Origin of the sequence: Agarivorans sp. 2_MG-2023 (genome assembly GCF_030548085.1) — a bacterium.
Classification (GTDB): Bacteria; Pseudomonadota; Gammaproteobacteria; order Enterobacterales; family Celerinatantimonadaceae; genus Agarivorans.
Genome location: NZ_JAUORQ010000020.1, coordinates 1 through 45995 on the forward strand (window position 1 = coordinate 1; position 45995 = coordinate 45995).

A 45995-nucleotide genomic window follows, 5' to 3' on the forward strand; every position below is an offset into this window, starting at 1 on the left:
GCAGCGCCGCTTGCCGTGTCAGTGGAGTCGCATTATAGGGATCCGCGATTTTGGTGCAAGCGTTTTTTGAAGAAAATTGAAGTTTTTTGTTTAAGTGTTCAAAGCTTGTGCAAGAACACTTAAAAAACGCTCAGATTGTTGTTTATTCATGCAGATTTGCGAACTCTGTCGCGAATTCATCTACTTTATCCCAATCGGTTAATTCGATATCTTGGCTTTTATCTGTGCTTCCGCCGGTCATCTTCATAATCAGTTGAATTAATAATGCTTGCCACCATGTGTATCGAGAATACAGCAAGGCGCCGGCAAACACTGCTTGAAGTTTAGGGGTCCAAGCTGCCGTTTGATTTAGCTTCTTCATATACACACTCGTTTCAGGAGTATTCTTCTCTGGCTTACGTGCAGTTAAACATACCCCAAAAAATGCTACTGGCAGTTTGGCGAGCTGTTGTTGGTACTCAGAAAGCATTGCAAATAACTGCGGCCTAAACTTTCCGTAACGAATAGACGCACCAATAAGTACTTTGTCGTAACCTTCTAATTCAAGAGTTAGCTTACTCTCTTCTATATTGAGGTAATCTGCGCTCTCGATAGCGTCAGCTTGTTGAGCAACAATATGTTTAGCTATCTTTAAGGTTTGCCCTTCACAGCTTGAATACAGTACCAGTAGTTTCATGATTAACTTTTCCAAAAGGCAGGTGTAAATAACACCAATAAGGTAAATACTTCTAAACGTCCAAATAGCATTGCAGTAAGCAACACCCATTTACTCGCGTCGGTAATGTCTGAGTAATGCACCGCCACTTGGCCCAGCCCTGGCCCCAAGTTATTTAAACAAGCGACTACAGCTGAAAATGCCGACAGTTCGTCCATCCCCGCCGCAATAAGCCCTAACATACAAATAACAAACACTAAGGTATAAGCAGAGAAAAAGCCCCAAACTGCTTCAAGCACGCGGTCTGGCAGTGCTTTATTGGCCAGCTTAATTTGAAATACCGCTCGCGGATGGACTAAGCGTTTTAACTCTCGCATCCCCTGCAGGCTTAACAAGAATACTCGGATAACCTTTAAGCCCCCTCCCGTTGACCCTGCACAGCCGCCAATAAAACTAGAAAATACCAGTAGTACAGGCAAGAACAGCGGCCACTCAGAGAAACTGGTTGTTGTAAAACCGGCAGTGGTAGAAATGGAGACAGACTGAATAAAGGCTTGGTCTAAGGCCACAGTAGGCGAACTATAAACTTGCTGAGCGAGTAAAATTGCCACACAAATCAGGGTTAGACTCATTTGTATAAAGAAGAAGGCACGACACTCAGGATCGAGAAAATAGTACTTAAAGGTAATGGCTCGGCCATTAATGGCAGCAAAGTGTAAGGAAAAGTTAATCCCAGAGATGATAAGAAATACTGCACAAATGGTATTGATTAATGAGCTATCGAAATGGCCAAGGCTGGCGTCGTAAGTGGAGAAACCACCAATAGCGATGGTAGAGAAGGCATGGCATATCGCGTCGAACAAAGACATTCCCGCTAGCCAAAACGCCACCGAGCAACTAATGGTGAGAAACAGATAGATGTACCACAGCACTTTGGCGGTTTCTGCAATCCGCGGAGTCATCTTTTTATCTTTTACTGGCCCAGGGATCTCGGCGCGATAGAGTTGCATGCCACCAACACCAAGAATAGGCAGCACCGCCACCGCAAGAACAATGATTCCCATCCCCCCTAACCACTGCAGCATTTGCCGATAAAACAATATGCCTTTGGGCAGTTCTTCTATGCCTACAATAACCGTAGCACCGGTGGTAGTAAGCCCAGAGAAGGACTCAAAGAAGGAGTCGGTAATCGACATATTGGGGTTTTCGGTCAGAATAAACGGCAACGCACCTACACTGCCTAGTACTGTCCAGAACAGCACCACAATTAAAAAACCCTCTTTGGCTTTTAATTCGGTTTTTTGATGACGTTGGGGGAACCACAACAGAAAGCCGGCACTAACACACAGTGCAAATGCCGCCATAAAGGCTTTACCCGCACCATCTTTATAAACAGCCGCCACCAAGGCCGGAACAATCATAGCGAGACTAAATAGCATTACTAGAAGCCCAACGATCCTAATAATCGCTCTGATTTGCATCCGTGTCGTTTCTCTGTCTAAATAAAGTTTATGCTGTATATCTTGAAGTAAAGCGCCACACAAGACAACTTAAGACAACAGCTTACTCACGCTAATTTGCCCACTTGAGACATTAATGAGTTGCTGTTTAAAGGACTCATATTCGCTTAAGGGGAGGCTTACCTGCATTTGCGCAGAATCTGAAAACTGAGTATCCAGTTTGCTGGCTTGAAAGCGGCTAAGCAGCATTTCAACTTGGGTAGTAAAAGCATAGTCAAAGGTTAAGCAACACTGACCACTAGCCACAACCGTTTCGGTATTGACTAGTTTTAACGCTTGTTGAACGCCACCACCATAAGCTTTAACCAAACCACCAGTACCCAATTTTATTCCGCCAGAATAGCGAACTACCACTGCCAGTATTTGCCCTAAACCACTCCCTTGTAATTGAGCCAACATAGGCTTACCAGCAGTGCCCGAGGGCTCGCCATCATCACTGAAGCCTAAACATTGGCTGTCGTTTGGATGACCCGCCACAAAAGCCCAACAGTGATGACGAGCTTGAGGGTGTATTTGTTTTATTTCTGCCAACTGCTGTTGAGCCATTTGCCGATTAGCCACCGGAATAAGGTAGCTAATAAAACGACTACGTTTAATAGTTTCTTCAGTGCTAACTTGCTCAATAGGTCGTAAATAGTCGCTAGTGTGTGCTATTTCCAATTCTGCTCTCGGGTTAAGTTGTTGCAAGCTTGCGCGGTAACCACCACACTGTCCTCAATGCGAATGCCGCCAAAGCGACGCATTTCATCAACCCGTGACCAATTAATCAAGCGGGTATGCTCAGATTCAGCCAGTTCACTCAACAAACTTTCAATAAAGTACAAACCAGGTTCAATAGTTAATACATGACGCGGCTCGATGATGCGAGTACAGCGCAAAAATGGATCGTTGCTAGGAGCAGCTTGAACCTCACCATCTTCATTTAGCATAAAACCACCTACATCGTGCACCTGCAAACCCAAGTGATGTCCTAAACCATGCGGGAAAAAGCATCGAGTAATGCCTTTCTCAACCGCCGCAGCTGCGCTGCAATAAACAAACTCAAAGTCCACCAGCAACTTTGCTAGCTGACGATGGGCTTTTAGGTGTAAGTCGGTATAAGGGTGACCAGGTTTTAAATCAGCAATTAGGGCTAACTGCAATTTGTCCATCTCGGCCACCAGCTCAGCAAACAAGCCTTTTCGATAAGCGTAAGTACGGGTGATGTCTGCCGCGTAGCCACGATATTCTGCCCCCGCATCAATCAATAACGAGTAGTGTTGTTGTTCTGCCAGTTTCTTTGCACTTAGGGCTGTGTAGTGAAGAGTGGCTGCGTTTTCGTTTAGGGCAATAATGTTGGAGTACGGTAGTGAGTGCTCACTTTTTCCTAAGCTAGACAAATACGCCAAGTTAATTTCAAACTCAGAAGCGCCAGCAAAGAACAAGTCCTTGGCGACTAAATGTGCTTTTACTGCTCTTCGGTTCGCTTCGCCAATGCACTCTATTTCGTAATCGGTTTTATAGGCGCGGTAGTAATGCAAATAGCTTAGTGTTGATTCGGGATTACGCTCACCAATGGCCAAGGCTTCTGCTAACTCAGGATGCTCACCAATATAGGCGCAACGATTTCTATTACTGGGCAGGAACGGTTCTATGTCTTGCGGGTTTGCCATCAACTTAATATTAAAGCTATCTACCCAAAAGCCTTCAGGATCCCCCGCGGCTTTATGCCAATAGTCACTCGGTTGGTGATAAATAAGCGTGGGTTTAGTGTGACCATCAACCACTAGCCAACAATGTGGATGAGCGGTTAGTGGCAACCAATGTTTGAAATGCGGATTTGTTTTGAAAGGGTAATGCTGGTCATCAAGAAAGGTTCTAAGGGGATAACCCGAGTGAATAATCAGCGCCTCTAGATTCTCTCGCTCTAATACATCAGCCACCCGATGCTGTAGTTGCTCGATATGCTGAGTAAACAGTTGATGAATAGTTGGCATAGCACCCTCTCTACGACTATTAATTAGCTATTTAGTTATAGCGCATTTAATAAACAGATTGTTGGATCTAGAGCAGTTAATTGACGATTTCTTGCTGGAAACAAGTTGCAGTGACCCATTCGTTTTGTGCGGCTTCCGACAAAAAATTAAACAAGTGTTTTAAATGGTCGTTATATTTGTTTTAATGTTTGAGTAACAAACTGATTACAAAATTAATCTCTAACCCCTACACAAAACTGGTGCAATGTACGCCAGCTACAAGGAGAGCAGAATGATATATCAAGGCGAGAACCTCAGTGTTCGCTATATTGCCGACGGTATCGCTGAACTAACATTCGATGCCAAGCAAGGAAGTGTAAATAAGCTCGACAAAAGCACTTTAGTCTCACTGGATGAGGCTATTACTGCATTGCAGCAGCAATCAGCTTTACAAGGTTTGTTAGTAAGTTCAGCCAAAGATGCCTTCATTGTTGGTGCTGACATCACCGAGTTTTTGGGCCTATTCGCCCTACCAGAGCAAGAGTTAGCCGCATGGCTAACCAAAGCGAATGACATCTTCAATGCCCTAGAAGATTTAGCCGTTCCAACTATTTCTGCGATTAATGGTTACGCCCTAGGTGGCGGTTGCGAATTTATACTGTCTACCGACTTACGTGTAGGCGAGCCGGGTGCGCGTATAGGCCTACCAGAAACCCAATTAGGTATTATGCCTGGTTTTGGCGGCACAGTGCGGTTACCACGAGTCATTGGCGCCGACAATGCGATGGAGTGGATTACCACCGGCAAAAACTACAAGGCTGCAGCCGCTCAAAAATTTGGCATGTTAGACGCCGTAGTCCCAGCAGAGAAATTGCGTGATGCCGCCTTAGCTATGTTGCAAGACGCCATTAGCGAAAAAATCAACTGGCAGAGTCGTCGCCAAGCTAAGTTATCACCACTAGCTTTAAACCAAATAGAAGCCACTATGAGCTTTAACTGTGCCAAAGGCATGGTGATCGCTAAAGCAGGCCCTCACTACCCCGCGCCGATCACCGCGGTTAAAACCATGGAAAAAGCCGCCCGTTGTGGCCGCACCGAGGCCCTTGCCTTAGAAGGCAAATACTTCATCGGTTTGGCTCAATCTGAGGTAGCCCAAGCCTTAGTCGGTATCTTCTTAAACGACCAACAACTTAAAGGCCTTGCTAAAAAAGCCTCGAAGAATGCCCAAAACATTAATCAAGCTGCTGTATTAGGCGCAGGTATTATGGGTGGCGGCATTGCTTATCAAAGCGCTAGCCGAGGCGTACCGGCAGTAATGAAAGACATTAACCAAGCGGCATTAGAGCTTGGCATGAATGAAGCCAGCAAGTTACTGAACAAGCAACTTGAGCGTGGCCGCATTGATGGCTTGAAGATGGGTAAAATTCTATCGGCCATTAACCCAAGCCTTAATTACGAAGCCATTGCTAACTGCGATATCGTAGTAGAAGCAGTAGTAGAGAATCCAAAAATTAAAGCGGCTGTACTACAAGAAGTAGAACAAAAAGTGTCTGAAGACACCATTGTGGCGTCTAATACTTCTACTATCCCTATCTCGCTACTCGCGGAAAATCTAAGCCGCCCAGAGAAATTCTGTGGTATGCACTTCTTCAACCCAGTGCATCGTATGCCGTTGGTCGAAGTGATTCGCGGTGAGAAGACCTCACAGGAAACCATCGACAGCGTAGTCGCCTACGCCGCTAAAATGGGTAAAACCCCGGTAGTGGTTAACGACTGCCCAGGCTTCTTTGTTAACCGCGTATTGTTCCCATACTTCTTTGGCTTTACTCGCTTACTCCAAGACGGTGCCGACTTTGTAAAAGTAGACAAAATCATGGAGAAGCAATTCGGTTGGCCAATGGGCCCTGCTTACTTACTTGATGTCGTCGGCATTGATACCGGCCACCACGCCGGCGCGGTAATGGCAAATGGCTTCCCAGAGCGCATGAGCAAAGACGGTGAAGATGCCATTGATGTGATGTACCAAGCTGAACGTTTTGGCCAGAAAAATGGCTTAGGTTTTTATGCCTACACCAAAGATCGTAGAGGCAAACCCAAGAAAGATGCCGATCCAGCCAGCTACGACTTACTCAAGCAGATTTGCAACGAACGTTACGAATACAGCAGCGAGCAGATTATTGCTCGAATGATGATTCCAATGATTAACGAAGTAGTACGTTGTTTAGAAGAAGGCATTATTCAAAGCCCTGCAGAAGCCGATATGGCGCTAGTGTACGGCTTAGGATTCCCTCCTTTCCGTGGCGGCGTGTTCCGCTACTTAGATACCATGGGTCTTGATAAGTACGTAGCCTTAGCAGATCAATACGCCGATTTAGGTCCACTTTATCAAGTGACTGACGGCTTGCGCGCTAAAGCAGCGGCAGGTGAAACTTACTATGGCAAACAAGGCTAATGGAGGAACATAAAATGAAAGAAGTAGTGATTGTTGATTGTATTCGAACTCCTATGGGCCGCTCAAAAAATGGCTGTTTTAGAAATGTTCGCGCCGAAGACTTGTCTGCCCAGCTAATGAAAGGCTTGGTGGAACGTAACCCTAAACTAGACCCAAATGACATTGAAGATGTGTACTGGGGTTGTGTACAACAAACCCTAGAACAAGGTTTCAACGTAGCGCGTAATGCGGCGCTGTTAGCGGGTTTACCTCATTCAACGGGCGCAGTTACCGTAAACCGTTTATGTGGTTCGTCAATGCAAGCTTTGCATGACGCCGCTCGCGCAATTATGGCCGACCAAGGTGATGTATTTATTGTTGGAGGTGTTGAGCACATGGGTCACGTACCAATGAACCATGGCGTAGACTTTCACCCGGGTATGGCTAAATCGGTAGCCAAAGCTGCCGGTATGATGGGTTTAACCGCCGAATTGCTTTCACAAATGCACGGCATTAGCCGAGAAGCCATGGATGAGTTTGGTGCGCGTTCACACCGCTTAGCACATCAGGCAACCCTAGAAGGTCGATTCACCAACGAAATCTTCCCTATTGAAGGTCACGATGCAGACGGTACTTTAAAGTTAATTGAAACTGACGAAGTAATTCGCCCTGAAACCACAGCTGAAGGTTTGTCGCAATTACGCCCAGTATTTGACCCCGCCAACGGTAAAGTGACCGCTGGTACGTCTTCGGCTTTATCAGATGGTGCTTCAGCCATGTTGGTGATGTCGGCAGACAAAGCCGCCGAGCTGGGTTTAACCGTTCGCGCCAAAGTACGCTCAATGGCGATTGCTGGTTGCGATCCTTCTATCATGGGTTATGGCCCTGTACCTGCTACACAAAAAGCGCTTAAACGTGCTGGTTTAAAGGTAGAAGACATTGACCTATTTGAACTAAATGAAGCCTTTGCCGCGCAATCATTACCTTGCGTGAAAGATTTAGGGTTATTGGACCAAGTGGAAGACAAGGTTAACTTAAACGGTGGCGCTATCGCGTTAGGCCACCCACTAGGTTGTTCGGGCACCCGAATCTCCACCACCCTTATCAATCTAATGGAAGCCAAAGACGCCAAGCTAGGTGTGGCCACCATGTGTATTGGTTTAGGCCAAGGTATTGCCACGGTATTTGAACGACCATAAGCAAGCTTTAACTCAAAAATGGGAGCGTTGAGCTCCCATTTTTTTTACTCACGCTCCGCAGGCATTTTTCCTAAGCCGGTTGTTTGTTATCCTTAACGCCACTTACTTCGCAAAAATAGTACAGAGGCCCATGGTTTTAGCTAAACAGTTATTGGTTGTTGATGATGACTTAGAAATTCGTAGCTTACTTGAACAGTATTTAAGTAAGTCAGGTTTTGATGTGATTAGCGCCAATGACGGTGAAGAAATGGCCAAATTGCTTGAAACCAATGATCCAGAACTGATCATTCTCGACATCATGCTACCGGGAGATGATGGCTTCACTCTGTGTCAAAAAATTCGCCGAACTTCAAACGTGCCTATCATCATGCTAACCGCTAACTCTGACGAAATGGATCGCATTGTGGGTTTAGAGCTGGGTGCCGACGATTATATTGGCAAACCGTTTAATCCGCGTGAACTACTGGCTCGAATCAAAGCCTTGTTACGACGCTCGCAAGTCACCGCCAATGCCCAGCAAAACACCCGCTACATTCGCTTTGGTCAATGGCGTTTAGACAGTCAAACACAACAGCTTGAGCATGAGGATGGCGACAAGCTTGAGTTATCGAGCAGTGATTACCGCTTGCTACAGCTGTTTTTGCAACACCCTAACGAAACCCTAGACAGAGATACCATTAGCGATGCGACTCGCGGTCGCGAAAGCCTGCCTATGGAGCGCGGTATAGATGTACAAATTAGTCGTTTGCGCCAGCGCCTCAAAGATGACGGCAGCCAAACTCGCCTAATTCGCACCATACGTGGCGTAGGTTATATGATGGTGACGCAAGTCAGCCATGAAGTTTAAGGCCTTTATTGAACGCATAAAGCCTAACTCGCTACTAGCGAGGATGCTGCTGTTACTGTTACTGGCCATTGGCTTAGCGCAAGGTGCCAGCAGCTTTATTTGGTTTTATCAGTTACGCCAATCAGAATCTGATGGCTTGCGCTCTACTTCGCAAAACTTGGCCTTGAGCCTAGCCTCTACGGTTACCTTTTTTGAATCGTTACCTTCTGAGTATCGGCACATCGTGTTGAATCAGCTTCGTAAAATGGGCGGTACTCGTTTCTTTGTCTCCTTGAACAAAGATTACATTAACATTGAATCTATTCCCGACAGCCACCGCAAAAACATTGTGATTCAAACGGTTGGCGAAGTATTACATCGTGAACTAAGCCGCAGCCCAATGATTGATGTTGATTTTTCCATGCCCGACAAGCTGCATGTTCTTAAAAATGACATTTTACTTAAAGATTTACCCTCTTCTTGGGCCTCACATACACTGCAAATTGAACCGCTAAATCCACCAATTTTAGTTACCCAAATCGAACTAGAGAGTGGCGAATGGATATACTTGGCCGCACTTTTACCCGCGCCTTACATGACGCTGCAAGACAATTTGCTGCCGCAAGATCGAGTGATGTTTATCGCTCTTATGACGTTCTTCTTGCTGCTGTTTACTTTTGTATTAGTGCGTAGACAAACTCGACCACTGCGGCGTTTAGCTAAAGCGGCTTCTCGGCTGACTATCGACTTATTCCAGCCGCCACTAACAGAAGAAGGCAGCGACGAAATCCGTAAGGCCACCCGCGCCTTTAATACCATGCAGGGTAAGTTGAAACGGTATATTGAAGATCGGGAATTGCTGTTCCGCTCTATCTCACACGATTTAAAAACACCGATTACTCGTTTGCGCTTACGCGCAGAGTTATTAGACGAAGATACCGTCATTGATGCCTTTAACCGTGATTTAGATGAACTGGAAATCATGGCCAAAGGCGCATTACAAACGGTAAAAGATACCGATATTCACGAAAACTTAAGTGATATAAACATAATGACTCACCTCAAACACTGCATAGAACCCTTCTCGGGTAAGGTGATTGTGTTTGGTGAGGCTCTTGAACCTTACCGCGGTAAGCCCTTGGCGATTAAGCGCTGTATTAGCAACCTGGTTGAAAATGGCATTAAGTACGGCAACGACATTGAGATTTACTTACTCGATGACGATGTAGAACTGTGTTTACTGTTTGTAGACCACGGCCCTGGTATTCCAGAGGAACGGATTAAAGAGGTATTTAACCCTTATGTTCGTATCAGCAAAGATGATTCAGGCTCCGGTTTGGGCTTAGGTATTGCCCGCAATATTGCCCACGCTCATGGTGGTGATATTACTCTGCAAAACCTGCCTCAAGGAGGTTTAGAAGTAAAACTCCAACTGCCTCACATAAAATAACCACTTTGTAACAACTTGGTTACAAAAGGTTACTTTGTTATCAAGCTGTTTCATCTAGTCTATTAATTAGCCAATCGCCTGCGGTAAAGATTGGTGAATAAGGAATGGAATTCACAAAAAATAACAAAGGCATCAATATGCGTAAATTTGCAACTCTAGCCTCTACCCTGGCACTTACTAGCGCGATTAACCTGGCATACGCAGGTGAAGTAGAAGTTTTACACTGGTGGACTTCAGGTGGTGAAGCCAAATCGGTAGGCGTACTTAAAGAAATGCTAGAAGCTCAAGGTCATTCGTGGAAAGACTTTGCAGTAGCAGGCGGCGGCGGTGAAAGTGCTATGACGGTATTAAAAACTCGCGCTATTTCAGGTAACCCACCAGCGGCAGCGCAAATTAAAGGTCATGATATTCAAGAATGGGCTGATCTTGGCTTCCTAAGCAACTTGAACGACGTGGCTAAAGCAGAAAAATGGGATGAGGTTGTTCCAGCAGTTGTCACGAATGTAATGAAGTTTAACGGTGACTATGTAGCAGTACCGGTAAACGTTCACCGAGTAAACTGGTTATGGGCAAACCCAGCCGTATTTGAAAAAGCCGGCGCTAAGATCCCTACCACCATGGATGAATTTTTTGTCTCTGCTGAGAAGCTAAAAGCTGCAGGCATTATTCCGCTAGCTCACGGTGGCCAAGCTTGGCAAGACGCCACAGTATTTGAAGCAATAGCCTTAGATATACTGGGTTCAGAAGACTACAACAAAGCGTTTGTAATGCACGATGATGCTGTACTTAGTGGCGACAAAATGGTGGAAGTTTTCACCGTATTCAAAAAAATGCGTAACTACATCGACAGTGACTCCCCAGGCCGCGACTGGAACATTGCCACCAGCATGGTGATAAATGGCCAAGCAGGCATGCAAATTATGGGTGACTGGGCGAAAGGCGAATTTATTGCTGCAGGCAAAGTACCCGGTAAAGATTTTGTTTGTTTACCAGCACCAGGTACCGATGGACAGTTCACCTTTAACATCGATAGCTTTGCCATGTTTGAGCTAAGTAATGCCGATAATGTGACTGCCCAAAAGAGTTTAGCGAAAACTATTTTAACCCCTGAATTCCAAGAGGTCTTCAACTTAAACAAAGGCTCGATTCCAGTACGTACCGATATGGATATGAGCAAATTTGATAGCTGTGCCTTAGATTCAATGGCTACCTTCAAGGCCAGTAATGCCTCGGGTGATTTGGTGCCAAGTATGGCCCACGGCCTAGCCACCACGGGTTATGTACAAGGCGCTATTTATGACGTAGTAACGAACTTCTTTAACGACCCTGATGGTGACCCTAAAGAAACCGTGACTAAATTAGCGCGTGTTGTTAAAGCCGCTAAGTAAACCTACCCACTTATCTAAATAAGTATCATGCTCCGGCCAGCCGGTCGGAGCTTGCACCTGCTATTACCTTGTTAGTTTGAACATGGCGTTCGAACGAGGCTGTACTATGTTTAATACCTTGCAAAAATGGTTGCCCAAAATCATCTTGTCACCTTCGATATTTTTGGTGACGGTATGTATTTATGGCTACGTAGCTTGGACTGGCTACCTTTCGCTGACTCACTCGCGTTTTTTACCTAATTTTAAGTGGGCTGGCTTACTGCAATACAACAAACTGATGGAGAATGATCGCTGGGTTACCTCCTGCATCAACCTGCTGATTTTTGGCGTACTGTTCATTATTATTTCAATAATTTTAGGCACCTTACTGGCTATTTTGTTAGACCAAAATATTCGCCAAGAAGGGGCTATTCGTACCATTTATCTCTACCCTATGGCCTTGTCGTTCATTGTAACTGGCACCGCTTGGAAGTGGATTTTAAACCCAGGGCTGGGCTTAGAGAAGATGATGCATGATTGGGGCTGGACCAGTTTTGAATTTAACTGGCTGGTGAGCAATGACATGTCGGTGTATACCCTGGTTATTGCTGCCGTGTGGCAATCTTCTGGCTTTGTTATGGCGATGTTTTTGGCGGGCCTACGCGGCATTGATTCAAGCATTGTTAAAGCAGCACAGATCGACGGCGCCAGCATGCCCACTATTTACTGGAAAATCATCCTGCCTTGTTTACGTCCGGTCTTTTTCAGTGCGGTGATTATTACCTCGCACATCGCGATTAAGAGTTTTGATTTAGTGACCGCACTCACCTCCGGTGGGCCGGGTTACTCGTCAGACTTACCAGCACTGTTTATGTATACCCACGCCTTTACCCGCGGACAAATGGGCTTAGGTGCCGCCAGTGCGATGATGATGCTAGCCGGTGTACTCGCCATTTTAGTGCCGTATTTGTACTCAGAACTGCGTAACCGGGAGCAATAATCATGACTAAATTTTCACCGGGTCGCATCTTCATCTATTCAATATTAGTGCTGTTTTGCGCCATCTATTTAATGCCGCTATTAGTAATGCTACTTACCTCGTTTAAGTCTTTGCCGGATATTCGCGGTGGCAACTTGCTATCTCTGCCTGAAGTATGGGTATTTGACGCATGGTTTAAAGCCTGGGGCACTGCCTGTACCGGGGTTACCTGTGAGGGAGTAAAAGGTTATTTCTGGAACTCCTTTAAAATGGCGGTTCCTGCGGTTTTCATTTCAACCTTAATTGGAGCACTAAACGGCTACGTTATTGCTCATTGGCGCTTTAAAGGCTCAAACCTATTTTTTGCCTTAATGCTATTTGGTTGCTTCATACCTTTTCAAGTGATCTTGCTGCCCATGGCCGCCACCTTAGGTAAGTTTGGCTTGGCCAATACCACCACCGGCTTAGTGTTTGTGCACGTTGTCTACGGTTTGGTATTTACTACCCTATTCTTCCGCAACTTCTATGTATCGGTTCCCGGGGAATTAGTTAAAGCGGCTAAGCTCGACGGCGCAGGCTTCTTCACTATTTTCTTCAAAATTATGCTGCCTATTTCTAAGCCCATCATCATGGTGTGCATCATTTGGCAGTTCACTCAAATTTGGAACGACTTCTTGTTTGGAGTGGTGTATTCGGGCTCCGATTCACAACCCATTACGGTCGCGTTAAACAACCTAGTAAATACCAGCACCGGAGTGAAGGAATACAACGTGGATATGGCCGCTGCCATTATTGCTGCGCTACCCACTCTGTTTGTCTACGTAGTAGCTGGAAAGTATTTTGTGCGCGGGTTAACCGCTGGCTCAGTAAAAGGATAAGAAACAATGGCGACCTTAGATATAAAACAACTCTACAAACGCTATGGTAAAAGTGCCCCTAATACCCTGGAAGACATTAATATCTCGATTAATGCCGGCGAGTTTTTAATTTTAGTGGGTCCCTCTGGCTGTGGTAAATCTACACTCATGAATATGATTGCCGGCCTAGAAGAAATAACTAGCGGCGACATTTGCATTGACGGAAAAGTGGTTAACGATGTAGACCCCAAAGATCGCGACATCGCTATGGTGTTTCAATCTTATGCGCTATATCCAAATATGACCGTTCGCGGCAATATCGAATTTGCCCTAAAAATTCAAAAAATGGATAAGGATGCCCGCGAAACTGAAATAACTCGAGTCGCGCAGTTACTGCAAATTGAACACCTGTTAGACCGTAAGCCTTCACAGCTCTCTGGCGGTCAGCAACAGCGAGTATCAATGGGACGCGCCCTAGCCCGCCAACCCAAAATCTATTTGTTTGACGAACCCTTGAGTAATTTAGATGCCAAACTGCGCGTAGAGATGCGCCACGAGATTAAAAAGCTACACCAACGTTTAGGCACCACCATTGTATATGTGACCCACGACCAAATTGAAGCAATGACCCTAGCCGATAGAATTGCCGTGATGAAAGACGGCCAGCTCTTGCAACTAGGTAGCCCCTCAGAGATTTATAACGATCCTGCTGATATGTTTGTCGCTGGTTTTATGGGCTCTCCTGCAATGAATTTTTTACACTGCAATGTTGAGCAAAGTGAACATGGCTTGATGGGTTCATTGGTATGTGACCAACAACAGCAACATCATATTCCGCTACCAGAGCACCTAGGCAAATATGCAGGTAAATCATTAGTGGTAGGCATAAGGCCAGAACAAATAACCCATGTGAATCCTTACAAAAAAGACAAAGCCTTAGTCACCACCCTTAACTTGAAGCTAGGTGTGTTAGAACCTACCGGCCCCGACACCATTGCCTTGGTAACCTTGAATGGCAAGGAAATTAGTTGCCGACTCGACCCCGATAAACCAGCAACAATGGGAGAAAACCTAGATTTAATGTTTGATCTGTCTAGCGCAGTGTATTTCGACCCGAATAACGAACAGCGCATTCGCTAAATATTTGTTGCACCGCTCACTTTTGTTATCCCTGTAATCAAGAGGCTTCGGCCTCTTTTCTTTTATCTGATCATCACTCTCTACAAGTTAAACTGTCAATCGTCAATGCTGACAGCTGCCACTTTTCAACCAGCTGTTATACAATGACAAAGTAGCAAAAAGAGACCTCGTTTGATGAGCAATAACACAGAATTTAGCCAAGCCGATCACCAACTAAATGCGTTGGGCCTGCGCTGTCCAGAACCGGTGATGATGGTGCGCAAAGCCATTCGTAACATAAATATCGGCGAAACCTTGCTGGTGCAAGCCGACGATCCGTCCACCACTCGTGACATGGTAAGCTTTTGTGAGTTTATGGATCACACCTTAGTGGCCAAAAAAACCGACCAAACTCCCTTTCAATATTTGATCAAGAAAGGTAGTTAGCCGAGTTTGTTTCAAAAAAGTCTAATTTATCAGCGATTCCCGATACAACAGCACTAGGGTCTGCCTGCGTGCTAGGGTATACTCCGTCAGTTATAAAACCGATTATTTTTCATACGCGCGACACTAAAATCATGCATAAATACGATATTAAAACCTTTCAAGGCCTTATTTTGGCCCTGCAAGACTACTGGGCTCGTCAGGGCTGTGTTCTTGTTCAACCTTTAGACATGGAAGTAGGTGCAGGCACCTTTCATCCGCAAACATTTTTGCGCTCTATCGGTCCAGAACCGATGTCGAGTGCTTATGTACAACCATGTCGTCGTCCAACCGATGGCCGTTATGGTGAAAACCCTAACCGCTTGCAGCATTACTACCAATTTCAAGTAGTGATGAAGCCTTCTCCAGATAACATTCAAGAGTTATACCTAGGTTCTTTAGTAGAACTAGGCATTAACCCTGAAGTTCACGATATCCGCTTCGTAGAAGATAACTGGGAATCGCCAACTTTAGGTGCTTGGGGCCTTGGCTGGGAAATTTGGTTGAACGGTATGGAGATTACTCAGTTCACTTATTTCCAACAAGTGGGTGGCTTAGAGTGCTCACCAGTAACCGGTGAAATCACCTACGGTTTAGAGCGCTTAGCGATGTACATTCAAGGCGTAGATAGTATCTACGACCTAGTGTGGACCGACGGGCCAATGGGTAAAGTAACCTATGGCGATGTGTTCCACCAGAACGAGGTTGAGCAATCAACCTACAATTTTGAACACGCCGACACTACAGCGCTATTTGCACAATTCGATCAGTGCGAAAAAGACAGCCAAAAATTAGTTGAAGCTGGTTTACCTTTGCCCGCTTACGAACAAGTAATGAAAGCGTCTCATGCGTTTAACTTACTTGATGCTCGTCATGCCATCTCGGTCACCGAACGCCAACGCTACATTTTGCGCGTTAGAGCGTTATCAAAAGCCGTAGCGGAAACCTATTACAGTGCGCGAGAAGCGCTTGGTTTCCCTTTATGCAAAGACAAGAAGTAACGGAGGCAGCATGAGTAACGAGAACCTATTAGTAGAAATCGGCACCGAAGAGTTGCCACCAAAAGCCTTACGTGGCTTGGCTGAGTCTTTTAAAAGCAATGTACAACAAAGCTTGGAAAAAGCCGGTTTTGAATTTGATAGTATTGAATGGTTTGCTGCGCCTCGTCGCCTAGCGCTTTCTGTTCTAGCTTTGAATGAAAAAACACCCGATAAAGTCGTAGAAAAACGCGGCCCTGCCATTAGCAGCGCATTTGATGCTGACGGCAATGCCACTAAAGCAGCCGAAGGTTGGGCACGCTCAAATGGCATTACCGTTGAACAAGCCGAACGACTAAAAACCGACAAAGGCGAATGGCTACTGCACAACGCTGAAATTAGCGGCCAAACTATTTATCAATTGTTCCCAGATATTGTTGCAGATGCCTTAGCAAAACTGCCTATCCCTAAACCAATGCGTTGGGGAGCGAAATCGATTCAATTCATTCGCCCCGTACATACTATTACGATGCTGTACGGTGAAAAATTAGTTCAAGGCAATATTCTTGGTATCGAATCTGCTCGCACTGTGCGCGGCCACCGCTTTATGGGCGATGCTGAATTCGAACTAAATCACGCCAACGATTATGTTCAACAATTAGACCGTCGCGGTAAAGTGATAGTTAACTACGAACAGCGTAAAGCGATTATTCGTGAACAAATCGAAGCTGAAGCCGCCCGCGAAGGCGGTGTAGTAGAAATGGATGAAGCACTACTTGAAGAAGTATGTTCATTGGTTGAGTGGCCAGTAGCTATGGTCGGTAGTTTTGAGGACAAGTTCTTAGACGTGCCCGCTGAAGCACTTATCTACACCATGAAAGATAACCAGAAATACTTCCCAATTTTAGATACCAAAGGTAACTTACTACCGCGCTTTATCTTCGTATCGAATATTGTCAGCAAAGATCCTCAGCAAGTAATTGTTGGTAACGAAAAAGTGGTTCGCCCTCGCCTAGCCGATGCCGAATTTTTCTTTAATACCGACAAAAAGTCACGTTTAGACAGCCGTTTAGATAAGCTTGCTAACGTGGTATTCCAACAAAAACTCGGTAGCTTATTAGATAAAGCTAACCGCGTTTCTGAATTAGCAGCACAAATTGCAGGTGAGATTGGTGGCGATAGCCAGCACGCTCAACGTGCAGGTTTGTTATCAAAAGCTGATTTAAACAGCGAAATGGTGCTTGAATTCCCAGATATTCAAGGCGTTATGGGTATGTATTACGCCAAGTTCGACGGCGAGCATGAAGATGTCGCTAATGCCTTAAATCAGCAATACTGGCCGCGCTTCTCAGGCGACAAACTGCCTGAATCCAAGGTAGCATCAGCAGTCGCAATTGCCGACAAGCTAGATACCTTGGTGGGTATTTTTGCCATTGGCCAATTACCAAAAGGCGATAAAGACCCATTTGCTTTGCGCCGGGCAAGTTTAGGTATAATTCGAATCATTCAAGACAAAGGTTTTGAATTAGATTTAGATACGTTAATTAATAGTGCACTGCTGTTATTGCCGCTTGAACTTAGCCAAGAACAGCAAGCCAAGGTTCATACTCAGCTTATCGAGTTTATTTATGCTCGCCTGCGCGCGATGTACCTTGAGCAAGGTATTGATGCCAGCGTGATTACTGCCGTATTGGAACGTAAACCAACTAAGTTGGCGGACATTGATCAACGCATTAAAGCGGTAAGCCACTTCCGTTCTTTAGAACAAGCCCAAGCATTAGCGGCAGCCAACAAACGAGTATCTAACATTCTGGCGAAAAACCCAGACTTTGTGAAACCACAAGTTGACGCTAGTTTGCTTCAAGAGCCACAAGAACAAGCCTTAGCATCTGCAGTTGATTCGATGGCTGTTACGCTAAAACCTTTGCTTGAAAAAGGCGATTACCAACAAGCACTAATCGAACTTGCTAACTTGCGCGACGTTGTAGATAACTTCTTCGATAACGTGATGGTAATGAGTGAAGATGACAGCTTAAAAATCAACCGCTTAAGCCTGTTAAATTCACTTCGTCAGCTATTTTTAGAAATTGCAGACATCTCAGTGATTCAGTAGCTTCACAGCTAATTAGTGTAATAAAAAAGCCATCTTCTAAACAAGGAGATGGCTTTTTTTGATCTAGTTAACCCTTTTGATAAAATTAGCCAAATCTTGAAATCCTTTTCAGCATAGTAGTGTGAGCTTGGCACGTTTTTTCCGGGCTAGCTTCGATATAAATAGGCTCGAGTTCAGCTCATTACGTAATGTTTGTCTGCAAAGACAAAGGAAAGCTATAAAAATATAAAGGAATTGGAAATGCTTAAGAATTTAATGAAAGCAGGTGTGCTAGCACTAATCACCATAGTAGCAGCTGGTTGTGCTTCTAGCGGCGGCGACAGTAAATTAACTCGTGACGTATATCTACGTGGCGTATTCACTTGGTGGGACGCGGCTCCAGAATACAAATTGATGCCTGTAGAAGGTAAGAAAAACGTATGGTCAGCTACTTCATCTGTTGATGAGCCTTTAATTGCTGATGGCCAACCGTACGAGTGGAAATTTGGTGATGCTGCATGGCAGTGTGGTACTAACTTTGGTTTCCTAGCTGGTGAAGCAGAAATTAAAATTGGTGACCGTCGCCAGTTAAACAAATGTTCAGCATTTGATAACTTCAAATTCACTCCAGAAGTTGATGGCGTATACCGCTTCTACTTAGACTGGTCAGAAGAGATTCCAGTAACTTACGTAGAAAAAGTTGAAATGTAAGCCTTAGCTTTTCTATTCAAAGCCCCCTATGAGGGGGCTTTTTTGTTTCTGTCGGTCACTAACAAAAACTATATGGATGTAAAAAATGCAGCAAGTCATTAAACCCGCTCTGCTCGGCTGTTTAGTCAGCATGGCTATAGCCGGTTGTTCTTCGCCTCAAACAGGCAATAGCACCAGCGCAGCCAGTAGTTCAAGCGAAGCATTAAGCCAAAGCGCGCAATGTCTACAATGGGATGGTCAGCCCGTATCTGTGGACGTAAGCAGCAGCTTTGAAGAAGGTACAGCCGTAAGAGACTTTTACAGCGGCCAAATGAGCACTGTATATCAAGGTAAAGTCACCTTTACTCCCGCACCAGAAAGTGGAGGTTTACTGTTACTCGAATCAGTCACTAAAAAAGCGGATGAGTTTAGTTGGGATAGCGCATCTGTTTATTTTGTGATGACCGATCGCTTCTACAATGGTAACCCTGACAACGACAATAGCTACGGCCGCAGTAATGACGGCAAAAATGAAATTGGTACTTTCCATGGTGGTGACATAGCGGGCTTAAGTAAAAAGCTCGATTATATTGAAGACTTAGGCATCAATGCCATTTGGATTACCGCTCCTTACGAGCAGATTCGAGGCTGGGTTGGCGGTGGTATGCGTGGCGACTTTAAGCATTACGGCTACCACGGCTACTACGTACAAGACTACACAGTAATGGACCAAAACATGGGTACCGCTGAAGAGTTTAAGCAGTTTGTTGATGATGCTCATGCTCGTGGCATACGCGTGGTGATGGACATTGTAATGAATCACACCGGCTACGCGACCTTAGGCGATATGCAAGAGTTCGGTTTTGGTGCGACTCAAGAATATGATGTACCCATTGAAACCTACTTAGGCGAGAAGTGGACTAACTGGGCCCCAGGTAAAGGCGAAACTTGGCACAGCTTTAACGACTACATTGATTACGGCGCGAGAACAGAATGGGTTAAGTGGTGGGGACCAGAGTGGGTTCGTACTGATATTTCAGGCTACCCAAATCCAGGCCCAAGTGATTTAGAAATGTCTTTGGCTTACTTGCCAGATTTCAAAACTGAATCAGACAATGTAGTAAGCCTGCCTCCTTTCTACAAAAACAAGCCCGATACAAAAGCAGTAGAAATTCCTGGTGCAACAGTTCGAGATTACCTAGTTACATGGTTGTCTGATTGGGTACGTGAGTACGGTATCGATGGTTTCCGTGCTGATACGGTGAAACACGTAGAACCAGAAGCTTGGATGGAACTAAAACTGGCTTCAAGCAAAGCCTTTAGCGAATGGAAACAAAACAACCCCGATAAAGTACTAGATGACAGTGACTTTTGGATGACTGGTGAGTTCTGGGGGCAAGGCCTTAATAATTCCAAGTTATTCAATAGCGGTTTTGATTCACTCATCGACTTCACTTACCAAACAGATTTAGCTAAGCAAGGCATGAATTGTTTCACTAACATGCAAGACGGCTATCAGCGTTACGCAGACGTACTTGGTAAGCGAGATGGCAAAGTATTGAGTTACGTATCATCTCACGATACAAAACTTGCCTATGGCAGCATCAGCAAAGATCTAGAGCAACAAAAACAATTGGGCTCTGCTTTCTTACTCATGCCAACTGCCATTCAAGTATACTACGGCGATGAAACTGCTCGCGAAAAGGGACCACGCAGCTCAGATAAACATCAAGCGACCCGTTCAGATATGAATTGGGAGCAATTGAATGATGAGCAACGTTTAGCCGTCCACAATCACTGGCAAAAATTGCTTCAATTCCGTAAGCGTCACCAAGCTATTGGCGCAGGGGAGCATAAACAGTTGAACACCGCTCCTTACGTATTTGAACGACGCAAAGGTGATGATGCAGTAGTGGTAGTTTATGTAGGCCAAGCAGCTAACTAAAGCGATACTCACAACATATATTTAAGCGGCTTAGGCCGCTTTTTTTTATCTATTTCCTCTTTGATTAACTAATCAACCTAGAACAACTGGGGCTAATTGCCATTAGAAAGCAATCTTTGTTATGGTGACGCCTATATAGAAAAAGGTGCGTTATGACATATTCAGATTTTGGCAATAAATTCACTCGCCACGCAGGCATCACTCAGCTTATGGATGACCTTGATGAAGGAATTCGGGCAGGTGATGAGATGATCATGCTTGGCGGTGGCAACCCAGCTCAAATACCAGAAATGACCGAAATTTTTGAGCAGCATCTTCGTAGCGGCTTAGATAACAAGAGCTTGCTCAACGCGCTATGTAATTACGACGCCCCTCAAGGAAACAAGGCATTTATTTCTAATTTGGCTGAGTTTCTAAGCAATGAATTCCACTGGGGTATAAAAAGTGAGAATATTGCCTTAACGAATGGTAGCCAAAGCGCATTTTTTTACCTTTTCAATCTATTTGCTGGAAAGGGTAAAAACAGCAAGAAGGTCCTGTTTCCCTTAGCGCCTGAATATATTGGCTACGAAGACAGCGGCATAGACGAAGACCTATTTATAGGCAACAAACCCAACATTGAGTATTTGGATAAGCGACAGTTTAAGTACCACGTCGATTTTGACCACCTACATCTAGATCAAAGTATTGGGCTAATCTGTGTTTCTCGGCCAACCAACCCTACTGGCAATGTCATTACCGACGATGAAATTAGCAAACTATCGGTGCTAGCCAAGCAACACAGCGTGCCACTGCTTATCGACAATGCTTATGGCCTGCCCTTCCCTAACTTGGTGTTTACCGACGAAGCTACGCCATTTTGGGATGACAATACGATTTTGTGTTTGAGCTTATCGAAGCTTGGATTACCAGGCACCCGCTGCGGTATTGTAATAGCCAAGCCAGAAACCATTAAGGCGGTGAGTAATTTATCTGGGATTATTAATTTGTCTCCCGGTGGTGTTGGCCCTGCATTAGCGAATGAGATGCTTAAAGACAATAGCCTACTAGATGCCAGCAACAACATTATTCGCCCTTTTTATCAGCGTAAATCTCAGCAGGCAATAGATTGGTTACAAGCGGCAATACCCTCAACCAAATTCAGGATTCATAAATCAGAAGGTGCTATGTTTTTGTGGTTATGGTTCGAAGGTTTAGCCATCAGCGATAAAGAGCTATACCAAGCGCTTAAACAGAAAGGTCTATTGATTGTACCTGGTAGTTATTTCTTCCCTGGTGTGAGTAATAGCTGGCGACATACTCAAGAATGTATTCGACTTAATTTCGCCCAAAGTGAAGCCAATGTAAAACAAGGCATTGAAATACTCGCCTCAGTCGTTAATCCTCTACTCGAGGCTTAAACACTAAAAAAGGGCCTTGTGGCCCTTTTCATTCTTTATCTTTATTACTTCGTCTTTAAGCTGTTTTAGCTTCCAAAGTTTCTACCGAATTTATTTTTCCATTAATTGGAATTTGCTTAGGCTTAAGCGCTTCAGGAATCTCGCGCTCCAGTTCAATAAACAGTAACCCGTTCTCTAGGTTGGCTGCTTTCACTTTAACGTGGTCAGCGATTTGATATTTCCGCTCAAAGCCGCGTTCAGCTATACCTTGGTGTAAGAACTTAGCTTCTGTATTGTTGGCTTTTTTCTGCTTAGTTCCGGTAACAATCAATGCATTTTCTCGAGCAACGATTGATAACTCATCTTCAGCAAAACCTGCAACAGCTAAAGTAATTCGATAATGGTTTTCGTCTACCGCTTCAATATTATAAGGCGGGTAACCATTGTTTTGAGATTGGGCACTTTGGTTAGAAGCCGCTTCAATAAAACTAGCTAAGCGATCAAAACCAATAGCGGTGCGATAAAGAGGTGAAAAGTCATATTGATTACGCATTGTATATTATCCTCATAGAGCAATAAATTGTATTGGACCAGCACTATTGCTGCGCCCCTTTCTGAACAGCACCCACCTATGTGGCATCCTGTTATTACTATATATGGGGGTAAGTTTTACTCTTTCAAGTACAAAAAAGGCAATATTTTCATATTGCCTTTTTTAGTATTAACCTTTAACGCTATCGATTACACGTCTAGGTTTTCCACGTTCAACGCGTTAGCTTCAATGAAGTTACGACGAGGTTCAACATGGTCACCCATCAAAGTAGTAAATAACTGATCACAGGCAATCGCATCTTCAACCGTTACTTGCAGCATACGGCGAGTTTCAGGGTCCATTGTAGTTTCCCACAATTGGTCTGGGTTCATTTCACCTAGTCCTTTATATCGTTGAATATATAGACCACGACGTGACTCAGCCATTAACCAATTAAGCGCTTCTTCAAAGTTCTTAACTGGCTTGGTTTTCTCACCACGCTTAATGTAAGCACCTTCTTCGATCAAACCATTTAACTTGCCATGTAAACTACAAATATCTTGGTAGTCATTTGAAGCGAAGAACTCCGGCTCAAACTTAAACTGAACGTCAACACCATGCTGGCGAAGCGTAACTACTGGATAGTAGATATCGCGTTCTTCGTGTTTTTCAACTTCAATCGAGTAGTAGTTACCACTTGGCAATTCAGCATTAATTGGTGCAATAAGTTCTTCTGACCACTGCTCTAACACTTCATTATCTTTTAGTTCTTCAACGCTAATAGGACGCTGATATACCATTTGGCTAAGCAGAGCAATTGGGTAGCGACGAGACAAACGCTCGTTGTTTTTCCATACTCGACGGTACTGGGTTACTAAACCTTCCAACTGTTCGCCACCAATAGCAGGCGCCTCAGGGTTCACATACAACCCTGAATTATCCAAGGCTAAAGTTGTTAGGTATTCTGTTAGGGACTCTTCATCCTTAACATAGCGCTCTTGTTTACCTTTCTTCACCTTATATAAAGGAGGCTGAGCAATATAAATGTAACCACGCTCAATAATTTCAGGCATTTGGCGGTAGAAGAAAGTTAGTAGCAAGGTGCGGATGTGCGAGCCATCCACATCCGCATCGGTCATGATGATGATGTTGTGGTAACGCGTTTTATCCGGGTTGTATTCATCTCTACCAATACCACAACCCATGGCGGTAATAAGGGTAGCTACCTCTTGAGAAGAAAGCATCTTATCGAAACGTGCTTTTTCTACGTTTAAAATTTTACCTTTAAGCGGAAGAATAGCCTGGTTCTTACGGTTACGCGCTTGCTTAGCACTACCTCCCGCAGAATCACCCTCCACTATGTATAGTTCAGAAAGAGCAGGATCTTTCTCTTGGCAGTCGGCAAGCTTACCTGGTAAACCAGCTAAATCTAGCGCACCTTTACGACGAGTCATATCTCGTGCTTTACGAGCAGCTTCTCGTGCGCGAGCAGCATCCAAAATTTTCTGGGTAATAATTTTGGCTTCTTGAGGGTTCTCTAACAAGTATTCACTTAGTTTTTCACCCATGGTTTGTTCAACCGCAGACTTAACTTCTGAAGAAACTAGCTTATCTTTAGTTTGGCTTGAGAACTTAGGGTCAGGTACTTTAACCGAAACAACGGCAGTTAAACCTTCGCGAGCGTCATCACCGGTCGCGTTATTCTTGTCTTTCTTGTTAACGCCTTCCTTCTCCATATAGCTATTTAGAGTACGAGTTAACGCCGCTCTAAATCCAGCTAAGTGGGTACCACCATCTTTTTGCGGAATGTTATTGGTAAAACAATAAACGTTTTCCTGGAATCCATCATTCCACTGCATCGCTAATTCAACAGCAATGCCATCTTCACGCTGGAAGTTAAAGCTAAATGCTTTAGGGTGAATCGGCGTTTTGTTGGTATTTAGGTAAGATACAAACGCTTCAATACCACCTTCATAACAGAAGTGATCTTGCTTATCATCACGCTCATCTTTAAGGATGATCGATACACCCGAGTTCAAAAATGATAATTCACGTAAGCGCTTAGCAAGAATATCGTAGTGGAATTTAGTATCAGAGAAAATCTCTTCACTTGGCCAAAAACGTAATTCAGTACCCGTCTTGTCAGTATCGCCTACCACAGTTAAAGGTGCATCTGGTTCACCTAAAGTGTAGAACTGTTCATAAACATGTCCTTGGCGCTTAACTGTAAGCTGTAACTTAATAGATAAAGCGTTTACTACAGAAACACCAACACCGTGCAAACCACCCGATACTTTATAAGAGTTATCATCGAATTTACCACCTGCGTGAAGTACCGTCATAATTACTTCAGCTGCAGATACACCCTCTTCTGGGTGAATATCAACAGGAATACCACGACCATCATCAGATACAGATACAGAACCATCGCTATGAATGGTAACAACCACATCTGTACAGTGACCAGCCAATGCTTCATCGATAGAGTTATCTACAACTTCGAAGACCATGTGATGTAAACCTGAGCCATCATCGGTATCGCCAATATACATCCCAGGACGTTTTCTTACTGCATCAAGGCCTTTTAGTACCTTAATACTCGATGAGCCATATTCATTTTCAGCCATGTTTTACTCTCGTTTTATAGTCGCTGATAACACCATGTTCCACGTGAAACATTGTGCATCCTTCTAAATCAAATCCATCTAGCATTTGTTCCTCAATTGCAGAAACAAAAACTTGAGACCCATGTTGTTGTAAGCACGTTGCCAACAACTGTCGTTTAGACATATCTAGTTCGGCAGCAAAATCATCGATAAGGTATACAGTTTTCTTACCACTAGTTTGTTGAGCATGTTGCCCTTGCGCCAATATTAATGCGCACACAAATAGCTTTAACTGCCCTCTCGAGATTAAATCAACCGCATTGATGCCATTAAACTTAAACTTTAAATCTGCTTTGTGAGGTCCATATTGGGTATAACCCAACATTCTATCCCTCTCAAAACTGCTTTTTAGCAAATCAGCTAAATCGCTTTGTTCGTCCCATCCTTGATAAAAGGCTAACTCAAATTTGTATTCAGGAAGAAACTCTTCAACCAAATCAAATAGAGTCGACTTAATACTCGTAACATACTCAAGCCGTTGCGTACTAACTACTTGAGCCAGTTCAACAAGCTGCTTATCCCAGTAAACTAAGTCTTGGTACTGACGCGTTTGTTTTAACAGTGCGTTACGCTGTTTCAATATTCGTTTGTAGTTCTGCCAAGCTCCGTGAAACTGATGTTCCACGTGAAACACTCCCCAATCCAAATAGGCTCTTCGATGTTTAGGACTGCCATCTACTAAGCCGTACCCTTCGGGGTGAAGAATCTGTATAGGCAACAAAGAAGCAAGAACCGCTTGGCTACGTACTGTTTCCTTGTTAATTCTTAAGGCTGTGTCTCCGCCTTTAAATTTTTGCAAACCAATTTTGTGTTCCTCCAACTGAGCAAACACTACAAAACTGTCTTGCTGGTAACTAATCACCTTACTGGCTCTATTACTACGAAAAGACCGACCAAAACCCAAATAATAAATAGCTTCTAGTACACTGGTCTTTCCGCTGCCATTTTTTCCCAATACCACATTAAGCTGTGGATTGAGGCTAAGGCTGGCACTTTCTATATTTCTAAAATGTTGTAAGCCTAAGCTTTGTATCTGCATCTAAACAGTTCTACAAACGCATTGGCATAACAACATACATTGCTTTGCCTGTTTGCTCTGCGTCTTCAATTAGCGCACTGCTATTGCTGTTACTCATGTTAATACGAATTTGCTCGCACTTAAGCGCATTAAGCACGTCGAGTACATAAACAACATTGAAGCCAATCTCTAAGTCTTCGGCGTTGTAATCAACATCCAAGATCTCTTCGGCCTCTTCTTGCTCAGGATTATTAGCAGTAATATTTAAGGTGCCTGACTCTAGTTGAAGTCGCACGCCTCTAAATTTTTCATTAGACAAAATAGCCGCTCGTGAAAATGCCTGTTTAAGCTCATCACGACCCGAGATCAAGGCTTTATCACTATTTGCTGGAAGCACCCGGCGATAGTCAGGAAAGCGACCATCGACTAATTTGCTGGTAAAAGTGAAACCTTGAACACTTGCCCTGATGTTATTACTGCCAATTTGCAGTTCAACCAATTGGTCTTCATGTTCCAACATCCGCGCCAACTCAATTACGCCCTTTCGTGGCACAATCACTTGTTGCGGTTGTAAAGGCTGATCAAAAGTTTGCTCTGCTAAGGCCAATCGGTGGCCGTCGGTAGCAATGGTTTTTAAGCCTTTATCGTCGGTTTCAAACAGCATACCGTTTAAGTAATAACGAACATCTTGGCTCGCCATAGAAAACTGTGTGCTATCAATCAGGTTCTTTAACTGACCCTGAGTAAGTTGAATAACTTGCTGACTTTGCCAATCTTCAATATTGGGAAAATCAGTGGCAGGTAATGTAGCCAAAGAAAAACGGCTGCGACCAGATTTAAGCACTAAACGGTTGTCATCGGCCTTACAGCTAATTTCACAACCATCAGGCAAGCCTCTGCAAATATCAACAAACTTTTTAGCCGGTACAGTTACACGCCCTTCATTTACTGCGCTCTCTAAAGGAAGCGTAGCGATAAGCTCTACTTCCATATCGGTGCCAGTGATAGACAATTGCTGATTGCTAATATCTAGCAATACGTTACCTAAAATAGGAATAGTTGGGCGCCCACCGAGTGCGGCACTTACCTGCTGTAAAGGTTTAAGCAGTTGTTCCCGATTAATACTAAATTGCATACTTAATAACGCCTCTCCGATTATGACGATAATGTACGAATTAAATTCTGGTAATCTTCTTTGATGTCGTGACTTTCTTCTTTTAGCTGAGCAATTTTACGACACGCATGTAATACCGTGGTGTGGTCTCGCCCGCCAAAAGCATCACCAATTTCTGGCAAGCTATGGTTAGTTAGCTCTTTGGCCAAGGCCATAGCTAACTGGCGTGGACGAGCCACAGAGCGAGAACGACGCTTAGATAGCAGATCTGCCACCTTAATCTTGTAGTACTCAGCGACGGTTTTTTGAATATTGTCGATGGTAACTAGCTTCTCTTGCAGCGCCAGTAAATCGCGCAAAGCTTCACGAACGAAATCGATAGTAATAGCGCGCCCAGTGAAGTTAGCGTTAGCAATCACCCGGTTCAACGCTCCTTCAAGTTCACGTACGTTAGAACGTAAGCGTTTGGCAATGAAGAAAGCAACTTCGTCAGGCAGGCGGATATTATTTTCGTTAGCCTTAGTCATTAGAATAGCCACCCGCGTTTCTAACTCAGGTGGTTCAATAGCAACAGTTAAGCCCCAGCCAAAACGACTTTTTAAACGGTCTTCAACGCCGTCGATTTCTTTAGGGTAGCGATCACTGGTAAGGATAATTTGCTGATTACCTTCTAACAGTGCGTTAAAGGTATGAAAGAACTCTTCTTGTGAGCGTTCTTTATTAGCAAAAAACTGAATGTCATCAATGAGCAAGGCATCTACACTGCGGTAGTAGCGTTTAAAATCTTCTATCGCATTGTTTTGTAAGGCTTTAACCATATCCTGAACAAAACGTTCAGAGTGCATATACACAACTTTGGCGTTCTTTTTATTAGCAATAATGCCGTTACCCACAGCATGCAATAAGTGAGTTTTACCTAAGCCGGTACCGCCATATAGGAATAGTGGGTTATACGCCCCACCAGGGTTATTAGCAACTTGCGTAGCTGCCGCCCTAGCCAACTGGTTTGATTTACCTTCAACAAAGTTATCAAACTGGTAGGTGGCATTAATGTTGTTGCGGTGATTAGCTTCTAAAGCTGATTTAACAGCGGGTTCCTTATCCCAACTTTTACCTGAGTCATTGTTATTAACGTAAACATTGCTCACACCTGTTGGAGCAGGCTCGCTTTTTACCGTAGCGGTTCTGGTTACGCTTGCAGGTTTACTGCCTACCTCAAAACGCAAACTAGGCTTATCACTTCCACAAAACTCTTCGAGCAAGGCGTTCACACGAATCAGGTATTTATCTTTTACCCAATCGAGTACAAAACGATTTGGTGCGTACAACACCAATAGCTCTGCATCTTGTTCTACTTGAAGTGGTCGGATCCACATACTAAATTCTGTTGCCGGCAATTCATCTTGTAAACGTACTAAGATTTGTTGCCAAAGAGACCCACTCACTCGCGACTCCGCGTTATCACCAAAAAGACCGTCTATTTTATAACGGAAGCCGCTTAAACTCTAGGTTTCTTATGAATTATTCACAAGCAGATAACAAATATGTGAATAACATTCTGGTCACCACATAACAGCTTGGTTATTTGATATAACAACAGCGTATTTGTGCAAATATCATCTATGAACTAGAATTTTTTGCCATACACTACTCGCTGAATAGAAGAATCGAAATGAAACTACTAAATAAATCACGATTACTAATGGCTTTACTGCTGGTTAGCCTAAGTCCTTGGTCAGCATTTGCTCAAGATACCGTTAAAGTGGGTATGTCTGGTCGTTACTTCCCCTTCACTTTTGTTCAGCAAGACAAGCTCCAAGGTTTTGAAGTTGATGTATGGGATGAAATAGCTAAACGTAACGACTGGAAGGTTGAATATGTTACCGCAAACTTCTCTGGCTTATTTGGCATGTTAGAAACAGGTAGAGTAGATACGATATCTAACCAAATAACGATTACTGATGAGCGTAAGGCCAAATACTTGTTCTCACATCCTTACGTTGTAGACGGTGCGCAAATTGTTGTGCGTAAAGGTAACGACGAGATAAAGGACATTAACGATCTTAAAGGTAAAAAAGTAGCAGTTAACCTAGGTTCAAACTTTGAGCAGCTATTAAGAAAACACGATAGCGATAAGCAAATAAATATTGCTACCTACGACACCGGCATTGAGCAAGACGTTGCCTTGGGTCGCTCAGACGCTTTTGTTATGGACCGAGTATCATCTTTAGCCTTGATTAAAAAATCTGGTCTACCCTTAGCGCTAGCAGGACAGCCTTTCGAAACCATTAAAAACGCGATGCCTTTCAAAAACAACGAAGCAGGCCAAGCCTTACAAGCAAAAGTAAATGCTAGCTTAGAAGCAATGCAGCAAGATGGTAGCCTAAGCGCAATATCTGAAAAATGGTTTGACGGAGACATCACCAAATAATGTCAACTTTTGACTTTAACTACATGATGGAATTGTTCCCAATACTGTTTAAGTATTTGGGAACAACCATGGAAATGGCTGCTATTGCAGCCGTTTTTGCGTTAATACTGGCCTTAATCTTAGCCCTATTTAGGGTATTTAAGTTGCCAGTGCTCAACCAGTTTGCAGTGGTGTTTATCTCGTTTTTCCGTGGTACTCCATTGTTAGTCCAACTGTTTATTTTGTATTACGGTTTACCACAAGTATTCCCAATACTGATTGGCTTAGACGCCTTTAGCGCATCGGTCATAGGTTTAAGCCTGCATTTCTCGGCATATAAAGCAGAGAGCATTAGAGCAGCAATAAACTCTATTGATAAAAGCCAGTGGGATGCTAGCTATGCTTTTGGCATGACACGCCTGCAAGCGCTGCGCAGAGTGGTATTACCGCAAGCATTACGTACCGCGTTGCCGTCTTTAATGAACTACCTTATTGATATGATTAAGAGCACCTCTTTAGCCTTCACTTTAGGGGTTGCCGAGATCATGGCCAAAGCGCAAATGGAAGCTTCAAGTAGCTTTAAGTTCTTTGAATCATTTTTAGCTGTTGCACTTATTTATTGGGCGGTAGTGGCCGTGTTTACCCAGCTACAAAACGTAGCAGAAAAACGATTATCCAAGGCTTATTAGTATGATTAAAGTATCCAACCTTAGTAAAGCCTTTGATGGTCAAACAGTGCTTAACGGCATCGATTTAGAGGTTAAAGAGGGCGAAGTTGTCGCTATCATCGGGCCTTCTGGAACGGGTAAATCTACTTTTTTGCGCTGCATTAACTACCTTGAGCAACCAGACTCAGGAACCATTAGTGTCGACAATTTGAATGTTGAGGCAAAGCATCATCAACAACAGGATGTATTGGCATTACGCAGGAAGTTGTCTTTTGTTTTTCAAAACTACTCCTTGTTTGCCAATCTAAATGCTGAGCAGAATATCGCCGAAGCGTTAATTACTGTCTGGAAACAACCGAAAGTGGAAGCACTGAATACAGCCAGAGAGATCTTAAGCGACATTGGTTTAGCGGATAAAGCTAAACATTACCCTAGCCAACTTTCGGGTGGTCAACAGCAACGAGTAGGTATTGGTCGAGCAATGGCCACCCATAGCAAAGCCATTTTGTTTGATGAACCCACCTCGGCACTTGATCCTGAATGGGTGGGCGAAGTGCTGGCCTTGATAAAAAAACTGGCCCAGCGAAAGCAAACCCTAATTATTGTCACCCATGAAATGGCCTTTGCAAGAGAAGTAGCGGATCGAGTGGTATTTATGAGTGACGGGACAATCGTAGAGCAAGGTAGCCCAGAGCAACTATTTAACAGCCCAAAAGATCCCAGAACTCAACAGTTTATCTCTCGAATTGTAAAGCGCGGCGAAGTCTAATTAAATAGATCTGTTGCACCTATATATAGGAGCACTATAATGCCGCCCAAGATCCAAAGGATCTTTTGAAAAAGAGTATTTAAGATTAAGCGATATTTCGTTTGACTTAGAAGTGGCGAATGATTAGAATTTCGCCTCTTTTTTACCCGGTGCGCCTACCATTTTGGTTAATTGCACCGACTGTACAGTAAAAAACTAGCTAGCAAGAGTAATAAATATGAAACGTACTTTTCAACCAAGCGTATTAAAGCGTAAGCGTAGCCACGGTTTCCGCGCTCGCATGGCAACTAAAAACGGCCGCCAAGTTTTGGCACGTCGTCGCGCTAAAGGTCGCGCAAGTTTGTCTGCATAATTAAGTGCAAAGACAAACTTTTGGCAGGGAGTTACGTTTGTTAACTCCCATGCATTTTAAACACGTATTCTCCAACCCCGTTCGTGTGGGTACTCCTCAACTCACCATCCTTGCAAAAACCAATACTCTCTCTCATCCTCGTTTGGGTTTAGCTGTTTCCAAAAAAAGTATTAAACTCGCTGTAGGTCGTAATCGTATTAAGCGTTTAGCAAGAGAAAGCTTTCGTCTGCATCAGCATCAATTACCTGCAGTAGACATTGTGGTTATTTCCAAGAACGGTATTTCAGATTTAAGTAATCAAGAATTGATGAAGCTTCTGGAGAAATCATGGCGAAGACTAACGCGCCGTTGCGAATAATCGCAATTATGCCGATAAAGGCTTATCAATATGTGATAAGTCCACTACTTGGCCCGCGCTGCCGATTTACGCCATCGTGTTCAGACTATGCGATTGAAGCAATTAATTTGCACGGTGTGATAAAAGGTTGTTGGTTAGCAAGCCAACGTCTATTAAAATGCCATCCTCTACATCCTGGCGGACACGATCCGGTTCCAGGTTCCGAAAAAACAAATAGTGATTAACTAATATTATGGAATCTCAACGCAATTTACTGATAATTGGGTTGCTGTTTGTAAGTTTTCTTATATATCAGCAATGGCAAAAAGACTACGGCCCACAGCCTGTAGTAGCAACTGCCACCAATACTGTTAACGCAACTGGTGCGAATGCAAATAGTGATGTGCCAGCCAGTGCATTATCTCACGACGATTCAGACTTAACTCAAGCCACTTCGGCGGGTCAGTTAATCACTGTAACGACAGACGTATTAAAACTTAAAATTAGCGCTCAAGGCGGTGATGTAGTAAGTGCTGAGCTATTGGCTTACCCAATAGAAGAAGACTCTGCAGACCCGTTTGTGCTACTTGAAGAAAACCCGAATTTTACCTACATCGCCCAAAGCGGTTTGATTGGTCGTGATGGCCCAGACGCAAACGCCAACGGTCGCCCTGTTTATCAAGTAAGCAGCGACAGTTTTGAAATGACCGATGGCAGCGATGAATTGGTAGTAGCCTTTACTTACCAAGACGAAAGCGGCAGTAGCTTTACTAAAAGCTTTACCCTTACCCGCGGTAGCTACGACGTTAAAGTAGATTTTGATGTGACCAACAATGGTGACAACGCTTTAAGTCTGCAACTTTACAGCCAAATTAAGCAAACCGAAAAAGAGCATAGCTCTAGTATGGTAATGCCTGTTTACCGCGGTGGCGCATACTCAAGTGAGTCTACGCGCTACTCTAAGTACAGCATCAAAGACATCAAAAAATCTAACCTAAGTGAAACCACTACAGGTGGTTGGGTTGCCATGATGCAGCATTACTTTGTAACGGCTTGGCTACCAAATGCTGGCGACACCAATCAACTGTACTCTAACAGCAACAATGGTTTTGTGTTCATGGGTTATAAAGCTCCTGTACAAACCGTTGCGCCTAGCCAAAGTGCTAAGTTAAGCAGTGCATTGTGGGTGGGTCCTAAGCTTCAAGAACAAATGGCTGAATCAGCTAAGCACCTAGATCTTACTGTTGATTACGGTTGGTTATGGTTTATTGCTCAACCACTATCTAAGTTGCTTAAGTTCTTCCATAGCTTTGTAGGCAACTGGGGTGTAGCTATTATCCTGATTACCTTCACCGTTAAAGGTTTGTTGTACCCGCTAACTAAAGCGCAATACACCTCAATGGCGAAAATGCGTTTGCTACAGCCAAAAATGGCAGCACTACGTGAGAAGTATGGTGACGACCGTCAGAAAATGTCGCAAGGCATGATGGAACTCTACAAGAAAGAAAAGGTTAATCCCTTAGGTGGCTGTTTCCCTATCTTGTTGCAAATGCCTATCTTCATTGCATTGTATTGGTCATTAATGGAAAGCGTAGAACTGCGTCATGCGCCGTTCTTTGGTTGGATTACCGACCTATCGGTTCAAGACCCGTTCTACATCTTGCCAGTGCTAATGGGTGTGAGCATGTTCTTCATTCAGAAGATGTCGCCAACTACGGTTGCTGACCCAATGCAGGCTAAGATTATGCAATTTATGCCTGTTATCTTTACCGTATTCTTCTTATGGTTCCCAGCTGGTCTAGTACTTTACTGGCTAATGAGTAACGTGGTAACGCTGATTCAGCAAACCATTATTTACCGTAACCTAGAGAAAAACGGCCTGCATAAACGCTAAGCACAAAGTTTAGCTACAATGCTAAAATGCCATTCAGTGAAAACTGAGTGGCATTTTTTTTGACGCATAATTTCAGAGAGAGTCAGCATGAATTCAAATGATACGATTGTGGCCCAAGCCACTGCACCTGGTCGTGGCGGCGTAGGTATTATTCGCGTATCCGGTCCTTTATCTCAACAAGTAGCAGAAAAATTATTGGGTAAATGCCCTGCTCCTCGTTATGCCGACTACCTAGCGTTTAAAAACCTACAAGGCGATACCTTAGATCAAGGCATAGCTTTGTACTTTAAAGGGCCAAACTCCTTCACCGGCGAAGATGTATTAGAACTACAAGGCCACGGCGGCCCAGTAGTGATTGATATGCTAATCCGCGAAATAAGCCAGATAGACGGATTGCGAATGGCCCGCCCCGGTGAGTTTAGTGAGCGGGCATTTCTAAACGATAAGCTCGATTTAGCCCAAGCAGAAGCCATTGCAGACCTTATTGAAGCTACCAGTGAGCAAGCCGCTAAAAGTGCCTTACAATCGCTACAGGGTGAATTTTCTAACAAGATTCACAGCTTGGTAGAAAACGTCACTCGCTTACGTATTTATGTAGAAGCTGCCATCGATTTCCCAGAAGAAGAAATCGACTTTTTAAGTGACGGTAAAGTTCAAACCGACTTACACGCGATAATCAATGAGCTAAGTACTGTTCAAGCGCAAGCACGCCAAGGTTCGCTATTACGAGAAGGCATGCGGGTAGTTATTGCGGGTAGGCCAAATGCGGGTAAATCAAGCTTACTGAATGCCTTAGCGGGCAAACAAGCCGCCATTGTTACCGACATAGCCGGCACGACTCGTGATGTATTGCGCGAGCATATCCATATTGATGGCATGCCTTTACACATCATTGATACCGCTGGTTTGCGAGAAGATGCTGACGTAGTAGAGCAAATTGGTATAGAGCGCGCCTGGGAAGAAATCAATAATGCTGATCGGGTATTGTTTATGGTGGATGGCACCACCACCGAAGAATTAGACCCCGTGAAAATTTGGCCTGAATTTGTAGCAAAACTGCCCACTAATATAGGCATGACAGTAGTTCGTAATAAAGCCGATGTAACAGGCGAAAACTTAGACGTGGTCATGGATCATGGTCACCCGGTGTATAAACTCTCCGCCAAAACTGAACTTGGTTTAATAGAACTAAAAGACCACCTAAAAGAATGCATGGGTTTTCAAGGCAATATGGAAGGGGGCTTTATGGCTAGGCGCCGACACCTTAATGCCATAGAGCTAGCCTCTGAGCACCTGGATAATGGTAAAACCCAGTTAGAGGTTTACCAAGCCGGCGAGCTATTAGCCGAAGAACTGCGATTGGTTCAGCAACATTTAAGTGAAATTACCGGTGAGTTCAGTTCAGACGATCTACTCAGCCGTATTTTCACTAGTTTCTGTATCGGAAAGTAAAGTGGGCAAATAAGGGAAATTAACGGCAACTAACTTACTGATTTTATTAGATATCACTGTTCGTTAGTTTTCATTGTTTTCTAATTATGGTCCCCAATTGGGGACTAAAATGAAAATTTCTATTGAAAAACGTACACTTAGAGTAAACAAAAACATCTCAAAAATGCCAGCATAACAAAGAACATCTGCTTCTAGCTGAAACCATCAAGGGAAAACGACTGGTTGAATGGCAATCTCAAAAGCATGGTTTTGAAGATAGAACAAAACAAGAAGCCAGTTTTATCGACTACTTTCAGCAGCAAGTTGATATCAAAGACCAAACCACCTCAAAATCCAATTATTCGATCTGGATATCTGCTCAAAAGCACCTGCTTGTTTATTGTGGAAAACATGATCTTAACTTTGAAGAACTGGACAAAGACTGGTTAGACGGTTTTAAGTATACCAATCTGAACCACGGGGAAAGCAAGGAATACGATTACTGGGCTAAAACTAAACACCTCAGCATCCATTAAATGCCCAGCCATAACCAAGAAGAACGTCGCCTATTTAGCCTCCTTTAAAAACTTTTTTTAAAAAAATTCAAATTAGTCCTTAACAAATAAAAATCTCGCTTGATAACTCTTTTAGAAACAGTTTTTGTCACTCGCAACCGGCGTAGCGATTGACGACAGGATATTGACAGGGATTTCAGCATGACAGCATTGATGTTTGGTCGCGATTTAGGTTTGGCCGACTCTTCTTTAAATCACTTATCTGGCCACTTTAGCTCGGGTAACGCATCACTCAGACAAGGTGGTATAGGTAACTATGTCAATGCCAGTACCGGTAACTTAGTACTTACCGACCATGATGAGATTTTGGTTGGCCGTGGCTTAGATATCATTGCAGAAAGAACCTACAACAGCCAAGGTGCATGGAATGATTCAGACGCCAACGGGTGGCGCTTTGGTTTCGAACGCCAACTTAGTTCGATTTCCAGCAGTAGCATCACCTTACGCCGAGGTGATTCAAGCACTGTAACCTACTCCCTTAGCGGCAGTGTGTTTAAGAATACCAACGGTGAAGATGAAGTAGGTCAAATCACTAAGTCGGGCAGTAACTATGTTTATACCAACCTAAAAACGGGCGCTAAAGATACTTACAATAGCGTCGGTTATTTGATCTCCTCTGCTGATGCTGATGGTAACGCAAGAACTTATACCTATAGCGGTACCAAGCTAACGAGTATTAAGTTTGGCAATGGCGAACGTATGGCGTTTGAATACAACGGCCCATCGGGCAAAATGTCTCGCTTAACTACCTATGCTAACGGTAGCTGGACAAGCCAAGTCGATTACAGCTACGACAGTGCACAGCGCTTAACCAAAGTAAAAACCGCACTAACCGGTGACAGTTTCACCACCAACTATCTTTATGATGGTTCAAGCACTCGCATTAGAGAAGTAAACCAAAGTGATGGCAGCAAGGTCAGCTTTACTTACACGGGCAGCAAAATTGCCACTGTCACCGATGGTACTGGCCACAAATTAACTTATAGCTATGGTAGTGGTTACACCAACATCAAAGATGGCTTTAATCGCACTTGGACCTACTACTTTGACACTGCCAACGATAATCGCCTAACTCGCACTCTCACCCCTAGCACCAGTAGTTTGAATACCTCTGCTCGTCGCTTAGATACACGCTTCTACTACGACAGCAAAGACCACCTCACTCGGGTACATAATGCCAGTACTGGCTATGACGTTGCCAAATATACCTACGACAGCGCAGGTAACCGTGCCAGCGCTATTGATGGCGAAGGCAATAAAACGGAATGGCGCTATAGTGGCAAGCTGCTGCTGAGTGAAACCGTGTATCTCAACAAAACCACTACACCAAGCACCACACGCTATGTTTATGATAGTGAAAAGCATCTTAGCTTTGTGGTAGATGCTGAAGGGCGCGTGACCTCGCACCATTACAATGCAGTAGGTACAAAACACGCCACCATTCAATATCAACAAGCCAAATATGATGTGGCTGCTTTATCTGTTACAAGCCAACTTAGCTATAGCCAATTAGAGAGCTGGCGAGGCGCCCAAAATAAAACACTAACCAGTAGAACCGATTATTACTACGATGGGCGCGATCAACTTACAGAGACCCGCTCTTACGCCACTACCACAACCAGTGGTGCAGGTACCTTCAACAGCGCAGCCATTCGCACCAAATTTGTATACGACCAACACGGCCAACTACTGCAATCTATCGCGGTTCGAAATGGCGTAAACACAATATCTAGCTATGCCTACGATGGAGAGGGTCGCGTCACTAAAGTGACCAATGGCAATAATTACTCAAGTTCAACGGTTTATAGCGGTAACACCGTTAAGGTCACTAACGCCGAGGGCAAAATCACTACCTCGGTATTTGATGCCGCAGGTAAGCTAAGCAGTATTGATACTTCATACGGTAGTACTCACCGTATAGCGCGCACTTACTACAATGCTAACGGCCAAGTGGCCATGACACAATCACCCACTGGCCAACGCACCTTCTATTTTTATGATGAGTCAGGGCGACAAAACGCCATAGTCGGCCATGATGGCTTAGTGACAGAAACGCTTTATAACACCGCAGGGCAAGTTGCTAGCACTAAAGCGTACTGGAACCACACTAGCACAGCCAGCTGGTTTAACGGTACCACCGTTACTAAAACTCACATCAGCCAATTTAAGCCAGCTGCAAATAGTGCTAAAGATAGAGTAAACGTATTTACCTACGACAAGGCAGGCAACCAACTAACTAGCGCAGATGGTGAAGGCAAAGTAAGTACCTCTTACTACAACAGTGCCGGTCAGGTAATAAAAACCACCATGGGCTCACGCACCCAGCGCTTCTTTTACGATTTAACTGGCAAGCAAATCGCCCACTTAGATGCTGCCGGCTATTTAAGCGAGCGCAAGTACAATGCCCAAGGTTTGTTAGTTGAAAACATTGCATACAAAAATGCCACCAATAGCAGTTACCGAGCCTCTGGCTCACTTAGCCAGCTAAGACCAAGCGCTCACCAAGACGACCGCCACAGCTTTAACTATTACGACGGCACGCAACGTTTAAGAGCGACTGTAAATGCGGAAGGCGAACTAAATGAGATTGTCTATGATGAGTACTCTAATCGTCAGTTCAATTATCAATATAAGAGTGCGATTAGCGCCAATATTAGCTCAGCCACTTCAATCGCAAGTCTGCAAAGTTACGCTGGTGGTACATCAAATAGAATAAGCACTCGCACAGACTACGGCAAAACCGGTGAGGTAAAAACCACCGTAAGCCCAGTTGGCGTGAGCACCACTTTCAGCTATAACAAAGTGGGTCAACTGCTTAGCCAAAGCAATGGCAGTACCAGTATTGTTAATCTTTACAACAAATTTGGCGAACTCACTAAAACAACTCAAGGTTCACAATCAACCACTTATGTTTACGATAGTGCGGGTAGAAAAACCCAAGCGATTAATGGGCGTAATCATAAAACCTTGTTTTTCTACGATACATTAGGGCGACTAACACACAGCGTCAATCCTCTTGGTGAAGTGTCAGAAACCAGCTATGACAACTTTGGACAAGTTAGCGAGACTAGGCAATTTGCCAAAAGAATTAGCCTTTCCGGCTTGTCAGGTGGTGCAATAAACAGCACATTAACATCTCGCTTAAACGCAGCTCGCGATCATGGTTTAGATGCCCGCACATACAGCATTACCTATGACCGCCGCGGACTAAAAACCCGCGAGTTTAACGCTAAAGGCCTGTTGACTGACTACACATATAATGATTTTGGCGAAATTCAGCGTACCGATATGTGGAAAACAACTGGTGGGCTCCGCAATATTGCTGATTACACCTACACCGCTCGCGGTGAAGTTAACACAGTTGTTAATTACGGTAATACTTCCGCCATTTCAGCAGATGATACTTTAACCAAATATCAATATGACGCCTTTGGCAATCAAGTAGGCGTAACCGTTGGTAAACGCAGCGGTGCCAGTTCCTCAGATAGAACAACAGCAACGCTTTTTGATGAGTTAGGCCGCGCACGCTTCAGCAAAGACGCCTTAGGCTATGTACAAGAATCAGTGTTTAACGCGCTTGGTCAAGTTACTAAAACTATTCAATATGCTAAAAAGTTCACTGGTACGTGGAGCACTGAAAGCGGTGTGGCCAGTTGGTTAGGTGCTAATGCCAAAACCGGCAACCGGATCACCCAATACACCTACGACAACGCAGGTCGCCTAACTTCCACTACCGACGCCCTTGGCAAAAAAGAATCGTACACCTACGATGTAAATGGTAATAAAACCTCGTTTACTAACAAAAATGGCAAAACTTGGAACTACTACTACGACAGTAGCAATCGCTTAACCCGCGAACTAGCTCCTAGTATTTATCACAGCCTTAGCAATTCAACCTTAAAGACGACCCGCCCAGACACCAGGTTTTACTATGACAACAACGGCAATTTAACCAAACGAATTGAAGGTTACGGCACTACCGACCAACGCGCCACCGAGTATCAATACGATGCCGCTAATCGCCAAACAAAAATTCTGCTGCCCGGATACTTTAGTAGTAGCGATGGTAAAGTACATTTCACCAGTGGCTCAGGTAGAGTACGCCTCACCAAAACCATCACCTACAATGCGCTCGGTTTAGCGGTTGCTCAAAAAGATGAGATGGGCGCTAACACCTATAAAGTTTACGACAAGCTAGGTCGAGTCCGTTACGAAGTAGACGAAGACGCGTATGTCACTGAATACAAGTATGGTGAAACTAATGTCGGTTACTCCACGGTTCAAGTCATTCGTTATAACAACAAATTCAACTTATCCGGTATTGGTGACGGTTACACTATTTCAGAGAGTTTGGCCGCAAGCCGTATTAGCACCAATAGCAATGACCGCCGCTTAACCCGCTACTTTGATCGCCAAGGCAGAGTAACCAAAGTGGTGAGTGATGCTATTACCATTTACGACTCAGGTGTCGGCGTTAAAACCGTAGTTCCAGAAACTCAATACACCTATAACGAGTTTGGCCAAGTGACTAGAGAGCGCACCCGTATAGACTACGATGCGTGGGCAGATAAACATTTCTATTACAATAACGATGGTCAAAAACGCGCCGAAACCGACGCCCTAGGTTACCTCACAGAGTACTTTTACAACGAATTTGGCCAAATGCGCCAAAAACATGAATATGCCTATACCGCCACCTCTATCTCTACCTCTGGCTATTCCAGAAGAACGGGTGGAACAGCAAGTATTGGCTACGACAGATATACCAGCTATACCTATGACGCGCTAGGCCGAAAAACCCAAGAGAATCGCTGGGATGCAAACAGTGCGGGTAGTCATAACTTTTATACCAATGGGGATTTAGGTGGCGCCACAGGCACCCTTATTACCAAAACTAGCTACGATGCAGTAGGCAACGTTAAAACAGAAACCAATGCCGCGGGTGGTATCACAATCTACGAATATGATGCTCTCGGGCGTCAAACAGCTAAGCACGGGGAAGCTCACTACGTTGCCTATGGCAATACTGGTTTTAGCTCTCTAACGGGCCGTCATACCACGCGTTTTGTTTATAGCATTCATGGTGATCTAAGCCGTCAGCACGACCAAGACTCTTCAGGTAAAACTGGGCATTTTTATACTCATTACAAGCTAGATGCACTCGGCCGTCAGGTTCAAATAACCAATGGTGACGGTATAAATACCGACATCAAATATGACCAAAAAGGTAATGTAAAATCTGAAGCTGTTCGAATAGATAACAATTACACTTATTGGACAGGCGATACCCAAAACGACTACACCATAACCAAAACTTATAACTATGACAAACGCGGCAACCAAACCTATACCGCAGTAAATGGCCGCGGTGATACCTCTCGCTATAATGCCTTTGGCGAAATTGACGCCTCGGGTAAAAACACCAGTCTCAGCTACTATTACTCCTATAACAAAGCGGGTCAAATGACCGGCAAGCGTGAAAGCAATGGTGATACCAGCACCATGCTATTCGATTTATCGGGCAAAATGACCAAGCACGTCTTAGTCGGCAGTACAGCAACCACGCAAGATGACTACACCACCTACAATATTTACGACAAGCTAGGCCGTTTAACCGAACAACGCTTACCGCGTTTTAGAAATAATAGCCAATCAGCATTTCAAACCCCCATTACCAAACAGCAGTTTGACCGCTGGGGGAATGTGATTAAAAGCACTAACGCTTTGGGTGGTGTCACTTATCAGCGCTACAACTTAAACAACCAAGTAGTGTGGGAGCAATTACCCACTGTTAAAACTATCGTTGGCAATAGCGCCACAGAGGTAAACAAAGCAGCAACGCAAAGTTACCACTACGACAAGCTCGGTAACCAAGTCCGCTTAACCAACGCCCTAGGCAAAGTACGCACTTGGTCCTACGACAGTGCAGGTTTATTATCTTGGGAGCGTAACGAAATTGGTGCCGTCACTTGGTACAAATACGATGCCTACGGCAATAAAACCTATACAAAAAATGCCCTCAATCAATATAGCCGTACCCAATACAACAAACGCGGCCTTGTCACCCGTGAAGGTCTAATTAGTAGCTCGGGGAGTTATTACAGCTACGGCTTAACTCGCACCTATGCTTATGATCAAGCAGGTAGAAGAGTTAAAGACATTACCGGGACCAGCGAAAACAGCAGTAATACTGTTTATACCAAATACGATGCCAGTGGCAATGTAATCGCCACCCGCAACCTAGAGCGCGTAGTCACCAAATACTACTATGACTCGTTAAATAGAAAGTACAAACAAACAAATGCAGATGGCCGCTACCAATACTGGTGGTTTGATACCTATGGCAATGTCACCAAACGCCGCGACTTAGCCGGGCGAACCACGACACTAAGTTTAAACGGCCACAAGCAGGTTTACCGCGAAACTAACGGCAACAACATTAAAGCCTACAGCTACTACGAAAACGGCAAGTTAAAAACCATCTCTCGCACCGGCACCGATGGCTGGGACGACGTTGCCAATTTGCTAGGCAGAGCTAAAACCACCCAATGGAATGCAACATTCACCTCTGTTAGTGGCTTGCTGCAAAATGAGTCGAGTAGTTATACCTACGATAAGATGGGTAACCGCCTCACCGAAAAACACAGTTCTTACCGCAAATATACCCGTAATTACTCTTACTTAGAGAAGCACCAATACGGCGGCAATATGGTAAGCGTGCCTGGTTCAGAAACCCTGATATATAGCTTTACGAGAACCACTACCAATAGCTATAACGCCAAAGGTCAGCTTGTTAAGGTGACCTCACCGCAAGCGACTTACACCCCTAAAATTATGGATGGGTCTAGCGCCAGCTATGGTAGTGCATATGTGCCACCAAGTATCACTAAAACCTCTGGCTTACGCAGTCTATCTTATCAATACGATGCTATGGGAAATCGCCGCAAGGTACGCGCAGAAGTATACAAAACCACTACCAATGCTAGCCTTGAAACAAAAGACTATTACTACACCTATGACGCAGCTAACCGCATTGTTTATGCTAATGCATCAAGTTTAGCAGGTGGCTATAAAGACGGCACACGTCACTTTAGCTACGACAACCTAGACCGCCGAACGCAAGAAATACAACGAGACGGCTCAAAATATAACCACGAGCGCTACGAATACCTCTATAACTCAGCGTTGTTGACCAAAACGCGTATACGTAAAAATACTAGTAGCAGCTACTTGCCTACCAATATCGCACTGTTAAGCTCACGCAGCTATGACAGCTTGGGCCGATTAAGCAACCAATACACTTATGCCACTAAAAAAGGTGAAGGTAATAGCCATTCCACCTTTAATAGTAGTACTCAACAGGGTTCAACCATTGGCCGAACCGCTTACAGCTGGGGAAATGGCTCCCAGCTAAAACGACAAACCAATTATAACCTACGAGATTTGCACGTTAACGAAACCCGTGGTGGCGGTTATGGGAGTAATGAATATGTCGTGAAAGTCTTTAATAAAACAGCCTTAAGGGTCGTTTCGTACGTTGATTACTCGGGCAAATATGACGATGCCGGTAACAACACTGGCTATAGCGTTAAGGTCTATCGCCAGGATGTAAAATTAATGACCACTGGTGGTGATTACTTAAGCCATAGTGAAACCCACAAAAAAACCTATAACTATTTTGAAGGCTACCAGCAAGCCAGCTCGACCATGAGCACCGGTCGTGATCAGTGGACGCCTAACAATGTCACTAATTACTACGACCGTTTTGGTGAGCTCTTGTATGTGCGCGGCTCTAATACCCGCTCCAAAGGTCACGACCGCATGCTGATTAACAACCGTGACGGGCAAGTACTGTTCCGCCGTGACGGCACCAAGATGCAAGATTACTACTACGCCAATGGCAACGTACTCGGCGATACCGGCTCACTGTCTGACAGTAACTTTGAGAGCAACTATGTTGAAGCCTCTAAAATGCAACAGGCGGCACCCGGTACTTACACGGTTAATAATGGCGACACGCTAAAAGGCATTGCTCAAAAACTATGGGGCGATGGCTCACTGTGGTACATGATTGCCGATGCTAACGCTATTGAGCCAACGGCTAGCTTAAAGCAAGGTATGAGCCTGACTATTCCTACGGTGAATAGCAACGTACACAATACCAGCGACACCTTTAAGCCTTATAACCCTAGTGATGTCATAGGCAAAACCGATGCCGAAGCGGTAGCACCTCCACCAAGTGATACCGGCTGTGCGCAAATGATTGTGGCCGTTGTAGCCATTGTAGTCGCGGTAGTTGTGGCTGTTTACACAGCTGGCACGGGAGCTGGCCCTGCACTGAAAATAGCCGCTGCAGGCTTAGGCGCTGCCGCCGGCAATGCAGCCGGCCAAGTGGTTGGCATTGCCCTAGGGATTCAGGACGGCTTCGATATGGGGGCCGTTCTTAAGGCTGGCGCTAGGGGCGCATTGGCAGCTGGAGTCGGAGCCATCGCAGGAACACTTGCAGATAAGGTAGATGCGGTTGGTACTATTGGCAACATCGCCACTAAAGCTGCAGCGCAAACTGCTGGTAACTACTTAACCAACAAAATCCTCGACGACGGCAGCTTTAGCTGGAAAGGCATGGCTGCGGGCGTGGCGGGCTCTATTGCGGGACAGTATGGCGGGCAGCTTCAAGGTAACGAAATGGCTACCGACTTCATATCATCGTTTGCTGGCGGCGCGGCCGATAATGTAGCAAGGCAGTGGATGGGCATAGGCGGTAAACGCGAATGGTCAGCCATAGCTACTGATGCCTTTGGTAACATGATTGGTAATAGTGTGGCGAGAGAATATCAACAAGCAGCGCATAGAGCGGAAGTTGAACAGCGAAGAGAAATTCAATACCTCAATAAATATGTAGATGGAACAGGCCCACAAAATCGGGGGTTATACGCTTCAACAACCGGGGAGTATGGCGAAACCGCGCCAAACTTCATGGAAAAATTTGAACAAGAGATGGCGAGGAATGGACTCTCCACGGCAGGCACAGGGATGCTATCTGACGCTGAGTTTGAGGCTTGGCGAAACGACCCTATGAACTCAGGGGCTTTAGGTGGTGTTTACTTAACACCTCAGGAGTGGATGGTACATGGCGCCTCAGAATTCGCCCTAGCAATAGAGAATGGCTTTAAAGGTGGCGGCTGGGCAGGAGCCGCAGAAGGAGTGCTATTTGGCGGTGCTGGTCTCTTTGTCGACCGATTTGGCGGAAAGTTGGTCCCCGATTCTTTGAAGCAATGGGGTGGTGATTTATTCTCCCGTGCGTATAATAAAGTTTCGGATTCAGTAGATAGTATTACAGCGAAGTTTAGCGTAGTTCCAGACAGTGCTGACAACATTTCCGGGGCGCACTGGAATCAATATTTGTCAGACAAATATGGTGCAGATAATGTTGTATGGGATTGGCCAAAGAATGATGGCTTTGTTTATGGTGCAGATCGTATTGACTCTTTGCAGCCGGGTGAGCTAATTGGACGAGTCGGCAGTGAGCGCGGTACATTTGTGAGTCCTTTGGGGACTAAGCCTGAAAGCTTATCACTACGACCGGGAACAGATACGAGTAACTTAAACGTATACAGGGTTGTAGAAGTCGATAACGCTCGAGTTGGCCCAGCGGCGCCAGCATTTGATATGCCTGGGTATGGTGAACAAATTAAATTACCTGCATCTGTGAAAGATCTTGTTAAGAGTGGTCAATTAGAACGCGTCATAAAGTAGGAGGCTGGCGATGAATAAAGATGAGCTAAGAGATACCTTGAGCAAAGAAAATTTTAAGCCTTCAACTTATTCGCTTGATGAGGAATTGGCTGACGAAGCCTTATGTCTAAGGCTTGAAGAGAACGGCTGGTGTGTTTTTTATAGCGAGCGTGGTCAGCAAGTAGATAAGGAGAACTTTAAGGACGAAAGCTCTGCATGCTTGTTTTTTATTGAGGAAATGAGGGCTGATCCTACTACAAAATCCGATTGGAAGAGTGGATTTAGCATGTGACAAAAAATAAAAATATAAAAAATAAAGAAAAAATAAAGGACACCCAAGTCTTTTTGACAGTTCCCAACAGCACTTCTAGGCTTTAAGTACACCCCAAGCCCTAGAGGTGCTGTTATGACCCGAGCACGTGAACAACAGATCTGTTTAGACAGCACGCCCTACTACCACTGCATTTGCCGCTGTGTGCGCAGAGCGTTTTTGTGTGGCGAGGACCGAGCAAGTGGTAGTAACTTTAACCACCGCAAACAATGGATAGTTGATAAATTCACTCAACTCGC

Annotated in this window: 34 protein-coding genes; 25 read left to right on the forward strand and 9 right to left on the reverse strand. The window is 44.5% G+C overall.

Annotation, left to right across the window (positions count from 1 at the left end; genetic code table 11):
- Positions 1-142: 142 nt before the first annotated feature.
- The 4 genes from hemG to pepQ form a co-directional block, all read right to left on the reverse strand.
- Positions 143-676, reverse strand: a complete 534-nt coding sequence (gene hemG / locus Q4549_RS20575; protein ID WP_303554321.1) for a menaquinone-dependent protoporphyrinogen IX dehydrogenase — start codon at positions 674-676, stop codon at positions 143-145.
- A 2-nt stretch (positions 677-678) separates the two neighbouring features.
- Complete coding sequence (locus Q4549_RS20580; RefSeq protein WP_137673596.1) at positions 679-2136, reverse strand: TrkH family potassium uptake protein; 1458 nt, start codon at positions 2134-2136, stop codon at positions 679-681.
- A 69-nt stretch (positions 2137-2205) separates the two neighbouring features.
- Positions 2206-2835 carry a YigZ family protein gene (locus Q4549_RS20585; protein WP_368411622.1) on the reverse strand — a complete coding sequence of 210 codons (630 nt, stop codon included), beginning with the start codon at positions 2833-2835 and terminating at the stop codon, positions 2206-2208.
- Positions 2826-4151 carry a Xaa-Pro dipeptidase gene (gene pepQ / locus Q4549_RS20590; RefSeq protein ID WP_303554319.1) on the reverse strand — a complete coding sequence of 442 codons (1326 nt, stop codon included), beginning with the start codon at positions 4149-4151 and terminating at the stop codon, positions 2826-2828. The genes Q4549_RS20585 and pepQ overlap by 10 nt, the downstream gene beginning before the upstream one ends.
- Positions 4152-4422: 271 nt before the next feature.
- Here pepQ and fadB point away from each other — a divergent pair, with 271 nt between their 5' ends.
- The 14 genes from fadB to Q4549_RS20660 all read left to right on the forward strand — a co-directional run bounded on the left by fadB (position 4423) and on the right by Q4549_RS20660 (position 21945).
- A complete protein-coding gene (gene fadB, locus Q4549_RS20595; protein WP_303554317.1) occupies positions 4423-6582 on the forward strand; it encodes a fatty acid oxidation complex subunit alpha FadB in 2160 nt (719 codons plus the stop codon).
- Positions 6583-6596: 14 nt separating this feature from the next.
- Positions 6597-7760, forward strand: a complete 1164-nt coding sequence (gene fadA, locus Q4549_RS20600; protein WP_303554314.1) for an acetyl-CoA C-acyltransferase FadA — start codon at positions 6597-6599, stop codon at positions 7758-7760.
- A gap of 130 nt (positions 7761-7890) precedes the next feature.
- Positions 7891-8607: a response regulator gene (locus Q4549_RS20605; RefSeq protein ID WP_137673591.1), complete on the forward strand. Its 717-nt coding sequence runs from the start codon at positions 7891-7893 to the stop codon at positions 8605-8607.
- Positions 8597-10036 carry an ATP-binding protein gene (locus tag Q4549_RS20610; protein ID WP_303554312.1) on the forward strand — a complete coding sequence of 480 codons (1440 nt, stop codon included), beginning with the start codon at positions 8597-8599 and terminating at the stop codon, positions 10034-10036. Before Q4549_RS20605 ends, Q4549_RS20610 begins: the two co-directional genes overlap by 11 nt.
- 137 nt (positions 10037-10173) lie before the next feature.
- Complete coding sequence (locus tag Q4549_RS20615) at positions 10174-11424, forward strand: ABC transporter substrate-binding protein (protein WP_303554310.1); 1251 nt, start codon at positions 10174-10176, stop codon at positions 11422-11424.
- 106 nt (positions 11425-11530) lie between these two features.
- On the forward strand, positions 11531-12403 hold the full coding sequence (locus tag Q4549_RS20620) for a carbohydrate ABC transporter permease (protein WP_201798740.1): 873 nt from the start codon (positions 11531-11533) through the stop codon (positions 12401-12403).
- A 2-nt stretch (positions 12404-12405) separates the two neighbouring features.
- The gene (locus Q4549_RS20625; RefSeq protein ID WP_137673587.1) at positions 12406-13260 is read left to right on the forward strand and encodes a carbohydrate ABC transporter permease; all 855 of its coding nucleotides are present in this window, start codon (positions 12406-12408) and stop codon (positions 13258-13260) included.
- A gap of 6 nt (positions 13261-13266) precedes the next feature.
- Positions 13267-14379, forward strand: coding sequence for an ABC transporter ATP-binding protein (locus tag Q4549_RS20630; protein WP_303554308.1), 1113 nt, complete (start codon positions 13267-13269; stop codon positions 14377-14379).
- A gap of 174 nt (positions 14380-14553) precedes the next feature.
- The gene (gene tusA / locus Q4549_RS20635; RefSeq protein WP_137673585.1) at positions 14554-14805 is read left to right on the forward strand and encodes a sulfurtransferase TusA; all 252 of its coding nucleotides are present in this window, start codon (positions 14554-14556) and stop codon (positions 14803-14805) included.
- Positions 14806-14936: 131 nt separating this feature from the next.
- Entirely contained in the window at positions 14937-15842 is a 906-nt protein-coding gene (gene glyQ, locus Q4549_RS20640; RefSeq protein WP_303554306.1) for a glycine--tRNA ligase subunit alpha, read from the forward strand.
- A 10-nt stretch (positions 15843-15852) separates the two neighbouring features.
- Positions 15853-17931 (forward strand): glycine--tRNA ligase subunit beta, encoded by a 2079-nt coding sequence (glyS, locus tag Q4549_RS20645; RefSeq protein WP_303554304.1) that lies wholly within the window; start codon positions 15853-15855, stop codon positions 17929-17931.
- Positions 17932-18171: 240 nt separating this feature from the next.
- Positions 18172-18621, forward strand: coding sequence for a hypothetical protein (locus tag Q4549_RS20650; RefSeq protein ID WP_137673583.1), 450 nt, complete (start codon positions 18172-18174; stop codon positions 18619-18621).
- An 85-nt stretch (positions 18622-18706) separates the two neighbouring features.
- Positions 18707-20545, forward strand: coding sequence for an alpha-amylase (locus tag Q4549_RS20655; RefSeq protein WP_303554302.1), 1839 nt, complete (start codon positions 18707-18709; stop codon positions 20543-20545).
- Between the two features lie 152 nt (positions 20546-20697).
- Entirely contained in the window at positions 20698-21945 is a 1248-nt protein-coding gene (locus Q4549_RS20660) for a valine--pyruvate transaminase (protein WP_303554300.1), read from the forward strand.
- Positions 21946-22000: 55 nt separating this feature from the next.
- Here Q4549_RS20660 and Q4549_RS20665 read toward each other — a convergent pair whose 3' ends face one another.
- From Q4549_RS20665 to dnaA, 5 genes are all read right to left on the reverse strand, one after another.
- Positions 22001-22477 (reverse strand): Hsp20 family protein, encoded by a 477-nt coding sequence (locus Q4549_RS20665; RefSeq protein ID WP_303554298.1) that lies wholly within the window; start codon positions 22475-22477, stop codon positions 22001-22003.
- 188 nt (positions 22478-22665) lie between these two features.
- Positions 22666-25083, reverse strand: a complete 2418-nt coding sequence (gene gyrB / locus Q4549_RS20670) for a DNA topoisomerase (ATP-hydrolyzing) subunit B (RefSeq protein WP_303513094.1) — start codon at positions 25081-25083, stop codon at positions 22666-22668.
- Positions 25076-26161, reverse strand: a complete 1086-nt coding sequence (gene recF / locus Q4549_RS20675; protein ID WP_303554296.1) for a DNA replication/repair protein RecF — start codon at positions 26159-26161, stop codon at positions 25076-25078. Before recF ends, gyrB begins: the two co-directional genes overlap by 8 nt.
- 10 nt (positions 26162-26171) lie before the next feature.
- Entirely contained in the window at positions 26172-27275 is a 1104-nt protein-coding gene (gene dnaN / locus Q4549_RS20680; RefSeq protein ID WP_303513099.1) for a DNA polymerase III subunit beta, read from the reverse strand.
- A 20-nt stretch (positions 27276-27295) separates the two neighbouring features.
- Positions 27296-28699, reverse strand: a complete 1404-nt coding sequence (gene dnaA, locus Q4549_RS20685; RefSeq protein ID WP_303513102.1) for a chromosomal replication initiator protein DnaA — start codon at positions 28697-28699, stop codon at positions 27296-27298.
- Positions 28700-28926: 227 nt separating this feature from the next.
- Here dnaA and Q4549_RS20690 point away from each other — a divergent pair, with 227 nt between their 5' ends.
- The 11 genes from Q4549_RS20690 to Q4549_RS20735 all read left to right on the forward strand — a co-directional run bounded on the left by Q4549_RS20690 (position 28927) and on the right by Q4549_RS20735 (position 45717).
- Positions 28927-29685: an amino acid ABC transporter substrate-binding protein gene (locus Q4549_RS20690; RefSeq protein ID WP_303554294.1), complete on the forward strand. Its 759-nt coding sequence runs from the start codon at positions 28927-28929 to the stop codon at positions 29683-29685.
- On the forward strand, positions 29685-30353 hold the full coding sequence (locus Q4549_RS20695; protein WP_303513109.1) for an amino acid ABC transporter permease: 669 nt from the start codon (positions 29685-29687) through the stop codon (positions 30351-30353). Before Q4549_RS20690 ends, Q4549_RS20695 begins: the two co-directional genes overlap by 1 nt.
- A gap of 1 nt (position 30354) precedes the next feature.
- Entirely contained in the window at positions 30355-31101 is a 747-nt protein-coding gene (locus Q4549_RS20700) for an amino acid ABC transporter ATP-binding protein (protein WP_303554292.1), read from the forward strand.
- A gap of 217 nt (positions 31102-31318) precedes the next feature.
- Positions 31319-31453, forward strand: a complete 135-nt coding sequence (gene rpmH, locus Q4549_RS20705) for a 50S ribosomal protein L34 (RefSeq protein WP_016400276.1) — start codon at positions 31319-31321, stop codon at positions 31451-31453.
- Positions 31454-31457: 4 nt separating this feature from the next.
- A complete protein-coding gene (rnpA, locus tag Q4549_RS20710; protein WP_137673572.1) occupies positions 31458-31811 on the forward strand; it encodes a ribonuclease P protein component in 354 nt (117 codons plus the stop codon).
- Entirely contained in the window at positions 31781-32035 is a 255-nt protein-coding gene (yidD, locus tag Q4549_RS20715; protein ID WP_137673571.1) for a membrane protein insertion efficiency factor YidD, read from the forward strand. The genes rnpA and yidD overlap by 31 nt, the downstream gene beginning before the upstream one ends.
- Positions 32036-32043: 8 nt before the next feature.
- Entirely contained in the window at positions 32044-33684 is a 1641-nt protein-coding gene (gene yidC, locus Q4549_RS20720) for a membrane protein insertase YidC (RefSeq protein WP_303554291.1), read from the forward strand.
- An 87-nt stretch (positions 33685-33771) separates the two neighbouring features.
- Entirely contained in the window at positions 33772-35136 is a 1365-nt protein-coding gene (gene mnmE, locus Q4549_RS20725) for a tRNA uridine-5-carboxymethylaminomethyl(34) synthesis GTPase MnmE (RefSeq protein WP_303554289.1), read from the forward strand.
- Between the two features lie 281 nt (positions 35137-35417).
- Positions 35418-35651, forward strand: coding sequence for a phage integrase SAM-like domain-containing protein (locus Q4549_RS21870; protein ID WP_368411623.1), 234 nt, complete (start codon positions 35418-35420; stop codon positions 35649-35651).
- A 180-nt stretch (positions 35652-35831) separates the two neighbouring features.
- Complete coding sequence (locus Q4549_RS20730) at positions 35832-45446, forward strand: glycohydrolase toxin TNT-related protein (RefSeq protein ID WP_303554287.1); 9615 nt, start codon at positions 35832-35834, stop codon at positions 45444-45446.
- 10 nt (positions 45447-45456) lie between these two features.
- Positions 45457-45717, forward strand: a complete 261-nt coding sequence (locus Q4549_RS20735) for a hypothetical protein (protein WP_303554285.1) — start codon at positions 45457-45459, stop codon at positions 45715-45717.
- Positions 45718-45995 lie beyond the last annotated feature (278 nt).

Coding starts and splice junctions, on each gene's coding strand:
- Q4549_RS20655 (WP_303554302.1), top strand. CDS start 18,707: ATGCAGCAAGTCATTAAACCCGCTCTGCTCGGCTGTTTAGTCAGCATG.
- Q4549_RS20700 (WP_303554292.1), top strand. CDS start 30,355: ATGATTAAAGTATCCAACCTTAGTAAAGCCTTTGATGGTCAAACAGTG.
- rpmH (WP_016400276.1), top strand. CDS start 31,319: ATGAAACGTACTTTTCAACCAAGCGTATTAAAGCGTAAGCGTAGCCAC.
- yidD (WP_137673571.1), top strand. CDS start 31,781: ATGGCGAAGACTAACGCGCCGTTGCGAATAATCGCAATTATGCCGATA.
- glyQ (WP_303554306.1), top strand. CDS start 14,937: ATGCATAAATACGATATTAAAACCTTTCAAGGCCTTATTTTGGCCCTG.
- tusA (WP_137673585.1), top strand. CDS start 14,554: ATGAGCAATAACACAGAATTTAGCCAAGCCGATCACCAACTAAATGCG.
- Q4549_RS20615 (WP_303554310.1), top strand. CDS start 10,174: ATGCGTAAATTTGCAACTCTAGCCTCTACCCTGGCACTTACTAGCGCG.
- Q4549_RS20735 (WP_303554285.1), top strand. CDS start 45,457: ATGAATAAAGATGAGCTAAGAGATACCTTGAGCAAAGAAAATTTTAAG.
- pepQ (WP_303554319.1), bottom strand. CDS start 4,151: ATGCCAACTATTCATCAACTGTTTACTCAGCATATCGAGCAACTACAG.
- Q4549_RS20625 (WP_137673587.1), top strand. CDS start 12,406: ATGACTAAATTTTCACCGGGTCGCATCTTCATCTATTCAATATTAGTG.
- Q4549_RS20605 (WP_137673591.1), top strand. CDS start 7,891: ATGGTTTTAGCTAAACAGTTATTGGTTGTTGATGATGACTTAGAAATT.
- mnmE (WP_303554289.1), top strand. CDS start 33,772: ATGAATTCAAATGATACGATTGTGGCCCAAGCCACTGCACCTGGTCGT.
- Q4549_RS20690 (WP_303554294.1), top strand. CDS start 28,927: ATGAAACTACTAAATAAATCACGATTACTAATGGCTTTACTGCTGGTT.
- hemG (WP_303554321.1), bottom strand. CDS start 676: ATGAAACTACTGGTACTGTATTCAAGCTGTGAAGGGCAAACCTTAAAG.
- yidC (WP_303554291.1), top strand. CDS start 32,044: ATGGAATCTCAACGCAATTTACTGATAATTGGGTTGCTGTTTGTAAGT.
- glyS (WP_303554304.1), top strand. CDS start 15,853: ATGAGTAACGAGAACCTATTAGTAGAAATCGGCACCGAAGAGTTGCCA.
- Q4549_RS20630 (WP_303554308.1), top strand. CDS start 13,267: ATGGCGACCTTAGATATAAAACAACTCTACAAACGCTATGGTAAAAGT.
- Q4549_RS20730 (WP_303554287.1), top strand. CDS start 35,832: ATGACAGCATTGATGTTTGGTCGCGATTTAGGTTTGGCCGACTCTTCT.
- Q4549_RS20660 (WP_303554300.1), top strand. CDS start 20,698: ATGACATATTCAGATTTTGGCAATAAATTCACTCGCCACGCAGGCATC.
- Q4549_RS20695 (WP_303513109.1), top strand. CDS start 29,685: ATGTCAACTTTTGACTTTAACTACATGATGGAATTGTTCCCAATACTG.
- Q4549_RS20650 (WP_137673583.1), top strand. CDS start 18,172: ATGCTTAAGAATTTAATGAAAGCAGGTGTGCTAGCACTAATCACCATA.
- fadA (WP_303554314.1), top strand. CDS start 6,597: ATGAAAGAAGTAGTGATTGTTGATTGTATTCGAACTCCTATGGGCCGC.
- Q4549_RS20620 (WP_201798740.1), top strand. CDS start 11,531: ATGTTTAATACCTTGCAAAAATGGTTGCCCAAAATCATCTTGTCACCT.
- dnaN (WP_303513099.1), bottom strand. CDS start 27,275: ATGCAATTTAGTATTAATCGGGAACAACTGCTTAAACCTTTACAGCAG.
- Q4549_RS20610 (WP_303554312.1), top strand. CDS start 8,597: ATGAAGTTTAAGGCCTTTATTGAACGCATAAAGCCTAACTCGCTACTA.
- Q4549_RS20665 (WP_303554298.1), bottom strand. CDS start 22,477: ATGCGTAATCAATATGACTTTTCACCTCTTTATCGCACCGCTATTGGT.
- fadB (WP_303554317.1), top strand. CDS start 4,423: ATGATATATCAAGGCGAGAACCTCAGTGTTCGCTATATTGCCGACGGT.
- recF (WP_303554296.1), bottom strand. CDS start 26,161: ATGCAGATACAAAGCTTAGGCTTACAACATTTTAGAAATATAGAAAGT.
- gyrB (WP_303513094.1), bottom strand. CDS start 25,083: ATGGCTGAAAATGAATATGGCTCATCGAGTATTAAGGTACTAAAAGGC.
- Q4549_RS20580 (WP_137673596.1), bottom strand. CDS start 2,136: ATGCAAATCAGAGCGATTATTAGGATCGTTGGGCTTCTAGTAATGCTA.